Below are 56,172 nucleotides of genomic sequence, written 5' to 3'. Positions count from 1 at the left end.
CCGATACCCCATACGAAGCTCGAGCTAATTTGATTTTTGGAGAATAGACATGTCCCGAGTCTGCCAAGTTACTGGCAAGCGTCCGGTGACCGGTAACAACCGTTCCCACGCACTGAACGCGACTAAACGCCGTTTCCTGCCGAACCTGCACTCTCACCGTTTCTGGGTTGAGAGCGAGAAGCGTTTTGTCACCCTGCGTGTATCTGCTAAAGGTATGCGTGTAATCGATAAGAAAGGCATCGATACAGTTCTGTCTGAACTGCGTGCCCGTGGCGAAAAGTACTAAGTACTTAAAGAGGAAATAAATCATGGCTAAAGGTATTCGCGAGAAAATCAAGCTGGTTTCTTCTGCTGGTACAGGTCACTTCTACACCACCACGAAGAATAAACGTACTAAGCCGGAAAAACTGGAACTGAAAAAATTCGATCCAGTTGTACGCCAGCACGTACTGTACAAAGAAGCTAAAATCAAATAATTTTAGCCTCCTTGTATTGAAAAACCCCGCAACTGCGGGGTTTTTTGCATTCTGCATCTCAACGGAGGAACCATGCCTGAATTACCTGAGGTAGAGACCAGCCGTCGCGGCATTGAGCCCCATCTGGTCGGCGCGACTATTCTTCATGCCGTCGTTCGCAATGGACGACTGCGCTGGCCGGTGTCCGATGAGATCCACGCGTTAAGCGACAAACCCGTCCTTAGCGTGCAGCGCCGCGCGAAATACCTGCTGCTGGAGCTGCCTGACGGCTGGATCATTATCCATCTTGGGATGTCCGGGAGCCTGCGCATCCTGACCGAAGAACTGCCTGCGGAAAAACACGATCACGTTGACCTGGTAATGAGCAACGGCAAAGTGCTCCGCTACACCGATCCGCGGCGCTTTGGCGCGTGGCTGTGGACGAAGGAGCTGGAAGGACACAACGTGCTGGCGCATCTGGGCCCTGAGCCGCTTTCAGACGCGTTTAATGCGGACTACCTGAAAGAGAAGTGCGCGAAGAAAAAGACCCCGATCAAGCCCTGGCTGATGGATAACAAGCTGGTGGTCGGCGTGGGGAATATTTACGCCAGTGAATCGCTGTTCGCGGCCGGGATCCATCCCGATCGGCTGGCCTCGTCGCTGTCCGCGCAGGAGTGTGAGCTGCTGGTTCGGGTCATTAAAGCAGTGCTGCTGCGCTCGATTGAGCAAGGCGGGACCACCCTGAAGGATTTTCTGCAGAGCGATGGTAAACCAGGCTATTTTGCCCAGGAGCTGCAGGTGTATGGCCGTAAGGGCGAGCCATGCAGGGCATGCGGGACGCCGATTATTGCCACGAAGCACGCCCAGCGCGCCACGTTCTACTGCCGCCAGTGTCAGAAATAGAACTACTTTAGCTTTTCCATCAGTGCCAGGTGGACGTTATCCGGCAGGAAATGGGTAACGTCCCCGTGATGGCGCGCCACCTCTTTTACCAGCGTGGACGAGATAAACGACCACTCTTTTGACGGCATCAGGAATACGCTTTCCAGCTCCGGCATCAGGTGGCGGTTCATGTGCGCCAGCTGCATCTCATACTCGAAGTCTGCCACCGCGCGCAGGCCACGAATCAGAATATTGGCCTGCTGGGCGCGGGCGAAGTTCGCCATCAGATCGCTGAACCCGACAACTTCAACATTCGGCAGGTGCGAAATGGCGTCGGTGGCAAGTTGCACGCGTTCGTTGAGATCAAACATCGGCTTTTTGCTGGGGCTGGCGGCAATCGCCAGGATCACCTTGTCGAACATGCACGCTGCACGGGTAATGATGTCAAGATGACCGTTAGTGATCGGATCGAAGGTACCCGGATAAATCGCTTTTGTGCTCATGGCTCACGTTTTCTCTGAGTAGCCGCGGCAGAGCGCCCACAGCTCGGTGTATTTGTTGAAAGTATACTGGGCATTCACTACCGCCAGTAACCAGCCCTGCTTACCATCCAGCACGCCGCCGCGCAGCAGCAGCGTTTTCAGAAACGCGCCCAGCGTGTGGGTGAAGATTCCTGTCAGCGAGGCCTTCTTGCCGCGCTGGTGGCGTTCCTGCGCCCATGCGGTGGCATAGTTGAGCTGCTTTTGCTGGAAGCTGGCGAAATCACGGCAGGTCAGATGCAGCAAATCACCCGTCAGGGGGATGACCTGGGCGCCGTCGCAGGCCAGTGACTCATGGACAAGGTTGTCGTTGTACTGAAAGCGTCCGCGCTCGTAGAGGCGCATTACGCGATCCGGATACCAGCCGCTGTGGCGCATGAAGCGGCCAAGGAAGTAGTTGCGACGCGCGATGCTGTATACAGCGCCAGGCTGGGGTGAGGAAAGCACCGCCTGAATGGCCTGCTGGAGTTCCGGGGTGACGCGCTCGTCGGTGTCGATCATCAGCACATAATCGCCCGTGGCGTGACCCTGCGCGCGCTGGCGCTGAATGCCGTAGCCCTGCCAGTCGGTATCGGTAAAGACTTTTGCGCCCGCAGCCCGGGCGATGTACACCGTGTTGTCCGTGCTTCCGGAGTCGAGGATAACAATTTCGTCAGCCCAGGCGACGGAGGCCAGGCAGTCCGGAAGCAGGTCGGCGGCGTTTTTGGCGATCATGACGACCGACAGACGCGTAGACATTAGTGGCTCCGCTGAGGCAGATAAGGTTGCAGAAGCTGCAGCAGACGGGTGAGTGCGCCCTGGTTCTGGTGCAGCACTTCGACGGCGTGGCGACCGTACCACAGGCGGTAATCTTCATCCGTCAGAAGGGTCGATACTTCTTTGACGACCGAGTCCGCATCGGTCACGGTAATTAAACCATCGGCCTGCTGCAATTTAGCGCAGATATCTTTGAAGTTAAACGTGTGTGGACCCATCAACACAGGAATGGCGTGGGCTGCCGGCTCGAGCGGGTTATGGCCTCCGCGCTCCACCAGACTGCCGCCAACAAAGGCGAGGTCAGCAATGCCGTAGAGCAGCATCAGTTCGCCCATCGTATCGCCAATCACCACCTGGGTACTGCCGGAAGGGATCTCTCCGCTGCTGCGCAGGGTGAAGCTGAAGCCGCCTTTCTGCACCATTTCGCGGGCATCTTTAAAACGTTCGGGGTGACGAGGCACCAGAATCAGCAGTAGGTCCGGGAAGGTTTCCAGCAGCTTACGGTGCGCCTGCAGGATAATCGCCTCTTCGCCCTCATGAGTACTGGTCGCTATCCAGACCTGGCGACGCGGAGCCCACTGGCGGCGCAGCGTGATGGCGCGGGCGGCCAGTTCAGGGGTAACGGAAATATCGAATTTCAGGCTGCCGGTCACGGCAAGCTGGTTGCGCTTCAGGCCCAGGGAGATAAAGCGCGCCGCGTCTTCTTCGTTCTGCGCGGCAATCAGCGTGATTTTGCTCAGCAGGCGGCGCATAAATTTGCCCAGCTTGCCGTAGCCTTTCGCCGAGCGCTCTGAAAGGCGCGCGTTGGCAATCACCAGCGGAATTTTACGGGCATGCAGAGCGGAAATCATGTTCGGCCACAGCTCGGTTTCCATCACGATAACCAGCTTCGGGCGAACGGTATTCAGGAAACGATTCATAGCGCAGGGCAGATCGTAAGGGAGGTAGACGTGATGAACGTCTTTACCAAACGCGGATAACGCGCGCTCTGAGCCGGTTGGCGTCATGGTAGTGACGGTAATCGGCAGAGACGGGTAGCGGTGGCGCAGAGCGCGAACCAGCGGGATCGCCGCCAGCGTTTCACCGACAGAAACGGAATGCAGCAAAATACCGTCCGGGGCGACTTTATTGCGGCAAAAGCCATAGCGTTCAGCCCAGCGTTTACGATACGCAGGCGCTTTACGGCTACGAAGCAACAGTCTCAGCCACACCAGTGGCTGAATGATATAGAGCAGGGCGGTATACAACAATTCCAAGCGATTATCCGTCTTTTTAGTTTCGGCGGGCAAATTCTAAGCATTTAAGCCAGGTAAAGCTATCTCTTATGCCAGATACCGTTTTAAACGGAAGTAGCGTCGGCCCAGGCGCCAGCGCAAACGCGGGCTTTTGGCACTTTTCCAGATAAGCTTCCAGATCCCGGTGTCGAAGAACTCTTTGATAATCATTGTTTTCTTTGTCTCATCCTTCATGTTGTCGAAGGTATGAATGATCCCCAGCCCCTCTTTGGCGATTTGCCAGTGGCAGGCGGGGATATTTTTCACTTTATCCGGGTAACGCTGGTTAATGGCATCAAGCATCTGCAGGATTTTCATGTAGTGGCGCGCGGAGCGGATCAGCGTGTCGTCATTATCCGGCGTATGCGATACCGAGGCAGAGTGAATGTAGTAGTCATAAAAGCGTTCACTGGTGTACTGAACGCGCTCTGCGGCAAGCAGCACCTCGGTGGTCCACGGGATATCCTGATGGCGCAGCCCGGGTTCGAAATGGAAACTGTGTTTACGAATAAAATCGTGGCGATAGATATTAAGCCAGGTCACGTGCAGGAACTTACGTGAATCCAGCGCCATCTTTAACCATGCCGGGCCCGTCATAACGCCCGTTGAGGCGAGTTTATCCTCGGGGAAGATAGGTCGAGACGGTTTCTTATCATTTTCCCAGACGTAGTTGCCGTTGCAGGTGGCGACATCCAGATCCTGCGTGACGGCCATATCCAGCAGACGCTGGTACATGCCAGGTTTGAAGACGTCATCAATATCCGGGAAAGAGAGATACTGACCGGTTGCAACGGCCAGGCCGGTATTTCGCGCAATGGAAACGCCCTGGTTTTGTTGTTCAATCACCTGCATCTGCGGCAGTTTTTCACGCCAGCTTTCGACGATCTGCATCGAGCGGTCAGTTGAGCCATCATTGACAATAATGACTTCCATGCTGTCGATGCGTTGATTCACAAGGCAGGTAAAGAACTGATCCAGAAAAGCTTCGCCGTTATAAACGGCAACCACCACGCTTAACAATGGCGCTGAATTTTGCATAAGAAACCTGATTATTTTTGATTGTCGACCAAAGCAATGTACTGCTGGCAAATGGCATTGATACCGAACGACGCAATCGTTGCATCGCCAACGACCGGCGGGGCGGTATAAATATCTACCAGGGTTTTTGCCAGTGACGCGTCATTTAGCTCTGCCAGCCCGCGCGCTAAGGCGCCGGTGAGGATTTCTGCGGGGCCACCCGGACAATTGGTACTGACCGGTGGCGTCTGGCAGATAATGGATTCCACCAGCACATTACCAAAACCTTCGCAGTCAGAACTTAACACTAAGAGGCGTGCCCCTTTAATCCAGGGGTAGGGATTGGAGTCGAAGGGACGGAAAACCGTCTTGTCTTCAATACCCAGGCCGCGGGCAAGCTGTTTGAGCTTTTGAATTTTGGCTTCGGAACCATTGCCCATCATGACAAGCGTAGTGTCGAGCTGGCTCTGTGCGAACGCGCGTAAAAGACGGTCGTGGCGTTTGTGCTCATGGAAGCGGCCGACATGGATGATGTAATCCTTCCCTTGCATCTCGAAGGGGGCATCCGCCAGACGCTGAATTTCAGGGATATCAAAAGGATTGTGAATAACCGCTTTACGCCGGAGTTTCAGAGCCAGGGTCTCGGAAAGGTCTTTCAGCACGGCGCCTGAGACGGCGACAACGTTTCGGTTTTCGTAGGTATGACGAATTTTAAGATGCTTAAACCAGCGCGAAAGCCCGCTGCGATGGCGAAGATAGGAGAAAGAGAACATGCCATGCACGCAGAACCAGACTTTTTCACGCTCCAGCGCGCGGCAGTGCGCCACAATGCGGTCAGTTTTGTGCAGATGAGAGAACACAACGTCAAATTTTCCGCTGCGCTCAGCCCGCTCAATCGCCTGATCCAGCAGGCGGGCTCGGCGTGGGATCTCCGTCAGCTTGCGCCACGGTTTTTTGCAGGTATCCTGAACCACCTGATAATCAATGCCTTCCGGGATGGCGTAATCACACACTTTCCGCAGAGAGAAAAGGGAGACCTGATGCCCCATTTCCGTTAATCCGCTGGAAAGTGTAAGAACTGTTTTTTCAGCTCCCCCACCGGGTAAACCATCAATAATCATTAGGATGCGCATTTTTAATCCAGTAATTTTTGATAAAGCGAAATAAGCTGACTTGACAGTTTTTCGGGGGTGGCGTCTTTTACCCGTTCACGTGCCGCTTGCCCCATCGTGTTATTTTTTCCCAGAGAAGGAGTGGCTGCAATTGCCTCCTTCAATGTGTTGATATCCAGGGCGTCACAATAAAATCCGTTCTGACCTTGCTGAATAAATTCAGCGCCTCCGCAACTCTCTGAAGTAATGACGGGCAAGCCGCAGGCCATCGCTTCAAGAATGACGTTTGGAAAGGGATCATACAGCGTTGGCAACAGTAAACCATCGGATAGCTGATAAAAAGGCAGCGTTTCTTTCTGCATCCCCAGGAAACGGATTTGCCCTTCGCAGCCCAATGAACGGGCGAGGTCACGATAACGATGTTCTGCTTTATCCTGTCCAACCACAATCAGCCAGGCTGAAGTTCCTGCGATAGCGCGTATGGCGCTGGCCAATCCTTTTCGTTCAAATCCCGATCCTACAAAACAGAACACCACGGCATCGGCTGGCAAACCAAATTGCTGACGCAGCGCGGCACGCTGTGCTTCCTGGGCTGGAACGAAGCGGCTGGAATCAATTGAATTATAAATCACATGTATCTTTTTTGCGTCAATATCAAAGTCTTCGACGATTTCGCGTTTGATCATTTCCGCATTACAGATAACCGCTTTCAGCTCTGGCGCCTGGTACATTTCACGCTCGGCGTGCATCACATAGCGGTGATAGCGGTCGACCATCAGCATTTTCGCGCGCCAGGCGGGCAGGATGCGCGCACGCTGTAGCAGCCAGCGGCGATGGACGCCATCGCCAGCGCGGTAGATATCACAGCCCGGAATCCGCTCGTGGCTTTGCACAATATCAAACTGCTGTTGCTGCCACAGCGCGCGGGCAGCATGGGCAAACCCGCGTTCGCGGCTAATTCGGCCCCATTTGCGCGGGTCGCAAATATGGATATGCCAGTCGTCCTGTCTCTCGCCCTGCCATTCACGCGTAATGACGTTGAGTTCAAGATTCTGATTGCTCAGCGCGGTGAGCGCACGTGAAACGAAGCGCTCCGCTCCGCCATCAGGGCGATACTTTTGGCGAACAATCGCCAGACGATGGTGTTTCATGACAAATATCTCCTTGCAGCGGAGACGACAGCATCAACGGGAATGGCGTCGAGATAGCGTTCTTTCGTTTTGGTATCAATAGCGTCGGGATCGGGAAGGGGACCGTAGTCGCCAGCCCAGATGACTTCACCGTTGACTTGCCATGGAGACCAAAACGTCAGTTTGGAAGGGCCAAACAGCGCCACGCAGGGCGTCTGCAGCGCGGCGGCCATGTGCATCGGAACGGAGTCAACGCCAATAAAAAGACACGCGTGGTCGATGAGTGAGGCCAGCTGGCGCAACGTTAGCTGTCCCGCCAGCGAGACGACCCCCGTTTTCGGTGAGGCGGCGAGTATGCGATCTATCATCGCCAGCTCTTTTTTATCCGGCCCGGCCGTGAGTACAACGGTATGCCCATCCTGCTGCAGCGCGGTGATGGTTTGCGCCATTTTGCTTTCATCCCAGCATTTGAAGAACCAGCGTGATGTCGGCTGAATGACGATGTAGTTATCGCCCACTCCTTTTTGCACCAGCTGCTGGTGGGCGTGGTGCCAGTCTTCTGCGCTGTAGGCCATGGTAACAGCTGGCTCAGGTGCGACCTGTAATGGTGACAGAATGGAGAGATTTTGTTCGACAGTGTGCAGGGATTTGTGATTTGCAACAGAGACTAAATCGCTATGACAGAAACGCCAGAATGGATTGTTGCGTTTGTTAAAGGCGAATCCGAGGCGAACCGGCGCACCAGTGAAACGGGTAACGATAGCGCTACGCCACTGATCGGCAAGATTTATCACCAGATGATAATGTTGCTTTCGTAACGCGCAGAGTAACTGCCACTCCTTTTGAAGGTGCTTTAGCGTGCCCAGCTGCTTCCATTTACGATCGATTCCATAAATAGTGCCAATCGTCGGATGCGCGGCGAGCATATCGCGCGTTTCTTCATACAACAGCACGTCAATTTGCGCTTGTGGCCATTTTTGACGTAATGAATCAATGACGGGGGTGGTCAATAACATATCGCCATGATGGCGGAGTTTGATCAGTAGAATGCGCAAATCAGGCGTGTCAGGTAAGTTATTCATCATCATCTTATCGGCGTTGTACTGTTGGCAATTCTAATAGACCTGGTAGCGACTTGCACTCTTTCTCCATAATCTCAGGAATTTCCCAGGAAGGGTTTACTCAGGCTTTGGAGAGTGCGTAACATAGCGCTAACTTCCCTGTCATGCGGACTCATTATGAAAAAACCAGCGTTTATCATCACGATTGATACTGAGGGCGATAATCTCTGGGAGAATCACCGCGTCATTAAAACGGAAAATGCGCGCTATCTGGCCCGGTTCCAGGCCCTTTGTGAGCGTTTTGGTTTTAAGCCCGTATGGCTGACAAACTATGAGATGGCAATCGAGCCCGTTTTCATTGAATTCGCCAGGGACGCGATCGCTCGTGGTCAGGGGGAGGTGGGTATGCACCTTCATGCATGGAATAGCCCACCTGAGCACGATCTCACGGGAGATGACTGGCGCTGGCAACCGTATCTGATTGAATTTTCAGACGAGGTGATGCGTGAGAAAGTGCTGTTCATGACCCGTCTGCTGGAAGAGACATTCCAGACCAAAATGCTGAGCCACCGCGCCGGGCGTTGGGCATTTGATAGCCGCTATGCAAAATTGCTCGTTGAACTGGGCTACCAGGTTGATTGCTCCGTGACGCCACGCGTGAACTGGCGCAATGCGAAAGGTGCTCCGCAGGGCTATGGTGGAACGGATTATCAGCATTTCCCCGACCACGCCTATTTTATGGATTTAGATACTATTTCCCGGGCGGGAAATAGTCCCTTACTCGAAGTGCCGATGAGCATTCAGTATAAACATCCGGCCTGGTTGAACACGATCAAACAGGGATACGATCGGCTTCGCGGTAAATATCGCTCGCCTTCCGTGAACTGGCTACGACCGACCGGTGGCAATGCGTCGCAGATGATTCAGGTCGCGCAGCAATGCCTGTCGCAGGGACAGGATTATGTGGAGTTTATGCTTCACTCGTCTGAATTTATGCCAGGCGGAAGTCCGACCTTTAAAGATGAGGCGGCGATTGAAGGGTTATATCAGGATTTAGAAGCGCTTTTTAGCTGGCTATCCGATAAGACGGTGGGGATGACGCTGGCGGAGTTTTATCAATACAAGAAAAAATAATGCCCGGCTGGCGGGCATTATCTCTTATTGATGTTGTCTGGTTTGCGAGAAGGGAGTACTCAATGCAAACAGAGTAACAAAGAATATTTGGGCTTCTGAGCTCAATAAAATGACGTCCGTCAGGCCATAGAGTAATAAAAGAAGCATCGTTGTCAGCAGCAGGCCATTTCGGTTTTTAAGCGCATAAGCGATCATCGAAACGAAGAAAAAGAGTAATATCGCCAGACCCGGAAGCCCCTGCAGAGAGTATTTTTCGATAAATTCATTGTGTAAATGTACCCTGATAAACTCGAGCGCGGCCGCGAGATGCGGATGCCCATGCTGCACATACTGCTGTGTCCATACCTCACGGTCTTCGACTGACTGCCCCAGCGGGTGCGCAAGTCCGTTCTGAATACCAATTGTCCACATGGAAAAACGCGCTCCGAGCGACGTCGCGTCATGCCCCTGCTGGTAGCTTTCCAGTTCCATCTGCGTTTGAACTATCTTTGGCGAGATCAACGGCTTGTAGCTAACGATAATAATGCCCGCCACAATACATAAAAAAATCAGCGTTGATTTCAGATGAATTCTTCTGAAGTGGTAGAGCGTGAGTACAATCGCAAGGAGCAAAAATAATCCCATTGCAGCACGCGTCCCCGTTAAAAGAATAACGAAGTAAGATATTAAGATGGTAAGACCCGCGACTACATACAGTTTTCTGTTTTTTTGAAGATAAAGGCTGTATACCAGCGCCAGTGACAGTACGGAGTAAACATAGGCAGACACGGTGGCGCGATTGATGGCCATCTCTATACGTGCCATACCCTGCGTCGCCTGCCATAAGCCATATCCCGTGGCGAGGACAAACCCTGTACCTGCCGCGTACAGGAAGTACTTCTGGAAAGCGCTTTTATCGACGTAAGTTTTAAACCGGTCAAGATAGAAAACGAGAATGCTCGCTAATATCAGTTTCTTACTGGCACCCAGATAATCGCTATAAGCGTTTAAACCTTCGCTATGATATTCGTACACCATATACCAGACAAGATTGAGTAGCCCAATCAGCAATATGGGGAGCGCGATTGAAAAGGGGCGCAGGGTGATTTTTTTATATTCGCAAGCTAAGCCGATAATGCTGGCATAAACCGCAATATAGAAAAATTCTCGTTGTTTACCTGAGCTCAGCAGCGCCAGTGCAAACGAAATGAGGCTCAAAATCAGCGTCAGCTGATAGAGCCGCAGTTTTACTTTTTCCATAATGCCTCAATGACCCTTTTTTTGTAGCTGAAACGTACATCTCTGGAGAAGAAAAAAGAGAAAGAATAAAGTGCATTTACCCGCGCCTTAACCAGTTTGAGCTGCAGGTCGGTCAGATATTGTCGGTGATTACTGTAAATATCAAACCAGTGGCAATTAATAAGATGCTTAAATGATTGCGGGAATGTATTTTCCATCTGTAGTGTACATTCAATCAGCGTGGCGATTTTACTGGCGTCAAGACGGCTCGACAAACTGTCGCTGCGTTTGATGTAAAAATAGTGTCCCTGACGCTGAAAGAAGATTTTACGCGATTGCATCAGCATGCCGGGAAATACCGCGAAATCTTCATAGCAGACCATAGAAGGGATAGGGTTGGTTGCGTATAGCCTGCGGTGTACGAATTGCCCGATGAGATGCGCCTGAAAATCTTTGTGCTGCAGGAAACGCTTTATTGCATCATTTTGCGATAATGAGACGGGCGTGAATCCCTGCCAGGCGGAGGTGATTTTCCGCATATCGCGTATTTCCAGCAGGCGCGTCAGCAACATATCAGGACGCTCTGCTTTCAGGAAGGCGACGGCATCCCGGATGCTACCCGGCTTTAACAGATCGTCGCTATCAAGCATCGTGATGTAATCGCCTGACGCCAGCGAGACTGCGCTGTTTCGAACATGCCCTACGTTACGGTACTCAACGTATTGGCATTGCGCATGCGGAAGCTTTGGCAACCACGCCTCAATAATATCCTGTGTGGAATCGTTGGAACTGTCATTAATGATAATAACTTCTACATCATCGCCTGCATTCTCAATCGCGTTTTGCAGACTTTCCAGAGTGGCGTGAAGCGTGTTTTCGGCATTATGTGCGGCAATAATGATGCTGAGAAAAGCCATAGTAATTAGTTTCCCTGAGCATCAAAGGCAGATTTTGCTGTTGGTAGCCCGCAAATGAAATGTTTGAGTTCGTCCAGCGATTCATCTGTTACCGCGAAGAGTTCTTCCCGGCCTTGCGGGAAATAATACCGAGTTTCAAAAACATACGAGCAAATATTGTCATCGTTGCCAATCAGCAACACGTTGCCAAGCGGGCGCTGCTCGTAGTGACAGCACGGACCGAACAGTAAGACGACCGGCACGCCAACCGCATCGGCGATGTAGACATTCCCCGAGTCGGAGGCGATATAACAATCCATTTTAGAAATTGCCCACGGAAGCTCTTCAAGCGAGATCTTGCCAATCAGATTAATAAAGTTGGGCAGTTCACCGTAAGCGCGGGTGATGTCATCCATCCAGGACTGTTCATTCGGGGCGCCAAAGACATAAAACTCGCAGGGCAGGTCGGCGAGACGATCGGCAATTTGCTTCCAGATGACAGGCGGAACGGTTTTAGCTTTATTCCCGGCGGCTATACTGATGCCAATGCGGACCGCGCCGGGTTTATCAAGGATCGCCGGATAAGTCGCGGGTTTAAACAGTGGCTTTGTGGCGTGCTTTGGAGTGTCTTGCCAGGTCAGAGCACGGTCGGCCAGCTTAAGATAGTTAGTGACTGTTAACGTTTTTCTACCGTGGTCAACCGTACCATCGGCCGTTGAATAGAAAATCCCGTGATACCACCTGCGCGTGTAAGTGCTTAAGAATTGCTTGTTTTTGGCGTTACAAACGGAGGCGAAAAAAAGATTCACGCTGTTAGGCTGCAGAAGGTAGACGTTGTCATAGCGGTTCATGATCCTGCAGGCGAAACAGAGCTTACGCCACAGGTTACGCTTATGCTGCTCAATAAAATAAATCTCTTCAACCGTCTCGTCATGCTTCGCCAGCGCACCCACGCTGCGACTGATCAGCACGTCGCTTTTTTGCAGCCAGCCCAGAAGGGGCGTTGCATTAACAAAATCACCGATTTTGGCTGTCTGAATGACCAGGTTTTTCCCTGTCTCTTTGCGCAACAGCTTCCGGATAAGCTTCACCGGAAAGAGTAAAATCAGCAGAAATACGTAACTCATGGGTTAAATATCCCTGTTGGAAAGCCAACGGCTGCCCTGTAAAAATGAAAAAATCGCATCTGCGCTGATATCCTTCGTTTGCTGAGTCGGGCTGACCATCTGATGTTGGTTTTTGCCATAGCCCCCGATCAGGCCGGGATCGGTCGGGCCAAAAAGGGTGATATTTGGGCGATCCAGCGCCGCGGTTAAATGGCTTAAACCCGTATCCACGGAAACAACGGCGTTAGCGCCTGCCAGCTCTGCGGCAACCTGCGCCAGCGTGAGTTTGGGTAACACCTCGACGTGGGAAAAGCCTGCTGCCAGACGCGCCGCACGCTGCCGCTCATGCTCAGCGCCCCACGGGAGTTTAATATGGATACCGGAGGGTTGCATTAGTTCAATCAGCCTTCGCCAGTGTGTTTCCGGCCAGTGCTTATCGTCGCGCGTTGTGGCATGCAGAAAGACAAGATAAGGCTGAGCACAGGGATCTGTATTGCGCAAAAAGTGCTGCGCAATGGCGTAGTCGCCCTGCGCTTCCGGTTTCGCATAGCCGAGGCTTTTCGCAAACAGCTCGCGGGTGCGTTCTACGGCGTGCTGCTGCTTTGCGATGTTGTGGCGACGGTTATAGAACAGACTCGCCAGTGGTTCGCGGGCGGTGTGCCAGTCCATGCCGTGCTTTACGCCGTGCGCCAGACGCGTGACCAGCGCCGCGCTTTTCACCAGCCCCTGCGCGTCGATAATCGCGTCGTAACGCTGCGCATGCACCATTTCACGGAAGGCTTTACGCTCGGCTTTAATCGGCGCGGAGAACCACGCTTTGCGCCAGCGGCGAATCGCGACCGGGATCACGCGGTCAACCGCTTCATGCCAGGTGGGGATCTGCGCGAAGCCTTCTTCTACCACCCAGTCAAAACGGATGCCGGGAATGGCCCGCATGGCGTCCGTCAGCGACGGTAGCGTATGCAGAACATCACCCATTGAGGAGGTTTTAACGATCAATACCCGCATCCGTTATCCTTCTTCGCTCAACAACAGTTCGTTGAGCTCTTCGAGAACGCGCTGCGGCGTTATGTCGATCAGGCTCTGATGGTAACCTTCTGCCGCATCGCCTTTGCGGACTTTGTGATAGCCGGTAATGAGACGAATAACGCGCGCCTTGTGTGACAGCGGCGGCGTGAAGTCCGGGCTGCTTGGGCCATACAGCGCAACCAGCGGACGTTCCAGCGCGGCGGCGACGTGCATCAGGCCAGAGTCATTGCTGACCACGGCCTTACAGGCGGCAATCAGGATAACGGCCTGCTCAAGCTGCGTTTCTCCAGCCAGGTTGCGGCACCAGGCCTGTTGCTCGGTGCTCAGCGTGGCGAGAATTTCGTTGCCCGCCTCGTGATCTTTCGCCGAGCCAAACAGCACAATCTGGTAGCCTTCGTCGATCAGCTGTTTCGCCAGTTCGGCGTAGTGGTAGTGCGGCCAGCGTTTTGCCGGGCCAAATTCTGCGCCGGGGCAGAAGCCAATCATTGGGCGTTCGGACGAAAGACCAAACGCGCTGCAGGTCTGAGATTTTTCACCATCGTTAACCTGAAGCTGGGGCCACAGCAGCGGCTGCGGCAGGTCTTTCGCGCTGCGCATCACCCCTTTGTCGTAGGCCAGCGCCACGTAGCGCTCCACCATCAGCGGCCAGGCCGCTTTATCCAGCACCCGGGCGTCGTTCAGCAGACCGTAGCGCATTTCACCGCGCCAGCCGGTACGGTGCGGAATGCCCGCAAAGAAAGGTACGAGGGCGGATTTAAAGGAGTTTGGCAGCACGTACGCACGGTCATAGCGCTTCTCGCGCAGGCTATGGCCGAGCTTGCGGCGTTCGCCGATTTCCAGCGCCCCGTGGCCGAGCGGCATCGGGATCGCCTCGTTTACTTCCGGCATACGCGATAACAGCGGACGGCACCATGCGGGTGCCATCACGTCGATTATCGCCTGGGGATAACGCGCCTTGAGCGTGCGATAGAGACTTTGCGACATCATCATGTCGCCCACCCATGACGGGCCGATCACCAGAATCTTCATACTTACGCGTCGCGGTTCAGCCAGGCCATATATTCCGTTACGCCTTCGGCAACGGTCTTGAACGGCTTGTCGTAGCCCGCGGCGCGCAGGTTGGTCAGGTCGGCCTGCGTGAACGCCTGGTAGCGGCCTTTCAGCTTATCCGGGAACGGAATGTACTCGATGCTGCCTTTCTTATGGTATGCCAGCGTTGCGTCAGCCACCGCCTGGAAGGACTCTGCGCGGCCGGTACCGAGGTTGAAAATGCCGGAGACGCCGCTTTCCAGGAACCACAGGTTTACGGCTGCAACGTCGCCTACGTAGACGAAGTCGCGCTTGAAGCCGTCGCTGCCTTCGAACAGTTTCGGGCTTTCACCGTTATTCAACTGGGTGTTCAGGTGGAACGCCACGCTCGCCATGCTGCCCTTGTGCCCTTCGCGCGGCCCGTAAACGTTGAAGTAGCGGAAGCCGACAATCTGCGAGTTCGCTTCCGGCAGGATCTGACGCACGTACTCGTCAAACAGGAACTTGGAGTAGCCGTAGACGTTCAGCGGCTGCTCATATTCGCGGGACTCGATGAAATCAGAAGTGCGGCCGCCATAGGTTGCCGCAGACGAGGCATACAGGAATGGAATTTCACGCTCCAGGCAGTAGTGCAGGAGCTCTTTAGAGTACTGATAGTTGTTATCCATCATGTACTTGCCGTCCCACTCGGTGGTGGAAGAGCACGCACCTTCGTGGAAGATGGCTTCGATCTCGCCGAACTCTTCACCCGCCATAATCTGGATAAGGAAGTCTTCTTTATCCATGTAGTCAGCGATGTTCAGATCCACCAGGTTAACGAACTTGGTGCCGTCTTTCAGGTTGTCCACCACCAGAATGTCGGTGATGCCCTTATCATTGAGAGCCTTGATAATGTTGCTGCCGATAAAGCCCGCGCCGCCGGTAACGATGATCATAACTGTAACCTTTGAAGTGTTGAGCCCGGGGACAATCCCGGACGCTAATATTCATATCATATCATCACAATGCCCGGTCTTCAGCCATTCACCGATATGCAGCAGGGGTACACGTGATTTATGCTGCAAAAACGAGAAGAGATACGGCGTCATCTCGTCATGAACTATAGGTTTGGGTAATATGTGCCAAAATTTGCCGAGTCTGGAGAATTGCAATGCGTGGTGATTTTTACAAACAGTTAAACAGCGACCTCGACACCGCACGTGCGGAAGGGTTGTTCAAAGAAGAGCGTATTATCACGTCTGCCCAGCAGGCGGACATCACCGTTGCCGACGGCAGCCATGTGATCAACTTTTGCGCGAACAACTACTTAGGTCTTGCGAATCACCCTGAGCTGATTGCCGCCGCGAAAAATGGCATGGATACCCACGGCTTCGGCATGGCCTCCGTGCGCTTCATCTGCGGCACCCAGGATAGCCACAAGCAGCTTGAGCAAAAGCTGGCAAACTTTCTCGGAATGGAAGACGCGATTCTGTACTCCTCCTGCTTCGACGCCAACGGCGGTCTGTTTGAAACCCTGCTCGGCGCAGAAGATGCGATTATCTCCGACGCCCTGAACCACGCCTCCATCATCGACGGTGTTCGCCTGTGTAAAGCGAAGCGTTTCCGCTACGCCAACAACGACATGGTTGAGCTGGAAGCGCGGCTCAAAGAGGCACGCGAAGCGGGTGCCCGCCACGTACTGATCGCGACCGACGGGGTATTCTCCATGGACGGCGTGATCGCCAACCTGAAGGGCGTGTGCGACCTGGCGGATAAATACGACGCGCTGGTGATGGTCGATGACTCCCACGCGGTCGGTTTTGTCGGCGAAAACGGCCGCGGCTCCCATGAATACTGTGACGTGATGGGCCGCGTGGACATCATCACCGGTACGCTGGGCAAAGCGCTCGGCGGCGCGTCCGGCGGTTATACCGCTGCGCGTAAAGAGGTGGTTGAGTGGCTGCGTCAGCGCTCCCGTCCGTACCTGTTCTCCAACTCCCTGGCGCCGGCCATTGTGGCCGCCTCCATCAAAGTGCTGGAGATGGTGGAGTCCGGCGCCGAGCTGCGCGACCGACTGTGGGCAAACGCCCGTCTGTTCCGCGAAAAAATGAGCGCCGCAGGGTTCACCCTGGCCGGCGCTGACCACGCGATCATTCCTGTGATGCTCGGCGATGCGGTTGTGGCGCAGCAGTTTGCCCGCGAGCTGCAGAAAGAAGGGATTTACGTCACCGGGTTCTTCTTCCCGGTGGTACCAAAAGGTCAGGCGCGCATCCGCACCCAGATGTCTGCGGCGCATTCGCCTGAACAAATTGAGCGTGCGGTGGAAGCCTTTACCCGCATCGGCAAACAGCTGGGCGTAATTGCCTGAGGACGTGTGATGAAAGCGTTATCCAAACTGAAAGCGGAAGAAGGGATTTGGATGACCGACGTGCCGGAGCCGGAAGTCGGTCATAACGATCTGCTGATCAAAATTCGTAAAACGGCTATCTGCGGTACTGACGTTCACATCTACAACTGGGACCAGTGGTCGCAGAAAACCATTCCGGTACCGATGGTGGTCGGTCACGAATACGTCGGCGAAGTGGTCGGCATCGGCCAGGAAGTCAAAGGCTTTAGCATTGGCGATCGCGTCTCTGGTGAAGGCCATATTACCTGCGGTCACTGCCGCAACTGCCGTGGCGGTCGCACCCACCTGTGCCGCAACACCGTCGGCGTGGGCGTAAATCGTCCGGGCTGCTTCGCGGAATACCTGGTGATCCCGGCGTTTAACGCCTTCAAAATCCCGGACAATATCTCTGACGATCTGGCCTCCATCTTCGACCCGTTCGGCAACGCGGTACACACCGCGCTCTCCTTCGACCTGGTCGGTGAAGACGTGCTGGTCTCCGGCGCCGGCCCAATCGGCATTATGGCGGCAGCCGTGGCGAAGCACGTGGGCGCGCGCAACGTGGTGATCACCGACGTGAACGAATACCGCCTGTCGCTGGCGCGCAAAATGGGCGTCACCCGTGCGGTGGATGTCTCGAAAGAGAGCCTGACCGACGTGATGGAAGAGTTGGGTATGACCGAAGGCTTTGACGTAGGCCTGGAGATGTCCGGCGCGCCGCCGGCGTTCCGCACCATGCTGGACACCATGAACCACGGTGGCCGTATCGCGATGCTGGGCATTCCGCCGTCAGATATGTCCATCGACTGGAACAAAGTCATCTTCAAGGGGCTGTTCATCAAGGGCATCTATGGCCGCGAGATGTTCGAAACCTGGTACAAGATGGCAGCGCTGATCCAGTCCGGCCTGGATCTGTCCCCGATTATCACTCACCGTTTCTCCATCGATGAGTTCCAGCAGGGCTTCGACGCGATGCGTTCCGGCCAGTCAGGGAAAGTGATCCTGAGCTGGGATAAGTAAACAAAAAGGGGCCTCTGGCCCCTTTTTTACTGATTCTTTTTCTCTTCGTCCGTCAGGTAGCGCACCTTGCGGGTATAGTCCTGCCCTTTGAACAGCAGTTTGTTATCCGGCGATTCCAGATACTTCTGCCATTCGGAAAGCGGGAAACCCCCGTGCGCGCCAATCACCTCTTTCGGCACAACGGCTTCCTGACCGCCGATCTTCTTGGATACAGGCCAGTTCATCCAGTCGCCCAGGTTAACCGTTTTAACATCCAGCATGTCCAGCAGCGCGGCGAGCGGCAGCTGATCGGTCGGCGGCTGCGTGTCGTCCATCAGCTCCCAGGTATCCTGGAACAGCGTCAGCCACAGCGGGCAGATGCGACGCCAGGTCTTTTTGGTTGCGGCAAGAAACGCGCCGTTAACGTGATCGACCAGATACGGGCGCACCGTTTCTTTGTAATATGCCGGCACTTTTTCTGCGGGGGCGCCGTCCAGCTTGGCAATCATTTTGCCCTGACGGAAGCTGGAGTAGATGTGCATATCGGCCATGTTGATCTGGGGCATCTTCAGCAGGTTGAGATCGGAGTCGATCATCAATACGCCTTCTCCGCGCGCCTGAAGCGGAGCGTTAAGCTTCACCAGACGGCTGAGGTAGATCTGCTTATAGCGGTACCCCTCTTCACGTTTTGGCAGCGTGAGGGTCACAACGCGGGTTTTTGGCGGCAGCTCGCCGAAAGCGGATTCAGGCTGATCGCTGACGATAACAATCTCGCTGACGTCGGTGGCGTAACGCTCTGCAAAGGTCGCTGACAATAACGCCTCTTCGACGAAATCCGCGCCCGTACAAGGGATCACGATGGAATCAACCGCAACGAGATCGCGCGTGACCGGAAGGGAAGCGTAAGGAATGTTATGACGCCCGGTAATGTGGCGGTAGCGAGCATTCAGGAATTTAAACATGTTCTTCTCGTTTGGTTATTGCGCGCCAAGAACGGCCTCGACACCGTTAACATAGCTTTCAATGGCATACACGTTGCAGACATTCTGGTGCGCGGCTGCGGCGAGCCGGGCGCGCAGAGCAGGATCCTGCCAGATATTATCCAGATGTTGAGCAAGTTGCGACACATCGCTCCACGGGAACAGCAGCCCGGTCGACTCATGGTCGATCAATTCTGCCGTGCCGGTTACCTTTGAGCCAATCACCGGGATATTCAGCAGCATTGCCTCCAGCACGACGCGGGGCAAACCTTCGCTCTTCGAAGCCAGAATAAACGCGTCAAAGGTGGCGAGATAGTCAAAAGGCGTGTTCTGGAAACCGGTAAAAATGACGTGCTCAGCAATCCCCAGCGCGTCAGCCTGCGCCGTCAGCGCGCCGCGTTCAGCCCCTTCACCGACCAGCACCATTTTCCATTTTGCCTGCGGATGCTTCTGGCTGAACTGGGCCAGCGCCTCCAGCGTGTGGTGGTTGGACTTGCGAGGGATAAGCGACCCAATGCTGCCGAACACAAACGTCTCATCATCAATGTTCAGACGCTGGCGCATGGCGCGTCGGTCGGGCAAGGGCTGGTGGATGTCGATGGCGTTGTTGACCGTGGTACACAGCTCGGGCCGGACGCCATGCTGAAGAAGCACGCGTTCAACGCCGTGCGAGACGGCGATGATTTTTGTGGCGTGGGCATTCACCAGCTTCACCAGCGGCGGGGTCAGCACCGGTTCAATCCGGCAATGCTGAATTATCCGCGCATGCAGGTTCGCGCCCGCCAGATACCCTTCTTCGTTAGAGCCCGGCTGATTGTTCATGTACAGCGTATCGAAACCCCCTTCCCTGAAAATCGTCTCGATCTTGCTGACGTTGGGCCGGATGCGCCAGAGCGTGTCAATATGTCGGGTAAACGCCTTGCGGGCGCTGCGCGAGAAAAACAGCAGGCTGCGGCCCAGCTCTTTTGCAACCTTCGCCCATCCGGGCTGCTTTTGCTGCGGAATGACAATTAAAGGGATGCCAATGCCGTTCAACACCTGGCCGATGGTTTGTCCTTCGGCCCGGCTGTAATCACTGTAAAAACAACAGGTAATATCGAACTTCTCGCGGTTAATCCGCTTCAGAAGCTCGAGCATGCTGTTGGTGCCTCCTCCCCACTCTTTACCGGTATCGAGGAGCAGAATTTTGTGTCGCTGTGGCATCTTTCTACCTTAATCGCCTGTCACTGGGATTGGTTCGCTGAGACTTTTTTACCCCATCCCTGCCACTGGTGCTGGAAGTACTGCACCAGCGTACTCTGGCCCACGCTTTCGCTGATGACCGTAAAGAAGCGGGTTGCATGCACCGGCTCGAGCGGCTTTTTCAGCGCGCAGTTCTTCACGCCGCGGAACGGATTACGCGGCTGCGTTGCCGGAGGTTGAGCGCTTTCCGGACGAGACGTGTCAACCTGCGGTTCATTGAGCAGATCGCTCGGGCGTACCAGCGTGATATCGGCGGGTAAGGTCGGCAGCATTTGCTGCAAAACGCGAACGGTAGACGGATGCGGGTGCCCGATGGCAATCGCCGAACCGTTACGGCGCGCAAGCGCTACCGCGCGGTTGAACTGCACGCGGATATCCGCTTCGTTCTGGGAGTCGTCCAGGAAGACTTTGCGCTTGATGACCTTCACCCCCGTACCCTGAGCGGCACGCATCGCCTGGCTGTTGCCAATGGTCATGCTGTCGAGGAAATAGAGATTGTAACGCTCCAGCGCCTGCATCACCTTCAGCATACCGTACAGGCTGGAGGTCATCGCGCTACCCATATGGTTGTTCAGACCCACGGCATACGGCACCTTGTTGTAGGCGTCGCGGATGATGCGTTCGATCTCATCGCTGCTCATATCCGGGCGCAGGGTGTCTTTTTCCAGCGGCTGCTTGCTGAGCGGTGCCATCGGAAGATGGATGAGGACCTGGTGGCCGCTATTGTGCGCTTTGGTCGCCATTTCATGCGCGTGAGGCGCATTCGGCAGGACGGCGACGGAGATGGCTGATGGCATCGCCAGCACCTGATTTTCATAGTGTGGTCGATAACCGAAGTCATCAATCACGATGGCGAGTTTACCTGCATATACCGGTGCAGCCAGCGCCAGCACGCTGACGACGGAGAGAACCATTCGACGAAATTGAAGCAAAACTTATCTTCCCAACCACGGCTGTGGATTGACCGCCTGACCCTGACGACGAATTTCGAAATAGAGTGACGGGCGGCCCTGACCGCCACTGCTGCCCACAAGGGCGATGGGTTGGCCGGCGCGCACCTGAGTGCCGACGCTGACCAGCGCGCTCTGGTTGTAGCCGTAAAGACTCATGTCGCCTTTACCATGCTCGACCACCACCACCAGCCCGTAACCCTGCAGCCAGTCGGCCAGGATCACGCGGCCATCGGCGATGGCTTTCACTTCGCTACCTTCAGACGCACCGATAACGATCCCTTTCCAACGTAGCTCACCCTGCAGCTGTTCGCCATAGCGATGCAGAATAGTGCCGCGAACGGGCCAGTAGGCCTGACCGCGCGGGGAACCCAGACCGCCGGTACGCGACATCAGGGAGCGTTCGCTTTCGCTTGGCTTGTAGGTGGTCCCTTTGCGGGAGGCTTCCTGCTGCTTGTCGCGAACCGCCTGCGCCTCGCGGGCCTCTTTTTCGGCGCGCGCCTTCGCTGCGGCTTCCGCACGGGCAATGCTGTTACGCAGTTTTGATTCGTTGGCGCGCATTTCGCTCAGCTGGCTCTGTCCTGCCTGAATGGAGGACTCAAGACCGGACAGCGTTTTCTTGCGTTCGTTACGGGCCTGCTCAAGTTTCGCCTGCTGCGCTTTTTGTTCGTAGAGCAACGTCTGCTGCTGGCTCTGCTTCTCTTCCAGCTCCGCTTTTTGGGTGGAGACCTCTTCACGCGTTTGTTTCAGCTGTGCAATGGTCTCCTGACGCGCCTGGTTCAGATAGCCGAAATAGGCCTGCAGACGTTGGCCGCGCTGGCTCTCTTCACCGCTGAGGATCAGCTGGAGTCCGGTATGCTCACCCTGGCGGAATGCGGCATCCAGCTGTGCTGCGAGGTTGCGCTCCTGCGCATCACGCTGGCGCTCCAGTTTGGCAATCGACGCATTCATCTCGTCGATCTGTTTGTTCAACTGGGTGAGGGTGTTTTGCGTTTCACGGAGTTTACGTGCGGCAGCGGAGATGGCCTCTTCCTGCTGCTTAAGCTGGGCGAGCAGGGCGGCGCGCTGCTGTTGCTGCTGGCGTACCGCACGCTCTTTGGCGGCGATATCGGCCTGAATGGATTTCAGCTGGTCGCGGTCATCCGCGTGGGCGGATGCGGCGCACAGCAATACGCCAGCGCTGAGTGCGCTGGCGCAAAGCAGAGGTCTGACTGATAGCCTAAGCGGCTTCACGACCCATGTGATTGAAAAAATCGCCTTTCCCCTCATGGGGAGCGATTATTCCACGATGAACAGCGGCTTACCAGTCATCTCTTCAGGGATCGGCATACCCATCAGCGACAACATGGTTGGCGCGATGTCGGAAAGCTTGCCGCCTTCTACTGCTTTCACTGATTTATCACCCACATAAATCAGCGGAACAGGGAGGTTGGTATGGGCGGTATGCGCCTGACCGGTTGCCGGGTCGCGCATCTGCTCGGCGTTACCGTGGTCAGCGGTGATCAGCAGCTGGCCGCCAACGGACTCAACCGCTTTCGCAACCTGCTCAACGCAGTGGTCCAGCGCTTCAACCGCCTTCACTGCCGCTTCCATTACGCCAGTATGGCCGACCATGTCGCCGTTCGGGTAGTTACAGATGATGGTGTCGTACTTGCCGCTTTTGATGGCCGCGACCAGTTTTTCAGTCAATTCCGCAGAGCTCATCTCTGGCTGCAGATCGTAAGTCGCAACTTTCGGCGAGTTGATCAGAATGCGCTCTTCGCCTATGAACGGCTCTTCAACGCCGCCGTTAAAGAAGAAGGTCACGTGCGCATACTTCTCAGTTTCGGAGATACGCAGCTGGGTTTTGTCGTTCTTCGCCATCCACTCACCGAAGGTGTTAGCCAGCGAGGCTGGTGGGTACGCGCACGGCGCGTTGATGTCTGCGGCGTATTCAGTCAGCTGGATGAAGTCGATGTTCACCACTTTTTTACGGGCGAAACCGTCGAAGTCGCTGTTGACGAACGCACGGGTGATTTCGCGCGCGCGGTCAGCGCGGAAGTTCATAAAGATCAGCGCGTCGCCATCTTCCATTGCGGCATCGGCCTGGCCTTCAGCGCGGATCACGCTCGCTTTCACGAATTCATCGTTTTCATCACGCGCGTAAGCGGCTTCCAGCGCTTCAACCGCAGTCGGGAACTGGAATTCCCCTTTTGCCAGAGTCATCAGGTCATAGGCCTGTTCAACGCGATCCCAGCGGTTGTCGCGGTCCATAGCGTAGTAACGGCCAATGATGGAGGCCACGCGGCCTTTGCCCAGCGCGGCGAATTTGTCTTCGAAAGCTTTCAGGGACCCTTCTGCGCTGCGCGGTGGCGTATCGCGACCGTCCAGGAAGGCGTGCAGGTAGATTTTTTCCGCACCGCGTTCAGCGGCCAGTTCGACCATCGCCATGATGTGATCTTCGTGGCTGTGCACGCCGCCTGCGGAGAGCAGACCCATGATATGCACCGCTTTACCTGCCGCAACGGCTTTATCTACCGCACCGCAGAGAACCGGGTTAGCGAAGAAGGTGCGTTCTTTGATTTCGACGTCCAGACGGGTCAGATCCTGATACACGATACGACCCGCGCCGAGGTTAACGTGGCCAACTTCGGAGTTGCCCATCTGGCGATCCGGCAGGCCCACTTCCAGACCGGATGCGTCAATCAGGGTATGCGGACGTTTTGCCCACAGTGCATCCATGACCGGGGTTTTTGCGTTGAAAATAGCGTTATCCTGGCTGTCTTCACGGTAGCCATAGCCATCCAGAATCACCAGTACCATAGGTTTTTTAGAAACCGACATTGCAACAACCTCATGCTCAAGAGTCAAAATTTGCGTAATTTTACTACAGCTGAATCGATCAAATAGCCGCAGAAGATCAAAGAAAGCGCGGGGGCAAGATGCTGACCGGACCATTTTGAGGCATTTTTTTAGGTGGCATGCCGCAGAAAATGGATTAGGTTATGGTCGCTGGCTGTATTTGCCAGAACGCACAGGTATACTCCTGTCCTGGTTTTTTTATCACTTAGTCGGGAGTAGTTACCCTCCATGCAAGAAATTATGCAATTCGTTAGCCGCCATCCGGTACTGAGCATCGCGTGGATTGGCCTGCTGGCTGCTGTGCTGTTCACCACATTTAAGAGCCTGACGTCTAAGATTAAGGTTATCACCCGTGGTGAAGCGACGCGTCTGATTAACAAAGAAGATGCCGTCGTTGTCGATCTGCGTCAGCGTGACGATTTCCGTAAAGGTCACATTGCCGGCGCAATCAACCTGTTGCCAGCTGAAATCAAAGCCAACAACGTTGGTGAGCTTGAGAAACACAAAGCCCAGCCCATTATCGTTGTGGATGCGACCGGTATGCAGGCGCAGGAATCTGCCAGCGCGCTTTACAAAGCGGGCTTCGAAAACGTAACGGTACTGAAAGAAGGGATTTCCGGCTGGAGCGGGGAAAATCTTCCTTTGGTTCGCGGTAAATAAGGAGTTCAGTCATGGCCAATATTGAGATCTACACCAAAGCGACGTGCCCGTTCTGCCACCGTGCGAAAGCGCTGCTGAGCAGCAAAGGCGTCACGTTCCAGGAACTGCCAATCGACGGTGACGCGATCAAACGCGAAGAGATGATCCAACGTAGTGGTCGTACGACGGTTCCGCAGATTTTTATTGATGCGCAGCACATTGGCGGCTGTGATGACTTGTATGCGCTCGACGCCCGTGGTGGACTCGATCCGCTGCTGAGCTAAGAGACTTTAGGACAATTAAAAAGGGTATTTCCATGTCAGAACAAAACAACACCGAAATGACTTTCCAGATCCAGCGTATCTACACCAAGGATGTCTCTTTCGAAGCGCCAAATGCGCCGCACGTTTTCCAGAAAGACTGGCAGCCAGAGGTTAAACTTGATCTGGATACCGCATCCACCCAGCTGGCGGATGACGTGTATGAAGTCGTACTGCGTGTGACCGTGACCGCCTCTCTGGGCGAAGAAACTGCATTCCTGTGCGAAGTACAGCAGGGCGGTATCTTCTCCATCGGCGGCATCGAAGGCAACCAGATGGCGCATTGCCTGGGTGCATACTGCCCGAACATCCTGTTCCCGTATGCCCGTGAATGCATCACCAGCCTGGTTTCTCGCGGTACATTCCCGCAACTGAACCTTGCGCCAGTGAACTTTGATGCGCTGTTCATGAACTATCTGCAGCAGCAGGCTGGCGAAGGTGCCGAACAACATCAGGATGCCTGATGAGCACTGTTAATGCGTCAATGACTGTGATCGGTGCCGGCTCATACGGCACCGCTCTTGCCATCACGCTGGCAAGAAATGGTCACGACGTGGTCCTGTGGGGCCACGATCCAAAACATATCGCCACGCTGCAGCGCGACCGTTGCAATGTGGCGTTTCTCCCGGACGTTCCGTTCCCTGACACCCTGCACCTGGAAAGCGATCTTGCAACCGCGCTGGCGGCCAGCCGCAACATTTTGATTGTGGTGCCAAGCCATGTCTTTGGCGACGTGCTGAATCAGATCAAGCCGCTGATGCGCCCGGATGCGCGTATCGTCTGGGCGACCAAAGGGCTGGAAGCGGAAACCGGACGTCTGCTGCAGGACGTTGCCCGCGAAGCGCTGGGGGAAGAGATCCCGCTGGCGGTCATCTCCGGGCCGACCTTTGCCAAAGAGCTGGCTGCGGGCCTGCCGACGGCGATCTCGCTGGCATCCACCGATCAGGCCTTCTCCGACGATCTCCAGCAACTGCTGCACTGCGGCAAGAGCTTCCGCGTCTACAGCAACCCCGATTTTATCGGCGTGCAGCTGGGCGGCGCGGTGAAGAACGTGATTGCCATCGGGGCCGGGATGTCTGACGGTATTGGCTTTGGCGCCAACGCGCGTACGGCGTTGATTACCCGCGGCTTAACCGAGATGTCCCGTCTGGGCGAAGCGCTGGGTGCCGATCCGGCCACCTTTATGGGGATGGCGGGTCTGGGGGATCTGGTGCTGACCTGTACCGATAACCAGTCTCGTAACCGCCGCTTTGGCATGATGCTCGGACAGGGCAGCGATGTAAAAAGCGCGCAGGAGAAGATTGGACAGGTGGTGGAAGGCTACCGCAATACCAAAGAAGTCCGCGAATTGGCGCACCGGTTTGGTGTCGAAATGCCAATAACCGAGGAAATTTATCAGGTATTGTATTGCGGAAAAAATGCGCGCGAGGCAGCATTGACCTTATTAGGTCGTGCGCGCAAGGACGAGCGCAGCAGCAATTAGCCGGGAAGTATCGTCACCTGAATGACCCAGCCAGCGCAGAACTGGCTGGTCATTAACTATCGTCTGGAGTAAGCAATGCCGTGTGAAGAACTGGATATCGTCTGGAATAACATTAAAGCCGAAGCCCGGGCGCTGGCCGACTGTGAGCCTATGCTGGCCAGTTTCTATCACGCGACGCTACTCAAGCACGAAAATCTCGGCAGCGCGCTGAGCTATATGCTCGCCAACAAGCTGGCTTCTTCCATCATGCCTGCTATCGCCATTCGTGAGGTAGTGGAAGAGGCCTACGCCGCCGACCCGGAAATGATCGCCTCTGCCGCCTGTGATATCCAGGCCGTGCGCACGCGTGACCCGGCGGTGGATAAATATTCTACGCCACTTCTCTACCTGAAAGGCTTCCACGCTCTGCAGGCGTACCGCATTGGACACTGGCTGTGGAATGAAGGCCGCCGCGCGCTGGCGATCTTCCTGCAAAACCAGGTTTCCGTGACGTTTCAGGTTGATATTCACCCGGCGGCAAAGATTGGCCGCGGGATCATGCTCGACCACGCCACCGGGATCGTTGTCGGGGAAACGGCGGTGATTGAAGACGACGTCTCGATCCTGCAATCCGTTACCCTGGGCGGTACCGGGAAAACCAGCGGCGATCGCCACCCGAAAATTCGTGAAGGGGTGATGATTGGCGCGGGGGCTAAAATCCTCGGCAATATCGAAGTCGGGCGCGGCGCGAAGATTGGCGCGGGGTCGGTTGTGCTCCAGCCCGTGCCGCCGCACACCACCGCCGCTGGCGTACCGGCGCGCATCGTTGGTAAGCCAGACAGCGATAAGCCGTCGATGGATATGGATCAGCACTTCAACGGCATTCACCATACCTTCGAGTATGGTGACGGCATTTAACTTCTGAGAATGGCGCCCGGGTAACCCAGCTGGCGCCACGCTTCATACACCACCACCGACACCGCGTTCGACAGGTTCATGCTGCGGCTGTCCGGCATCATCGGAATCCGGATTTTCTGCTCAGCGGGCAGGGCATCCAGAATGGTGGCCGGCAGGCCGCGGGTTTCCGGACCAAACATCAGATAATCCCCGTCCTGATAGCTTACGGCGCTGTGCGCTGGCGTACCTTTGGTGGTCAGGGCGAACATGCGCTGCGGCTTCTCTGCTTCCAGAAACGCGGCGTAATCGTGATGGCGAACCACGGCGGTAAATTCATGGTAATCCAGCCCCGCGCGGCGCAGGCGTTTGTCGTCCCACGTAAAGCCCATCGGCTCAATGATGTGCAGACGAAAACCGGTGTTGGCGCACAGGCGGATGATATTGCCGGTGTTCGGCGGAATTTCTGGTTCGAATAAAACGATGTTAAGCATGCTGCCCCCTTAATTGCGGGGGCAGAATAGCAGAAAAGAGAGGAACTACGCGACGCCGGGTTCCTGCGAGCGGCTGTACAGCATTTTGTAGACGGTTGCCGCAGCGGCCACCAGAGCGGGCACGCTGAGGATCATTAAAATACTGTCTGCCTGCCACTGCATGGAAAGAAGCTGGGCGCTGGTCATGGTGCCCGCCACGCCGCCAAAGCGGCCGATCCCCTGCATCCAGGCGATGCCCGTCGCGCGGCACTCGGTAGGGTAAAAGGTGGCCGCGAGGGTTTGCATGCCCGACTGCGCGCCGTTCATCGCGATCCCCATCAGGAAAATCAGCCCGCCAAACAGGGCGATATGGTTATGCTCAAGGCCAAGCAAAAGAATCAGGCCCATCGTCAGCACAAAACCACCTGCGACCACCTTGTGCGCTTCCCAGCGGTCCATCATCCAGCCCGCGAGCAGAATGCCTGCGGTGCCGCCGAAGGTAAACAGCGAGGTGAGCCAGGCGGATTCCGCCAGGGCATAACCCATCCCCTGCATCAGCGTCGGCATCCAGCTAAGCAGGACGTAGTAAATCACCAGCCCCATAAAATAAGTCACCCACAGCATCAGGGTGCCGGGTAGCCAGGGCATGGAAAACAGCTGCCCCACGCTTCCTTTTTTAGACGCGGCTTTCTCTTCCGCCAGGAAAAAGCCCGTAACGCTCTCCAGCGTGCTGCGGCTGAACCGGCTGGCAATGCGGCGAACCTGCGCGACGTCTTTCCCGCGCTGCACCAGAAACTTCACCGATTCCGGCAGCAGCAGCGCCAGCAGCACGGTTAAAATCAGCGGTGCAATCGCGCCGGTCAGCAGCACGCTTCGCCAGCCGTGGTGAGGGATAAGCCAGGAAGAGATCGCCCCGCCGCCCGCTGCGCCCAGAGGGAAGCCGCAGTACATGGTATTAATCGCCATGGCGCGGCAGCGCTGGGGGGCGAACTCTGAGATCAGCGTGATGGCGTTAGGCATGGCGGCGCCGAGCCCGAGACCCGTCAGAAAGCGCCATAGCGTCAGGGTGTTGAGGCTTTGCGCCCAGGCCGTCCCCAGGCTCGCCAGGCCGAAGAACAGGCACGAGAAGACCAGCACGCGCTTGCGTCCCATCCGGTCCGATACCGGACCTGCAATAAGGGCTCCCAGCGACAGCCCCAGCAGCGCCGCACTCAGCACCGGCCCCAAATCCTGTTTATGTATTCCCCACTCCGCCGACAGCGTAGGCGCGATGTAGCCCATCGCTGCCGTATCAAAACCATCGATCGCCAGAACCAGAAAGCCCAGCACGATAAGAAGCCAGTGAAACCCTGAAAAAGGACTCTCGTCGATCACCTGCTGAATATCCACCTTACCTGAATAGGTCATACGCTCCCCTCCGATGTGATGTTGTTTTTGTGTTCTTGTATTTGCTTGTCTATACAATTGCGAACGGGAGGGGTGTGTCAAATTTTCTTATCCAGAATGTTACGCAGGTGTTATTTTCGACAAAAAAAGCGCCCGAGGGGGAAATCGGACGCATGGGAAAGGTGGGGGAACGGGAGAGGATCAGGCCGCGTCGCCACGTGACAGCGGAGCCAGCGCCGCCGGTAGTTTGCTCAACTCCTGCACCAGCGAATCCTTGCTGATTTCACTGATCGACTTCGCGCCGGTCAGGGTCATCGCCACCTTCATCTCTTTCTCGATCAGGTTCAGCAGGTTTGCCACGCCCGCCTGGCCGCTGGTGGCCAGCGCGTACAGGTACGCGCGGCCCAGCAGCACGCTGTCTGCGCCCAGCGCAATCATGCGCACCACGTCCAGCCCGTTGCGAATGCCGCTGTCGGCCAGGATCGCAATATCCCCTTTCACCGCATCGGCAATGGCCGGCAGGGCGCGGGCGGAAGAGAGCACGCCGTCGAGCTGGCGTCCGCCGTGGTTAGAGACCACGATCCCATCGGCGCCAAAACGCACCGCGTCGCGGGCATCTTCCGGGTCGAGGATCCCTTTGATCACCATCGGGCCATCCCAGAATTCGCGGATCCACTCCAGGTCTTTCCACGAGATCGACGGATCGAAGTTGTTCGCCAGCCAGCCGATATAGTCCTCCAGTCCGGTCGGTTTACCGAGATAGGCCGAGATATTCCCCAGATCGTGCGGACGGCCGTTCAGACCCACATCCCACGCCCACTGTGGATGCGTTACCGCCTGCCAGTAGCGGCGCAGGGCGGCATTCGGGCCGCTCATGCCGGAGTGCGCATCGCGGTAGCGCGCGCCGGGCGTGGGCATATCGACTGTAAAGACCAGCGTGGAGCAGCCCGCCGCTTTAGCGCGCTCCAGGGCGTTACGCATAAAGCCGCGATCGCGCAGGACGTACAGCTGGAACCACATCGGCCGCTTGATGGCCGGGGCGACCTCTTCAATCGGACAGACCGAGACGGTAGAGAGGGTAAACGGAATGCCTTTAGCATCTGCCGCGGCGGCGGCCTGCACTTCGCCCCGGCGGGCGTACATCCCGCATAAGCCGACGGGCGCGAGCGCGACGGGCATGGAGAGCGTTTCGTTAAACAGTTTCGTCTCAAGGCTCAGGTCAGACATATTCTTCAGCACGCGCTGGCGCAGGGCCACTTCTGACAGATCCTCCACGTTGCGGCGCAGGGTGTATTCGGCATACGCCCCACCGTCGATGTAGTGGAACAGGAACGGCGGCAAAATGCGCTGCGCCGCGGCGCGGTAGTCACTGGCTGCTGAAATAATCATGCTTTGTTCTCCCTGGAAATATCACTGTCGCCAGGCAGACGGGTAATACGCGCCTGTCGGGCCTGGTCTTCATCAAATCGTTTAATGGTGGTGTGCACGAAGCCGAGATGCGCCATCATCGCCTTGCGCGCGGCTTCGGCATCGCCGGCCAGAATGGCGTTGAGCACCGCCTCGTGCTGTTCGGTCAGCTGGGCAAAGACCGGCGGGACCAGATACATGCGCTGGCGGCTCTGCTTCACGGAGGATTGCAGCAGGTCGAAGAATCCGCGCATGGTCTGGAGCAGCACCACGTTGTGCGACGCCTCGGCGATTGCCAGATGGAAACGCACGTCCGCCTGGGAGGCGATGTCCAGGTCGCTGCTCAGCGTGGCTTCGAAGCAGGCTTTGAGCTTCTCTTTGTCGGCTTCGGTTGCCCGCATCGCTGCGTGCCATGCGGTACTGGTTTCGATGGCGTGACGCGCTTCAAGAATGTCGAAGCTGTAGTCCGGGTCGTTTTCCAACAACGTCTTCAGCGGCTGAACGATGTTTTGCTCGGACCAGTCATCATGCTGCCAGCGCACAAAGGTGCCGCCGCCGCGACGGCTCACCAGTACGCCTTCGCTGACCAGCGTCGCCAGCGCCTCGCGCAATGAGTTACGCGATACGCCAAGCCGGGCGGCAAGCTGGCGCTCGGCGGGCAATTTCATGCCCGCTTCCAGCTGTTGTTCTTCAATCAGCGCCCGCACGCGAGAGGCAATCTCGTCGGACAGGCGTCTGGGCATCACTATCATGGGATCATCCAGGTTAAGACATAGGCCTGCAGGGTGGTGATCACGCCCACCATGCAGGTGAATATCAGGCTGTGTTTCACGGTAAAGCGGAACAGGTCCGACTCTTTGCCCACCAGTCCCACCGCCGCACAGGCAATGGCGATGGACTGCGGGGAGATCATTTTGCCGGTCACGCCGCCGGTGGTGTTCGCGGCGACCAGCAGCACGTCCGACACGCCAATCTGCTGCGCAGCCGTCGCCTGCAGGGCGGCAAACAGAGCGTTAGACGAGGTATCGGAACCGGTCAGGAACACCCCCAGCCAGCCGAGGAACGGCGAGAAGAAGGTGAATGCATGCCCGGTGTGCGCCAGCGCTAACGCCAGCGTCGACGACAGGCCGGAGTAGTTCGAGATAAACGCGAACGCCAGCACCATGCCGATGGAGTAGATCGGCAGCATCAGCTCTTTAATCGTTGCCGCAAAAGTCTGTACCGCGGCGGCAGGCTTCATGCGCAGCCACACCACGGAAAGAATAGCGGCAAACAGGATGGCCGTACCGGTGGCGGAGAACCAGTCAAACTTAAATACTGCCGCATACGGGGTGGCGTCGTGCACGACCGGCGGCATACGGGCAACCATCTTGTCGAGGAACGGTACGGAGACGTTAATCACCATGTCGTACAGCGCGCCGCCCGGGGCGAACAGGGCCTTAAACGGCGGTATGCTCCACAGAGTGACCGTTGCGGTCAGGAACAGGAACGGCGACCAGGCGCGGACGATCTGTCCTGCGGTATAGCCCGTGCGGGCGAGGGTCTGATCCACGTGCGACGCGCCCATGTCGGCAAAGCGGAAGATGCGCACCGGCTGCCAGCGTTTCAGGAACAGCGTCAGGCAGACCAGCGACACCAGGGAAGAGATAATGTCCGGCAGTTCCGGGCCGAGGAAGTTTGAGCTGAGATACTGGGCAATCGCGAACGAACCGCCTGCCACCATCACCGCAGGCCAGGTCTCCTTCACGCCGCGCCAGCCGTCCATAATCGCCATGATCCAGAACAGCACGATAATGGTCAGGAACGGCAGCTGGCGGCCAACCATCTGGCCGATCTCAAAGCTGTCCAGCCCGGTCACCTGGCCCGCGACAAGAATCGGAATCCCCATCGCGCCAAACGCCACCGGTGCGGTGTTCACAATCAGGCACAGGCCAGCGGCGTAGAGCGGATTAAAGCCCAACCCGACCAGCAGCGCGGCGGTGATCGCCACCGGTGCGCCGAATCCTGCCGCGCCTTCAAGGAACGCCCCGAAGGAGAAGCCGACAATCAGCATCTGCAGACGCTGGTCCGGGGTGATGGAGAGAATCGACGAACGAATGATGTCGAACTGCCCGGTCTTTACCGAGATTTTATAGACAAAGACCGCGGCGATGATGATCCACGCAATCGGCCACAGGCCGTAGAAGAAACCGTAGACAACGGAGGCCAGCGCGCGATCGACCGGCATCTTGTAGAAGAACAGCGCCACCAGCAGGGCGATGGCAACGGTATACGTCGCGGCAAGGTAGCCCTTCAGCTTGAGCTTAATCAGCGCAAAGAAGAAGAACAGGATCGGTAGCGATGCGATCAGGCTCGACAGCCAGATATTGCCGGCCGGGTCGTAGTTTTGTTGCCAGAGGCTCATGCAGGTCTCCTGGGGACCAGACAGCCTGTGCTGCGGGTGAGTCTCCGCTCAACTCTGCGTCACAAACTGTGTAAAAGTGGTCCTGCCAATATTGTGTTGTAGGGTTAATGACAATGAATGGTTAACCAGATGTTATGGAGTGGCAATGGTTTTGTGAGCGCAGATAATAGAATTGTGAACCGGGGGAGGATTGATTGCGTTATTGGTTGGACCAATTCACGCGAAGGGGAAAAGAGTAGGCCGGGTAAGCGCAGCGCCACCCGGCATGAAATCAGAATGAGGTCTTACAAAAACCCGTCATCTCTTTCAGGCCCATTTCGCGGCCAAGCTCGGTCATCGGGTGAACCACCACCAGACCACGAACGCTTTTCTTCAGCTTGCCCATGTCGGCCTGCTCTTTTTTGGTGATCGCGCGGCGGTGCGGCATGTTCATCAGCTTCTGCGCTTCTTTGCTCAGCTTCTGGCCTTTGACTTCGCGCAGGCGCTCGATTTCCGCTTCCAGCTTCACGGACTCTTTTTCCAGCTCGGCATATTTCTCGGCGGAATCAACCAGAGACAGGCCAGCCATCTGGTGACGGATCAGATCCAGACGGTCGCTCAGGCGTTTAATTTCGTTCTTTTCGACTTCTTTCATGACAATTGACTCTAAATCGGGGGAATTACAGGGAAGGATACACCAATGTGAACGGGCTTACTTCTGAAACGCTTTTTTTAAGCTGATTTTAGAAATCAGCTCAGTCAGGGAGAGGACCATCGTGGAACGGACAACCTGTTGATAGCGCAGCTTTTGCATCGCGTACAGTTCAGGGTCGCTGTTATCAAAATGGGGAGCAGGAGGCAGGGCGGTGACGCAGTGCAACTCGCCGAACGGCCCCAGGATCTCATCATCGGTAAAAGTGTACTCACTACCGTCATGATTGAGCTCTTCGCGCAGCGCCATTAACAGTTCAGCGTCTTCATACTCCTGGCGGTTGAGCACGCCAAGACCATAAATCAGCTTCAGACGCACCGACAGATCGCCCAGCGGTCCGTCTCCGTCCAGTAACGGTTCTACAGCGTACTTTACCGCGTAGTCGTCTTTGCGAAACACCTGAAGCACCAGGATATTCACCGCCTCGGTTAACAGCTCGACGGCGGCAATCAGGAAACTTCGTACGGTTTTGCCAGCATTCAGACGCTCAAGCACACGATTTTCAAAGGCCTGGGTTTGTTCCATTATTGCCTGCATATCTGACAATCTGTTATTCGGGCGCAGGCTCACCTGCGCCGGATTTTGCATCATTTGGTTGCGTTGTATGCGTTAACCGCCTCCGCAACCACGTCGCTGCTGGCGTCCAGACCGGAAATCTGCGCCAGCGCAGCCTGCGCGCCTTTGTCATCAATCAACTGAGCCAGCTCAATCGCCTGCGGGTCCTGCTCGCTGCGGTAGTGCATCGCGGCAGCAATTCCTTTCACCAGGTTGGCGTGCGGCAGATCGTATTCCAGCGTGCCCAGCAGCGGCTTAATCAGGCGGTCGCCCGCGCTCAGCTTACGCAGCGGCTGACGGCCCACGCGCTCAACGTCATCTTTCAGATACGGGTTTTCAAAACGACCGAGGATTTTCTGGATATATGCTGCGTGTTTATCAGCATCAAAACCGTAGCGTTTGATCAGCACCGCGCCGCTCTCTTCCATTGCCCCTTTCACCACCGCGCGGATCTGCTCATCGAGGATCGCGTCGCGAATGGTCTGATGACCGGCCAATTTTCCGAGGTACGCGGTTATAGCATGCCCGGTGTTCAGCGTGAAGAGTTTGCGTTCGACAAATGCCATCAGGTTATCAGTAAGTTCCATTCCCGGAATGGTCGGCAGCGCGCCCTTGAACTGAGTTTTATCGACGATCCACTCGCTGAAGGTTTCAACAGTGACTTCCAGCGGATCGTTGGTGGCGGATTCGGACGGCGGAACGATACGGTCTACAGCGGAATCCACAAACCCGACGTGCGCTTCAACCCAGGCTTTATCTTCCTCAGCCACGGCCGCCATAACGTGGCCTTTCAGCTGCGTGGTGCCGCGCACCATGTTTTCACAGGCGATGATGTTCAGCGGTGTTTCAATGCCCTGTGCTTTACGCTTCGTCAGGCCTTTCGCGACCGCAGGAGCAATACGTTCAAGCACTACCGGACCCACGGCGGTGGTCACCAGATCAACGCTGGCGATCAGGTCAATCACGTCGTCGCCGATACTGCTGACCGCGTTGACGCCAGAGACGGTTTCAACCTGTTCGTTTTCACCCACCACATGAACCTGATAGCTATGACGGGCATTCAGGGCATCCAGAACCACCTGATTCACATCGGCGAATGTCAGGGTAATGCCCGCGTCTGCCAGCAGTTTACCGATAAAGCCACGACCGATATTACCTGCGCCAAAATGTAATGCTTTCATAGTGTTAACCTTCATCAATGTTTTTACCCGAGAGGGCTGGGGTGAGGAACGTTTGCCCCTCACCCTAGCCCTCTCCCCGAAGGGGAGAGGGAAGAGGCGCTGCTATTTGTTGAGCAGGGCCAGAACTTCTTCAACGCTTTCAGTTTGTGCCAGACGCTCGATGACGGACTCATCATCCAGCGCGTTGGTCAGGCTGGTAATCACCTGAATATGCTCGTTGTTGCGAGCGGCGATACCAATCACCAGACGGGCGATGTCGTCCTCTTCTTCACCGAAGCGCACGCCGTCAGGATACTGACAGAACACCACGCCGGTTTTCAGCACGCGGTCTTTCGCTTCAACCGTACCGTGCGGAACCGCGATGGATTCACCCAGGTAGGTTGGCGTCAGTTTTTCACGTTCCAGCATCGCGTCAACGTATTCTGGCTGAACGTAGCCGCCCTTCACCAGCTGTTCACCGGCAAAGCGAATCGCCTCTTCTTTGGTGCTCGCGGTACGGCCGAGGAAGATGTTCTCCGCGCCCAGCTTAAACAGGTGAGCGTTGCTCTCGTCAAAGCTGTCCTGCAGGCTGGTGCGCACCTTCACTTCGTTGTCTTCGTGGCGCTGCGCGGCAACCAGACGTTCGGTCAGGCTGGTGTACAGGCCGCTGTCCAGGAAGTTGGTCAGCGAGATGTGCTGTGCCTGCGGTACCTGACGCATAGCGCGCTCGGTCAGATCGCGGTGCGTGATGACCAGGTCAACGTCCGGCGGCAGGTTGTTAATCGCGCTGTTGGTCACGGAGATATTGGTCAAACCCGCATCCTGCACTTTCTTACGCAGCACGCCGGCACCCATTGCGCTGGAACCCATACCGGCGTCGCAGGCAACGATGATTTTACGCACGTGGCTCAGGTCGTTAGAAACATCGCCAGCCGCCAGTGGGGTCGCGCCTTTGGATTCGGCTTTCATGTCGTGCATACGACGGGTTGCCGCTTCGATATCGTCGTCTTCTTTCACCTTGCTGGTTTTCAGCAGGATAGAAGAGACCACGAAGGAGACCGCCATCGCCGCACAGATCGCCGCGATGTTCGCGAAGTACGCGCCTTTCGGCGTCATCGCCAGCACCGCCAGGATAGAGCCTGGAGAAGCAGGGGAGACCAGACCGCCGCCCAGCACGCTCAGGGTGAACACACCAGTCATACCGCCGAGGATAACGGCCAGGATCAGACGTGGGTTCATCAGCACGTACGGGAAGTAAATTTCGTGGATACCGCCCAGGAAGTGGATGATAGCCGCGCCGCCAGCAGACTGCTTCGCGCTGCCGCGACCAAAGAACATGTACGCCAGCAGAACGCCCATACCCGGACCCGGGTTCGCTTCAATCAGGAAGAAGATGGACTTGCCGAGATCGTGAGACTGCTGAATACCCAGCGGCGAGAAGATACCGTGGTTAATGGCGTTGTTCAGGAACAGGATTTTCGCCGGTTCAACGAAGATAGACGCCAGCGGCAGCATGTCGTGCGCCACCATGAAGTTAACGCCCGCCGCCAGCAGTTTGGACAGCACTTCAACAGCCGGACCAATGCCCAGGAACGCCAGAATCGCGAGGATCATCCCGATGATGCCCGCAGAGAAGTTGTTCACCAGCATTTCGAAGCCGGACTTGATCTTGCCATCAACCCAGACGTCGAATTTCTTAATCGCCCAGCCGCCCAGAGGACCGGCAATCATCGCACCGAGGAACATCGGCATATCCGCACCGACGATCACGCCCATGGTTGTGATGGCACCCACGACGCCACCACGGTCACCGCCCACCAGACGACCACCGGTATAACCGATGAGCAGCGGCAGGAGATAGGTAATCATTGGGCCAACAAGTTTCGCCAGCGTTTCGTTAGGCAACCACCCTGTCGGAATGAACAATGCGGTGATAATACCCCACGCGATAAACGCGCCGATATTTGGCATCACCATGTTGCTGAGGAAACGACCAAAGCTTTGAACTTTGATCTTGAAATCGGATGACATAAAACACCCCTTCTTCTGTTTACGCTTAGGCTTGCGGCCCGAGGTTTATTGTTAATGAGGCGGCAGAGGTAGCCGGACCCTGTTCTGATGCTGTGAAATCTGGCACTGAATCGTTCAACTGTCCAGACAGCGGAATTTTGTGTGATGCATGTCACGTAAATGTAGGGGGTGCGGTGTTGAATGAAGTGACATGAGTCACAAAATAGGCGAGTAAAAAAAATACGATGGCGAAAAATAGAGCAAAAACCACCTCTTTATGTGATTGATGTCACGTTTTGTTTTTGCGGGTTTGTTTCTGGATTGTGACTGGTTTCACAAAATATTTTTATGCCGATTTCTCCGACTGCGATCGGCGTCAGGACGGCCTCGAGTAACACGGAAAGCTAATAAAACAGTTTACATATGTAGTATGGCGGAAAGTTGAAACCTGAATTACGCTCATAATGTAAGGTTGAGTATATTATTATTCAGGATATATTTTGACACGCTTATAAACTTGCGAGGAGATATTATAAAAACCGATACTCCCCGGCTCTGAAATAATCAGCGTGCCTTTTAAATTTAAAAATAAATTAATTAGGCTGCGTGCTGTTTTATTAATGTAATGAGTTGACGTTGTTTAAGTGAGGAGACTATGTTTCTCAACTATTTCGCGCTGGGCGTGTTGATTTTTGTATTTCTGGTTCTTTTTTACGGAATCATCGCCATCCATGACATCCCCTATAATATGGCTAAAAAGCGTAATCATCCCCATGCCGATGCTATTCATACGGCTGGCTGGATCAGCCTGTTTACGCTCCATGCCATCTGGCCGTTCCTGTGGATTTGGGCCACGCTGTACCGCGAAGATCGCGGCTGGGGCATGCAGAACCACATTACTAAGCCTGATGAGGTTCCGGGGATGGATGCGCTGGCCAAACGCGTGGCCGAGTTAGAACACAAGCTGGCAGCGGTTCAGCCCTCTGATGATAAAAACACGCTGGAGCGCTAATCATGGATCTGTTGATTATTCTGACCTATGTGGCATTTGCCTGGGCAATCTTTAAAATATTCCGTATTCCGGTAAATCAGTGGACGCTTGCTACCGCGACGTTAGGCGGGGTGTTTATTGTTGCCGGACTCATTCTGCTAATGAACTATAACCATCCGTATACCTTTACGGCGCAAAAAGCGGTAATTTCCATTCCGATTACGCCGCAGGTCACGGGGGTGGTTACTGAAGTGACCGATAAAAATAACCAGCTCATTAAAAAAGGCGAAGTGTTATTTAAACTGGATCCGGGCCGCTATCAGGCGCGCGTCGACAGACTGAAGGCGGACCTGGTGACCGCGACGCACAATATCGACACTCTGAAAGCGCAGCTTTCGGAAGCGGTTGCCAATACGACACGCGTCTCCGCTGAGCGCGATCGACTATATAAAGATTATCAGCGCTACCTCAAAGGCAGCCAGGCGAAGGTGAATCCGTTCTCTGAAAGCGATATTGATAACGCGCGGCAGAACTATCTGGCGCAGGATGCCATGGTGAAAGGCTCCGTTGCTGAACAGACGCAGATTCAAAGCCAGCTGGACAGCATGGTGAACGGCGAGCAGTCGCAGATTGCCTCGTTACGCGCCCAGCTTGCTGAAGCGAAATACAACCTCGATCAGACCGTGGTGCGCGCGCCGAGCAATGGCTACATCACTCAGGTGCTGATTCGTCCGGGAACCTATGCCGCCGCGCTGCCGCTGCGCCCGGTGATGGTCTTCATTCCTGAACAGAAGCGCCAGATTGTGGCCCAGTTCCGTCAGAACTCGCTGCTGCGTCTGAAGCCGGGTGATGAAGCGGAAGTGGTATTTAACGCGCTGCCGGGCCAGGTTTTCACCGGTAAGCTCACCAGCGTTCTGCCTGTGGTGCCAGGCGGGTCGTATCAGGCGCAGGGTGCATTGCAGGCACTGACCGTTGCGCCGGGTACGGATGGGGTACAGGCGCTGATTGAACTGGAGCCTAACGCCGACGTCGATGCTTTGCCGGACGGTATTTATGCCCAGGTGGCGGTCTATTCGGATCATTTCGCCCACGTCTCGGTGATGCGTAAAGTGCTGCTGCGTATGACCAGCTGGATGCACTACCTCTATCTCGATCACTAATCCTTCCGGGGCGGGAATGCGACACGCATATCTGCCCTTTTTTCATCGCTTGATCCATACTGACTTTTTCCCGGCATCAAGGATCAGGCAATGAAACTCATCGGTAGCTACACCAGTCCCTTCGTGCGAAAAATCTCGATTCTCCTGCTGGAGAAAGGGATTGAATTTGAATTCGTTAATGAACAGCCCTACAACGCCGAAAACGGCGTCGCGCAGTATAACCCGCTGGGGAAAGTTCCGGCGCTGGTGACGGACGAGGGCGAATACTGGTTCGATTCCCCCATTATTGCGGAGTATGTCGAACAGCTGGGCATTGCCCCGGCAATGCTGCCGTCTGACCCTAAAGCGGCGCTGGCGGTGAAGCAAATTGAAGCCCTGGCCGACGGCATTATGGATGCAGCACTCACCTCCGTTCGCGAGCAGGCAAGGCCCGCCGCCCAGCAGTCAGAAAGCGAGCTGCTGCGCCAGCGGGAAAAAATCAGCCGCAGTCTGGATATGTGTGAAAAGCTTATCCGGGAGGGCAAGATCCACACCGACAGCCTGGACCTGGCAACCATCGCCATCGCCTGCGCCATCGGCTATCTCAACTTCCGCCGGGTGTCCCCTGGCTGGTGCGTTGACCGTCCGCTGCTGGTGAAACTCGCAGAAACGCTCTTTAGCCGCGAGAGCTTTGCCCGCACCGAACCGCCAAAGGCTTGACGCGGGTTATAACACTTCGGCGTCGGAGGCGGTACAATCCCTCCACATGTTAACTCCCTCTCCCGTCGGGAGGGGGGAAGATATTTACTCGCCAGGCGCTTCCATGACTACTCATCATTCGCTGTACAGCCAGATCCCCGCGACCGACCGACTTCTTCGCGAGCCCCGCATTCACGCTGCCGTTGAGCGTTTCGGCCATACCGCGACGGTGGAGATGTTACGTCTGCTTCAGGATGAAGCCCGAGGCCATATCCAGGCCGAAAACGCCTTGCCCGACTGGTGCGCAGCGTGGGAGCAGGAAGTTGAGCATCGGCTGGGTGAGAAGGCGCAAAGCGCGTTACGCCCGGTGGTCAACCTGACGGGGACCGTGCTGCATACCAACCTGGGACGCGCCCAGCAGGCGGAAGAGGCGGTGGCTGCGGTCGTGCAGGCCATGCGCTCGCCGGTGACGCTGGAGTACGATCTGGACGGCGCCGGGCGCGGGCATCGCGATCGCGCGCTGGCGGATCTGCTCTGCCAGCTAACCGGTGCGGAAGATGCCTGCATTGTGAATAACAACGCGGCGGCGGTGCTGCTGATGCTGGCGGCGACCGCGAGAGGCAGAGAGGTGGTGGTGTCCCGCGGCGAGCTGGTGGAGATTGGCGGGGCGTTTCGCATTCCGGACGTGATGCGCCAGGCGGGCTGCACGCTGCATGAAGTGGGTACGACTAACCGTACCCATGCGAAAGATTATCGCGCGGCGGTGAATGAAAACACCGCCCTGCTGATGAAGGTCCACACCAGCAATTATCATATTGAAGGCTTCACCAAAACGGTTGAAGAGGCCGAGCTGGCGGCGATTGGGCGCGAGCTGAATATTCCGGTGATTGCCGATCTCGGCAGCGGTTCGCTGGTGGATCTCAGCCAGTACGGGCTGCCTAAAGAGCCGATGCCGCAAGAGATGATTGCGGCGGGCGTGAGCCTGGTCAGCTTTTCCGGCGACAAACTGCTGGGCGGGCCGCAGGCCGGAATTATCGTCGGCAAGTGCGAGCTGATTGCGCAGCTGCAGCAGCACCCGCTCAAGCGCGCCCTGCGCGCCGATAAAATGACCCTTGCCGCGCTGGACGCGACGCTGCGCCTCTATCTCCACCCGGAGAAACTGGCCGACCGCCTGCCCACGCTGCGCCTGTTAAGCCGGGATGCCGCCTCGATTCGCGCCCAGGCCGAACGGCTGCTGCCGCGCGTTGCCCCGCACTACCCCGATTTTGACGTTCGCATTGAGCCCTGCCAGTCGCAAATTGGCAGCGGTTCGCTGCCGGTGGACAGGCTGCCGAGTCAAGCGCTCACCTTCACCCCGCGTGTCGGGCGCGGTAGCCGCCTTGAGGCCCTGTCGTTGCGCTGGCGTGGCCTGCCGACACCGGTTATCGGACGGATTTACGACGGCCGCATGTGGCTGGATCTGCGCTGCCTTGAAGATGAAGAGCGATTTCTGGAGATGTTGTTGAAATGATTATTGCCACCGCCGGTCACGTCGACCACGGAAAAACCACGTTACTGCAGGCAATTACCGGCATAAACGCCGATCGTCTGCCGGAAGAGAAAAAGCGCGGCATGACCATCGATCTTGGCTATGCCTACTGGACCCAGCCCGATGGCCGCGTGCTGGGCTTTATTGATGTTCCGGGGCATGAAAAATTTCTTTCCAACATGCTGGCGGGCGTGGGGGGCATCGATCATGCCCTGCTTGTGGTGGCCTGCGATGACGGCGTGATGGCGCAAACCCGTGAGCATCTGGCGATCCTCCAGCTGACAGGCAACCCGCAGCTGACCGTGGCGCTGACTAAAGCCGATCGCGTTGACGACGCGCGCGTCAGCGAGGTGCGCGAAGCGGTGCAGGCGACCTTACGGGAATATGGTTTTGCCGATGCACCGCTTTTTGTCACCGTAGCGACAGAAGAGCGCGGTATCGGCGAACTTCGCCACCATTTACAGCAGCTTTCGTCGCGAGACCACGCCAGCCATCACCGCTTCCGTCTGGCGATTGACCGGGCGTTTACCGTCAAAGGTGCGGGGCTGGTGGTCACCGGTACGGCGTTAAGCGGTGAAGTGAAGGTGGGCGATAGCCTATGGCTGACGGGCGTTAATAAACCGATGCGCGTGCGCGGCTTACATGCGCAAAATCAGCCTGCGGAGCACGCCCACGCCGGGCAGCGGATCGCGCTCAACATTGCCGGGGATGCGGAAAAAGAGCAGCTTAACCGCGGCGACTGGCTGCTGGCCGACGCCCCGCCCGAGCCGTCTGAACGCGTCATCGTCTCCCTGCAGACAAACGTCCCGCTGACTCAATGGCAGCCGCTGCATATTCACCACGCGGCCAGCCATATCACCGGGCGCGTGTCCCTGCTGGAAAACGATCTTGCCGAACTGGTTTTTGATTCGCCGCTCTGGCTGGCGGATAACGACCGTCTGGTACTGCGGGACATTTCCGCACGGGAAACGCTGGCCGGGGCGCGGGTAGTGACGCTGAAACCGCCGCGACGCGGCAAGCGTAAGCCTGAATACCTGCAATGGCTGGCTGCGCTTGCGCAGGCTCAGGATGATAACGCCGCGCTGCGGGTGCATCTTGAGCGCGGGGCCGTGAGCCTGAGTGATTTTGCATGGGCACGCCAGCTGAGCGGCGAAGGGTTGTATCAGCTGACCCAACAGCCGGGCTTTATTCAGGCCGGCAACAGCCTGCTCGATGCGCCGGTTGCGGCAAACTGGCAGCGTAAGATCCTGAACACGCTCGCCACTTACCATGAACAGCATCAGGATGAACCCGGTCCTGGTCGCGAGCGCCTGCGACGCATGGCGCTGCCGATGGAAGACGATGCGCTGGTGCTGCTGCTGATTGAAAACATGCGCGAAAGCGGGGTGATTAAAAGCCATCACGGCTGGCTGCATCTGCCGGATCACAAAGCCGGGTTCACCGCAGAGCAGGAGGCAATCTGGCAAAAAGTGGCCTCGCTGTTTGGCGATGAACCCTGGTGGGTTCGCGATCTGGCGCGTGAAACGAATACCGACGAGCAGATGATGCGCCAGGTATTGCGCCATGCGGCGCAGCAGGGGCTGATAGTCGCGATCGTGAAAGATCGTTATTACCGTAACGATCGCATTGTGGCGTTTGCTAACCTGATCCGCGAACTGGATCAGGCGCGCGGCTCCACCTGCGCAGCCGATTTCCGCGATCGGCTGAACGTTGGCCGCAAGCTGGCGATCCAGATCCTGGAATATTTCAACCGCATCGGTTTTACGCGTCGCCGGGGTAATGACCATCTGCTTCGCGACGCGCAGCTGTTCCCCTGAGCGCTACGTGCGGCGGGAGAGTTTTTGTTTTGCCAGCCATACCGCGCCCAGCCTTCCCGCCTGGTTACCCAGCTCGCAGGGCAGAATGGGCACCTTGAGCGCCTCCCACTCCTCGAATCGCTGCAGGTACTTATCGAGCAGGAGATAGATTTTCTCCTGCTCGCTTACCCCGCCGCCAATCAGCACTGCCTGTGGATCGAACATCGAGATTACGCTGTAAACGCCGCGCGAGAGGCAATGGGCCCACTCCTCAATGGCCTCACGCAGATGCACGTCGCTCTCCATGCGTTTAAACAGCTCCTCGCCGTCAGGCATCTCTTCTTCTGATACGGCCAGCGCGCGGCGGCAGGCTTTCATCAGGCCGCTGGCCGACGCCACGTCATGCATGGGTTCGCCGTTATTACCCACGGGCAGCACGCCAAATTCGCCGGCGCGGTAATGCGACCCGCGATAAAGATCGCCTTCCATCACAATCCCGCCACCGATGCCCGTGCCGATGGTGATGCAGACGAAATGCTCGTAGTCCTTACCCGCGCCCTGCCAGCGCTCGCCCAGCGCCGCACAGTTGGCGTCGTTTTCCACGGTGACGGGAAGGTCGGTCAGCCCGGCGAAGAGTTCGCACAGGTTTTCGCCGTCGAGATAGTCGAGTGCGCCCGCTTTTGCCGCTTCGCCGCTGTGGTGGTTAATATGGCCGGGAAAGCTCACGCCGATACCGACGATGTCGTGTTCGTCCTGATACGCTTCAACTACCGCTTTCCACTTCTTTTTGAAGGTGTTTTTATCCTCAGGAGTATCGTACTCGTCCGTCGTCAGCTCCTTGCCATTTTCATCAATCACGCCGTGTTTGATGTGGGTTCCGCCTACGTCAAAACCGATAAACAGCTGCATCGCATCGTTCCTCATGAGCCCTTGAGCTGTTAAGTATGGCTCAGTGGCAGGAACGAAACGTAAAGTACGGTAATCCGTGATACGGCTCGTAAACCCGTCACCCACTGGCGAGAAAACCGCCAGCCGGGACTACCCTTGTTGTACACCAACAGCAAGGAGACGGTCATGACAAACAATCCTCCCTCTTCGCGTATCCAGCCCGGCGAGTATGGTTTTCCCCTCAAGCTGAAGCCCCGTTATGACAATTTTATCGGCGGCGACTGGGTGGCCCCCGTCGACGGCGAATACTATTCCAACCTGACGCCCGTTACCGGCCAGCCGCTGTGCGAGATTGCCAGCTCCGGCAAGCGGGATATCGATCTGGCGCTGGATGCGGCACACAAAGCGAAAGATAAATGGGGCCATACCTCCGTTCAGGAGCGCGCGGCCATTTTGTTCAAAATCGCCGACCGGATGGAGCAGAACCTGGAGCTGCTGGCGACGGCGGAAACCTGGGATAACGGCAAGCCGATCCGGGAAACGATGGCGGCAGACGTGCCGCTGGCTATCGACCACTTCCGCTATTTTGCCTCCTGTATTCGCGCGCAGGAGGGCGGAATAAGCGAGGTAGATAGCGACACCGTGGCGTACCACTTCCACGAGCCGCTGGGGGTCGTCGGGCAAATTATTCCGTGGAACTTCCCGCTGCTGATGGCGAGCTGGAAAATGGCGCCCGCGCTGGCCGCCGGGAACTGCATTGTGCTTAAACCGGCGCGTTTAACCCCGCTCTCTGTTCTGCTGCTGATGGAAATTGTTGCCGATCTTCTGCCGCCGGGGGTGATTAACGTGGTGAACGGCGCGGGCGGTGAGATAGGGGAATATCTGGCCACCTCAAAACGGATCGCTAAAGTGGCGTTTACCGGGTCGACGGAAGTGGGCCAGCAGATTATGCAGTACGCCACGCAAAACATCATTCCGGTGACCCTGGAGCTGGGCGGGAAGTCCCCGAACATCTTCTTCGCGGACGTGATGGAGGAAGAGGACGCTTTCTTCGACAAGGCGCTGGAAGGGTTTGCGCTGTTTGCCTTTAACCAGGGCGAAGTCTGCACCTGCCCAAGCCGCGCGCTGGTGCAGGAGTCCATCTACGAGCGCTTTATGGAGAGGGCCATTCGCCGCGTCGAGTCTATCCGCAGCGGTAACCCGCTCGATAATGTTACGCAGATGGGGGCGCAGGTCTCGCATGGCCAGCTGGAGACTATCCTCAACTACATCGATATCGGTAAGAAGGAAGGGGCGGATATCCTGACCGGCGGTCGGCGTAAGGTGCTCGGCGGGGATCTGCAGGAAGGGTATTACCTTGAGCCGACGATCCTGTTCGGGCAGAACAACATGCGCGTCTTCCAGGAGGAGATTTTCGGACCGGTGCTGGCGGTGACTACCTTCAAAACGATGGAGGAGGCGCTGGAGATTGCCAACGACACGCCGTATGGCCTGGGGGCGGGAGTCTGGAGCCGTAACGGTAATCTGGCCTATAAAATGGGCAGGGGTATACAGGCGGGACGCGTATGGACCAACTGCTACCACGCCTATCCGGCTCACGCGGCATTTGGCGGGTATAAGCAGTCGGGCATCGGGCGTGAAACGCACAAGATGATGCTGGAGCATTACCAGCAGACGAAATGTCTGCTTGTCAGCTACTCCGATAAACCGCTGGGGCTATTCTAATCGCCCAGTTCAGGCCGTCCATGGACGGCCTGAGCAATTTGCTGGCGCAGGCAGTTGAGGACACCATCCAGAACATATTGTACGCGCCAGGGCTGATATTCGCGCTTGCGGAAGATGGCGGTCAGATCGAGCCACCACTCTTCCTGATGCGGGAAACAGGGGACCAGCGTGCCTTGCGTTAATTCCTTCTTCAGGCTTTCTTTCGGCGCGAACACAATGCCAAGATTATTTCTTGCCAGCTCCAGGGCCGTCTGGGTATTGTCGCAAATATAGTTTCCGGTTACCCGATAATCATGCACATCATCACTGCCATGCATGCGAAAACGCCAGATGTTGGCGTCATCGACCAGCATGGAGTCAATCAGAATACAGGAGTGATTAATTAAATCTTCAGGTCCGGTTAAAGGATGTTTATTTAAATATTCCTGGGTTGCGAATGCAGTGACGGAATATTTTGTTAATACGCTGGCGACCAGACTTTCATCTTTTGGCTGAGCATAGGTAATTAAAATATCACAGTCATCCGGGAAGGACACACCTTCTGAATATTCGTTGCGGTCCAGGTTGTAGGTTTTCAGGGAAATGCGAATATCCCCGATGTCCTTTATCTGGTGGATCACGTGGCGCGCGAGATAGGTCACAATGCCCGTTGGGGCGTAAATCGTGACTTTTCCACGCTTTTCATGCTTATAATCGGCAATAAAATTAATAAGTTGCGTGTTTTTGTCCAGCGTGGCGTCGACATAAGGGAGTAATGCTTCACCGAACTGCGTCAGAGCGAGCTGGCGGGTCGTGCGCTCAAAAACCTTAAGCCCAACCCGCGTTTCAAAATCCGAGAGATATTTACTGACGTTGGCCTGCGCCATGCCCAGCAGGGCGGCGGCATCACCAATGCTGTGGGTGGCTGCGATGACGGAGATTATTTTTAACTCGCGTGGCTTTAGCTGTAATTTATTCATCATGCGCACCCATCTATATGGTTTTATATATAATATTATATAAACTGCAGCGTTGCACAGGCAAATTTGTAACCATTATTATTCGCCACGCTTATTTGGCGTATAAATGGATTACTTCACATGACTATTAAATACAATTTACTGATTGCTGCCACGTTATTTGCAACCTCTTCTGCAATGGCCGGTGACTTTTCACTTGGCGCGGGGGCCGTATTTAATGAGTCTCCTTATAAAGGCTATAACGAAAATACCACCGCGGTGCCGTTAATTAGCTATGAGAGCAATCGTTTCTATGTTCGCCAGACCACGGGCGGATGGATCCTGTGGAAAGACGCAAAAAATGAACTCAGCCTGACCGCATCCTGGATGCCGCTGCATTTTGATCCGGATGATAACGACGACCACCAGATGAAGCAGCTTGATGAGCGTAAAGCCTCTGCGTTCCTCGGCGGTGCGTACTACCGCCACGAAAGCTGGGGTTCTATGAAAGTGGCGGTCTCAGGCGATGCCACGGATGAAAGCGGCGGCGTGGTGGGCGAGGTATCCTACTTCCGTCCAATCAGGATGGAGCGTTTGACCCTGACGCCTTCTGTCGGTGTTTTTTACAGCGACGAGAGCTATAACGACTACTACTACGGCGTATCCGGCAGCGAGTCACGCCGCTCAGGTCTGGATCAATACACCGCCGGCGACAGCTGGACGCCCTACGTTGGTCTGGCAGCTAAATATCAGTTAACCCAGAAGCTGTACCTCAACGCCAGCGCGGTCTACACCGTATTGCCTGATGACGTGAAGAACAGCCCGATGATCGACCGCGATGATAGCTTCGCGCTAATGACCGGCCTGACCTGGCGCTTCTGATGCGGTAAAGCCGGGCGACGGCGTTGCCTTGCCCGGCCTACGATCTTGCCTGCATTTTTATCTGCAATACAACGTATTCCTTTTTCATTTCTCGATGCTTCTTCCTGTTCCGCCAAAACACGGCTGCACTGATGTTCCTTATGCGCTAATGTGATTCGACCCGATAGTAATGGTGTGTATCATGTGTATAATCATGGAAGGACTGGGATGTGAAAAGTGCGGATGTCATTACCGTTCTGATCGGCCACGGCTGGAAATGTGTCAGAACGAAAGGAAGCCATCATCAGTTTCGCCATCCCGAACAGAAAGGGCTGGTTACTGTCCCACATCCTAAGAAGGATATTAAACCGGGCACGCTCGCGCAGATATGGCGGCAGGCGGGAATTAAACACTGATATCAGGAGTAGTTATGTTTTATCCGGCTTACATTCATTCTGACACCGACGGCAGCGCCAGCGGCTTTTTTCCTGACGTTCCAGGCTGTTTTTTTGCAGGTGATTCCCTGGACGACGCTTTTCAGGATGCACGTGAGGCGCTCACCGCGCACTTCGAAGCGCTGTTTGAAATGGATGAAGCATTGCCTCTTCCGGGAAATGTCGAAGTGCACCTTGAAAATCACCCTGACGACTTCACGGGCGGGCAATGGTTGCTGGTGGATATTAATATGAAGCAGTTTGACGGCAGAGCCGAGCGTATCAACATCACGATGCCTCGACGTTTGCTGGTAAAGATTGATTCCTTTGTCAGCGAGCATCCTCAGTTCGGTAATCGAAGCGCATTTCTGGCTGAGGCAGCACGTCGCGTGCTGCCATAGCGTTCAACCTCTCCCGTGGGTGAGGGCAACAGACCGCCGCTATTCAGCCTTCATCCACCCATATCCGCATTTCCCCTTCTCCCCGGTTAGCCCAGCTAAACCACGGAATAAAGGTCAACGTCCGGGGCTGGCGCTGTACCGGCGAGCGGTCGTACTGCCACAACGCATCCGTTTCCTTCATGTGACACCCAATTCCCTCTGTCTGTATCAGCATCTTATGCGCGAAAATGCCTTTGCCTTCATACACCCGGAACTCGCTATCTCGGGGCAAGGAGAGGTTATGCAGATTGGCGCCGTTATCAGCTTCTTCCAGGCAGTAAACCAGCGGCCCGCGCTGTAGCGCGACTTTACCCGCCTGCTGGCGCACCTGAGGGTTACCGTACACACGGCGGACCGGCATCGGTAGCGTCAGGGTCAGGGTGTCGCCTTCCAGCCAGCAGCGGGAGAGGTAGAGATATCCGCGTGACGCTTCACCGGTAATGGCTTCGCCATTCAGCGAAACGGCAGGCTCCGCGCACCAGTCCGGCAGCCTGAGTGCCAGCGTGTGGGTGACCGGAACCGGCGAAGTGATTTCGATCTTCACCTGCTCCTGCCACGGATAGTTACCGCTAATGCGCAGCTGTAGGGCGTTATCGCCCACCGGAATGGCGACGTCGTTCCCCACGTACAGGTTTATCAGCAGCGCATCCGGGCGAACGGTATAAATGTAGTGCCCCAGCGAGGTCAGCACGCGGGCGATATTCGGCGGGCAGCAGGCGCAGCCGAACCAGCGCTGACGCACCGGCTTCACGTGGTCATAGATATGGTTAAAGGCCAGCGTTTTCGGATGCACTTCCAGTGGATTGACATAAAAGAAATGCTTACCGTCCAGCGCCATCCCGCCCAGCACCGTGTTGTACAGCGCGCGCTCCATCACGTCGGCGTAGTGGCCGTCTGCCTCCATCTCCAGCATCCGGCGGGCGAACATCATCAGGCCGATTGAGGCGCAGCTTTCGGCGTACACCGTATCGTTGGGCAGATCGTAATCGCTGCTGAACGCCTCGCCGCTGCTCTGCGAGCCAATCCCGCCGGTAATGTACAGCTGGCGCTGCGCCATGTTGCTCCACAGCCGCAGACAGTCCCGGCGTTTCCCCTCGTCGTTGCTCAGGCGCGCCAGATGAGCCATGCCCGCCATCAGATAGACGAAACGCACGGCATGGCCGATGGCCGTTTGTTGTTCTGCAAGGGGCAGATGCGCCTGGCTGTAGGCTTTGTCCTTGACCATCCACGCCGGACCATAGGTGTTCCAGTAAGATGTTTTGCCGCGCTTCTCGTATTCGCTATCGTAGAAGTGAGGCTGCGCGCCGCGTTCTTCAATAAAGTATTTCACCAGATTGAGATAACGCGGCTCCTGCGTGACGTCGTACAGCCGCATCAGCGCCAGCTCGATTTCCGGGTGACCAGGGTAACCGTGTAGCTGTGTTTCTCCCGGGCCAAACACGCTGTCGATATGGTCCGCCAGCCTGCACACCACGTCCAGCAGGCGACGTTTTCCGGTTCCCTGGAAATACGCCACGCCCGCTTCAATCATATGCCCGGCGCAGTACAGCTCGTGGCATTCGGCCAGATTCGTCCAGCGTTCCTCGGGGGCTTTTACCGTAAAGTAGGTGTTGAGGTAGCCATCTTCACACTGCGCTGCCGCGACCAGTTCAATCACCTCGTCGGCGGTTTTTTCCAGTTCTGCATCCGGTTTCTGGCACAGCGACCACGCCACGGCTTCGAGCCATTTCGCCACGTCGCTGTCCTGAAACACCATCCCGTAAAACTCCCCCTGTTCCAGCCCGGCCGCGATGCGGAAGTTAGCGATGGCGTGGCTGGGTTCGGCCTCCGCCACGCGGTCGTTAAGCGCATCCCACTGGTAAGGGATCACCACGTCACGGACCAGCCGTTGATATTGCCCGAGAAACGGATCGTTGATTTTCAGCTGGTGCAGGTCGGGTTCCATTATGGACATAGCGTTCTCCTCAGGACGGTACGTGACGCTGGCGCAGGTCGGTGGAAATGCGCGACATCATTGGGTTATTAAGCCTGCACCAGCGGATAGTGACCGCCAGCAGCAGGTGGAAAAGGGCAGGCAGCAGCGTCTCCATGGCGGTGATGCCCTGCAGTGAGGCTGGCGTCTGGTTGCCCGCGCCTGGCTGATAGGCCACGGCAATAAACACCAGGCTGATAATCCCGGCGCTGGATGCCCACGCAAGCTTGATGAAAAACAGGTTGAAGGCGAAGTTCATGCCTGACGAACGCACGCCGGTTTTCCACTCGCCGTAGTCATCGGCAAAGGCCATTAGCGAGAAGTGCAGCGGCAGGGTGAAGCCCAGGATCACGCCGTTGCTTAAAATGACGATCAGCCATAGCGTCTGGTGCGCCGGGCCACCCGGCAGAAACCACATGCCCACCGCAAGCGCAGCGAGCACCAGGTTGGTGTAGTAGTAGAGTTTGACGGTATCAATACGGCGCGACAGCGGGCTGACGATCACCGCGCCCAGAATAGCGGCAAAGGTCACCATGGTGAAAAACAGCGAGGTGTACGCCGTGCTGCCCTGAAGTACGTAGGTGATAAAGTACATATAACCACCGCCGCGAATGTTGAAGACGTTGATCAGCAGAAACGACATCAACAACATCAGCAGCAGTTGATCGTTTTTACGCAGGCCCGCCAGGTGCTCGCGCAGGGTGAATTTGCCCATCAGCGCCAGCGGAACGCGTTCACGAACCCAGAAGAAGCAGCACAAGAACATCACCACGGCGATAGCGCACAGCACGCCAACGCCCAGTTGATAACCCTTCGCGGCATCGCCCTGACCCAGCTCCGCTACCAGCCACGGCAGGCCAACGGAGACCAGAAAGCCCGCCACGCCGCACAGCACAAAGCGCCAGGACTGGCAGGCGATCACCTCGTTGTGGCGGGTGGTCATGGTGTTAATCAGCGCGCAGTAGGGCACGTTGATGGCGGTATAGCCCACGGATAACAGCAAATAGGTGCCGAACGCCCAGGCGATTTTCACGCCCATGCTGGCTTCCGGAACGGTGAAGGTCATTACGCCGATAATGCCTATCGGGACGGCGACCCACAGCTGCCAGGGACGAAATCGGCCCCAGCGGCTCTGCGTGCGGTCAGCAATGACGCCCATCACCGGATCGGAAATGGCGTCAAACACGCGAAGGGCAATAAACAGCGTGCCCACCAGCGCAGGGGTGAGACCAAATACATCGGTATAGAAAAAGGTCAGAAAGTTCATGATCAGGCAGGTAATCACCGTGCCGCCCGCATCGCCCAGGCCGTAGCCCATTTTCTCGCGGACGGACAGCCGGTCGTCGACTTTCTGTTTTGCAGCGTCTGCGTCTGTAATCGGTGTGGAAGTCATGAAGTAACTCCTCGGAGATCGAATTTATTATCGTATTTATGCTGGGTACCTCTTTATTCTGCATCGAACGGGAAGGCCAACAAGGGAAGGGAAAAGTATAAAAAGGTGACGATTCCGACCTGATGATAAAAATGTGATTCCGATCGGACAGATATTTTAATATTGATTAATAATCAACGGGTAAGTCGAATATTAACGACAATAAAAGCGGAATGGTGAATATCCATGCTCGAATTATCCATAGCGCTTCCGGTTAAGGTTCAAAATGGCGGGCTATTTATCTCCCGCGGAGTGGGCCGCCACCCTGCGCGAAAATTAACATCATGGGAGATTATTTTTGTCGAAAAAGGGACTTTAACGATCCAGGAAGAAAATCATGTTTTTGATGTTAATGCGGGAGAGAGTTTATTGCTCTGGCCGCAGCGTCGGCATGTGGGCGTGGAGGATTTCCCGGCGGACCTGCGCTTTTACTGGCTGCATTTTGAGGTGGAGCCGCAAGATCCAACGTTACCCAACGCTGCTCCTCTGGCAATAGAACAACACTGCCGCGTAAGGGATGCGGAATATGTGATTGCGCTCTTTCGTCAATTTCTCAGCGAGCAGGAGAAATTACGGCGAAGCCTGGCGCTGGAGATGATTTTATTATTGATTTTACAGCAGGTGTCAAACTCTTCAGGATATGAAGACAGCGCAGATCAGGCCGGCGCGGCGATGGCATGGAAGGCAAAACAGCTTATTCGCACGCAGTTTCATTTACCGATATCCACCTCGCAGCTGGCAAAAGCGTTGCACTGTAATGCAGATTATCTCGGGCGCGTCTTTCGCCGGACTTTCCATTTAACCCTGACGGAGGCGATACATCGCCAGCGCGTCAGGGCGGCGGAAAAACTCCTGCTCAACGACGCTGCGTCATTAACCGAGGTCGCAGCGCGCTGCGGCTTTAACGACGTGGGATATTTCCGGCAGATATTCTCGAAGCATACCGGGTTAACCCCCGCCGTCTGGAAACGGCGGTACTGTAAGGAGCATATTAATTCCGGTTGATTACTGCCCGTAATAGGCATTCGCCCCGTGCTTGCGTAGATAATGCTTGTCCAGCAGCGCCTGCTGCATAGCCGGTAACTGTGGTGCGAGCTGGTGTGAGAACAGGCCCATATAGGCGCACTCTTCCAGCACGACGGCATTGTGGACCGCATCGGCAGCGTCTTTGCCCCAGGCGAACGGGCCGTGGGAGTGAACTAGTACCGCCGGGACCTGCATTGGGCTGAGATCGCGCTCCTCGAAGGTTTTAATGATCACTTCGCCCGTCTGGTATTCGTATTCCCCGGCAATTTCTGCCGTGGTCATCAGCCGCGTGCAGGGGATCGCTCCGTAGAAATAGTCTGCGTGCGTCGTGCCCCAGGCGGGTAAATCCTGTCCCGCCTGCGACCAGATGGTGGCGTGGCGGGAATGGGTATGTACGATGCCGCCAATCTCCGGATAACGGCGATACAGTGCCAGATGGGTTGGTGTGTCAGAGGAGGGTTTTTTACTGCCTTCGACCACCAGGCCGGTGGCAATGTTCACCACCACCATATCCTCCGCCGTCATCACGTCGTACTCCACGCCGGACGGCTTGATCACCATCATGCCGCTTTCGCGATCTATTGCGCTGACGTTGCCCCAGGTAAAGGTCACCAGCTGGTGGGCTGGCAGCGCCAGGTTTGCCGCCAGTACTTCGGTTTTCAGTTGTTCTAACATGTCATGCCTCCTTCCTGCATACGGGCTTCAATCCAGCGGCGTGCCTGGATAATCTCCAGCACCGGCTCTTTGGCTTTTTCGGTCCACATTTCAATCAGAAACGCGCCGCGATAGTTCAGCTTATTCAGCGTGTTAAACACGCCGACAAAATCGACGCAGCCATCGCCAAACGGTACATCGCGGAACTGTCCGGGGCTTTGCGCGGTAACGGGTTGGGTATCTTTCAGGTGAATAGCCGCAATGCGGTCAATGCCCAGCGTCAGCTCGGCGGTTACGTCGTTACCCCACGCGCTCAGGTTGCCAACGTCCGGGTAAACGCTGAACCACGGCGAGGCGAGCATGCTGTCCCACTTTTTCCACTTGCTGATGGAATTCATAAATGCGGTATCCATGATCTCGACCGCCAGCATCACCTGTGCGGCGGCGGCCTGCTCGACGGCCCATGCCAGTCCTTCGGCAAAACGTTGTTGAGTACCTTCATCGTGCTCTTCGTAATAGACGTCATAACCCGCAAGCTGAATGGTGCGAATACCTAAGTCGCGTGCCAGCCTGATGGCTTTGGTCATGATCTCACGGGCGCGCTGGCGCACCGTTTCGTCGCGGCTGCCGAACGGGAAGCGACGGTGGGCAGACAAGCACATAGAAGGGATAGACACCCCGGTTTCCAGCATCGCTTCAACCAGAGAGGCGCGCTGCGTGGTACTCCACTCAAGGCGCGATAAACGCTCGTCGGTTTCATCAACCGACATCTCAACGAAATCGAATCCGCAGCTCTTCGCCAGGACCAGGCGTTCCGGCCAGGAGAGATCTTTCGGCAGCGCTTTTTCATAAATACCTAACGGATGCTGACGCATGGTTACGCTCCCCAGATATCGCGGATTTGCGAATGGAATGCCTGTGCCACCTGCGGCGGATTATCCGCGCCCGCCAGCGCGCGCCCGGCGATAAACGCTTTGACGTTGATTTGCTTAAACAGGGGGAGATCGACAGGCGTGATGCCGCCGGTAATCGAAAGCTGTAAACCGATATCTGAGAGGGCTTTCATTCTGGCGAGATCCGTCTCACCCCACTGCTGACCGCTGGCCTGCGCGTCTCTTCCCCGGTGGTATATCGCCTGTTTTACGCCGATACGTTGCCATGCGCGCGCGTCGTCCAGCGTCCAGTTACCAAAGAGCTCTATCTGGATTTCTCCTCCGCGGCGCAGTGCCACCTCGTGGCCTCGCTCAACGGTGGCCAGCGGAGCGGCGCAGATAATGGTCATCCAGTTCGCGCCCGCGCCAAACGCCTGTTCTGCCAGCGTCTCCCCGGCATCGGCCACTTTCCAGTCCGCCACGATAATTTTCTCCGGGCACTGTTTGCGCAGCGCGCGGACGGCGCTTAGTCCTTCGGTCAGACATAAAAGGGTACCGGCTTCGACGATATCGACGTAATCCACAAGCAGGGCAACATCGCGCTGCGCGGCCTGAAGTGAGGTGTGATCGAGCGCCAGCTGCAGTAATGGTCGGCTCATAGGTCGTGCTCCTTAACCTGGGCGTGATAGCCCTGTAATGCTGAAATCAGTAACTGATAGCGGTGATATTTGCGTTGATAGGCCGCATGGGCGTTCATGTCGGGTTCAATCACCCGGATGTCATGTTTAAGGGCGCGTTGCGCCGTGTGGAAATCGGGATAGATGCCTGTACCGACCAGTGCGGCCAGCGCGGCACCGGAACAGCCAGTCTCTTCTACCTGGGGTAATTGAATTGTCAGACAGCTGACGTCCGCAAGCATCTGCATCCACACGTCCGAATGGGCCGGGCCACCCGTGACGCGCAGTGCCTGCACCTCGGTAAAGCGCTCAAGCATGCGGTTAAGATGGGTCATGTGGCTGAATACCACGCCTTCGTAAACCGCCTGCAGCAGGTGCGCGCGGGTGTGTAGCGCCTGCATGCCGTAGAAACCGCTGGTCATCTCCAGACCCGCGTTGCTGCCGTAGAGGAATGGCAGGAAAATCAGATCGCTTCCGGCTTTTGGCAGACCGATGACGGCATGGTTGATTTCATCGAATGACATATCGCCCCACTGCGCGGTGAGCCACTCAAGATTACCGGAGGAAGTCGGGCTGGCTTCGTGAACGATGTACTGTTGCGGATGAACGTAGCGGCCATAGACGTAGGGGAACGGCTCGCTGTCGCGGATGCCATGCGCAATCCCGCTGGTGACGGCCCAGGTG

At 56.2% G+C, this 56,172-nt stretch carries 56 protein-coding genes (1 of these 56 cut by a window edge); 21 read left to right on the top strand and 35 right to left on the bottom strand.

All coding sequences use genetic code 11. The features are described from left to right. Positions 1-49 precede the first annotated feature (49 nt). The 3 genes from rpmB to mutM all read left to right on the top strand — a co-directional run bounded on the left by rpmB (position 50) and on the right by mutM (position 1,358). Positions 50-286 carry a 50S ribosomal protein L28 gene (gene rpmB / locus ACMWL8_RS16705; protein WP_002436699.1) on the top strand — a complete coding sequence of 79 codons (237 nt, stop codon included), beginning with the start codon at positions 50-52 and terminating at the stop codon, positions 284-286. Between the two features lie 22 nt (positions 287-308). Next, on the top strand, positions 309-476 hold the full coding sequence (gene rpmG / locus ACMWL8_RS16700; RefSeq protein ID WP_003024094.1) for a 50S ribosomal protein L33: 168 nt from the start codon (positions 309-311) through the stop codon (positions 474-476). Between the two features lie 72 nt (positions 477-548). Continuing rightward, positions 549-1,358, top strand: coding sequence for a bifunctional DNA-formamidopyrimidine glycosylase/DNA-(apurinic or apyrimidinic site) lyase (mutM, locus tag ACMWL8_RS16695; RefSeq protein WP_028015018.1), 810 nt, complete (start codon positions 549-551; stop codon positions 1,356-1,358). 2 nt (positions 1,359-1,360) lie between these two features. Here the strand turns inward: mutM and coaD are convergent, their stop codons facing one another. The 7 genes from coaD to rfaQ all read right to left on the bottom strand — a co-directional run bounded on the left by coaD (position 1,361) and on the right by rfaQ (position 8,253). Beyond that, positions 1,361-1,840, bottom strand: a complete 480-nt coding sequence (coaD, locus tag ACMWL8_RS16690; protein ID WP_045260067.1) for a pantetheine-phosphate adenylyltransferase — start codon at positions 1,838-1,840, stop codon at positions 1,361-1,363. A gap of 3 nt (positions 1,841-1,843) precedes the next feature. Beyond that, on the bottom strand, positions 1,844-2,614 hold the full coding sequence (locus ACMWL8_RS16685; protein WP_045260066.1) for a glycosyltransferase family 2 protein: 771 nt from the start codon (positions 2,612-2,614) through the stop codon (positions 1,844-1,846). Then, positions 2,614-3,888, bottom strand: a complete 1,275-nt coding sequence (gene waaA, locus ACMWL8_RS16680) for a lipid IV(A) 3-deoxy-D-manno-octulosonic acid transferase (RefSeq protein WP_028015020.1) — start codon at positions 3,886-3,888, stop codon at positions 2,614-2,616. The genes ACMWL8_RS16685 and waaA overlap by 1 nt, the downstream gene beginning before the upstream one ends. Positions 3,889-3,954: 66 nt before the next feature. After that, complete coding sequence (locus ACMWL8_RS16675; RefSeq protein ID WP_028015021.1) at positions 3,955-4,944, bottom strand: glycosyltransferase; 990 nt, start codon at positions 4,942-4,944, stop codon at positions 3,955-3,957. Between the two features lie 11 nt (positions 4,945-4,955). Then, positions 4,956-6,056: a glycosyltransferase gene (locus ACMWL8_RS16670; protein ID WP_045260065.1), complete on the bottom strand. Its 1,101-nt coding sequence runs from the start codon at positions 6,054-6,056 to the stop codon at positions 4,956-4,958. Between the two features lie 2 nt (positions 6,057-6,058). After that, positions 6,059-7,186 (bottom strand): glycosyltransferase family 4 protein, encoded by a 1,128-nt coding sequence (locus tag ACMWL8_RS16665; protein ID WP_041911666.1) that lies wholly within the window; start codon positions 7,184-7,186, stop codon positions 6,059-6,061. After that, on the bottom strand, positions 7,183-8,253 hold the full coding sequence (rfaQ, locus tag ACMWL8_RS16660; protein WP_045260064.1) for a putative lipopolysaccharide heptosyltransferase III: 1,071 nt from the start codon (positions 8,251-8,253) through the stop codon (positions 7,183-7,185). Before rfaQ ends, ACMWL8_RS16665 begins: the two co-directional genes overlap by 4 nt. 150 nt (positions 8,254-8,403) lie before the next feature. Here rfaQ and ACMWL8_RS16655 point away from each other — a divergent pair, with 150 nt between their 5' ends. Further along, on the top strand, positions 8,404-9,360 hold the full coding sequence (locus tag ACMWL8_RS16655) for a polysaccharide deacetylase family protein (protein WP_045260063.1): 957 nt from the start codon (positions 8,404-8,406) through the stop codon (positions 9,358-9,360). A 24-nt stretch (positions 9,361-9,384) separates the two neighbouring features. Here the strand turns inward: ACMWL8_RS16655 and ACMWL8_RS16650 are convergent, their stop codons facing one another. The 6 genes from ACMWL8_RS16650 to rfaD are packed head-to-tail and all read right to left on the bottom strand — an operon-like array spanning position 9,385 to position 15,573. Next, complete coding sequence (locus tag ACMWL8_RS16650) at positions 9,385-10,599, bottom strand: O-antigen ligase family protein (protein ID WP_045260062.1); 1,215 nt, start codon at positions 10,597-10,599, stop codon at positions 9,385-9,387. Further along, positions 10,587-11,495, bottom strand: coding sequence for a glycosyltransferase family 2 protein (locus ACMWL8_RS16645; RefSeq protein WP_045260061.1), 909 nt, complete (start codon positions 11,493-11,495; stop codon positions 10,587-10,589). Before ACMWL8_RS16645 ends, ACMWL8_RS16650 begins: the two co-directional genes overlap by 13 nt. A 5-nt stretch (positions 11,496-11,500) precedes the next feature. Beyond that, entirely contained in the window at positions 11,501-12,601 is a 1,101-nt protein-coding gene (locus ACMWL8_RS16640) for a glycosyltransferase family 9 protein (RefSeq protein WP_045260060.1), read from the bottom strand. A 3-nt stretch (positions 12,602-12,604) separates the two neighbouring features. Beyond that, entirely contained in the window at positions 12,605-13,588 is a 984-nt protein-coding gene (rfaC, locus tag ACMWL8_RS16635; protein ID WP_241276784.1) for a lipopolysaccharide heptosyltransferase RfaC, read from the bottom strand. Between the two features lie 3 nt (positions 13,589-13,591). Beyond that, complete coding sequence (gene rfaF / locus ACMWL8_RS16630; RefSeq protein ID WP_045260058.1) at positions 13,592-14,638, bottom strand: ADP-heptose--LPS heptosyltransferase RfaF; 1,047 nt, start codon at positions 14,636-14,638, stop codon at positions 13,592-13,594. Between the two features lie 2 nt (positions 14,639-14,640). Then, on the bottom strand, positions 14,641-15,573 hold the full coding sequence (rfaD, locus tag ACMWL8_RS16625) for an ADP-glyceromanno-heptose 6-epimerase (protein WP_045260057.1): 933 nt from the start codon (positions 15,571-15,573) through the stop codon (positions 14,641-14,643). A gap of 215 nt (positions 15,574-15,788) precedes the next feature. Between rfaD and kbl the strand changes: the two genes are divergently transcribed. Both kbl and tdh read left to right on the top strand, forming a co-directional pair. Continuing rightward, positions 15,789-16,985, top strand: coding sequence for a glycine C-acetyltransferase (gene kbl, locus ACMWL8_RS16620; RefSeq protein ID WP_045260056.1), 1,197 nt, complete (start codon positions 15,789-15,791; stop codon positions 16,983-16,985). A gap of 9 nt (positions 16,986-16,994) precedes the next feature. Further along, positions 16,995-18,023, top strand: a complete 1,029-nt coding sequence (gene tdh / locus ACMWL8_RS16615) for an L-threonine 3-dehydrogenase (RefSeq protein WP_006812404.1) — start codon at positions 16,995-16,997, stop codon at positions 18,021-18,023. A gap of 26 nt (positions 18,024-18,049) precedes the next feature. Here the strand turns inward: tdh and ACMWL8_RS16610 are convergent, their stop codons facing one another. The 5 genes from ACMWL8_RS16610 to gpmM are packed head-to-tail and all read right to left on the bottom strand — an operon-like array spanning position 18,050 to position 23,997. Next, positions 18,050-18,964, bottom strand: coding sequence for a hypothetical protein (locus ACMWL8_RS16610; RefSeq protein ID WP_045260055.1), 915 nt, complete (start codon positions 18,962-18,964; stop codon positions 18,050-18,052). A gap of 15 nt (positions 18,965-18,979) precedes the next feature. Further along, on the bottom strand, positions 18,980-20,185 hold the full coding sequence (locus tag ACMWL8_RS16605; RefSeq protein ID WP_045260054.1) for a glycosyltransferase: 1,206 nt from the start codon (positions 20,183-20,185) through the stop codon (positions 18,980-18,982). Positions 20,186-20,205: 20 nt separating this feature from the next. Further along, entirely contained in the window at positions 20,206-21,156 is a 951-nt protein-coding gene (locus ACMWL8_RS16600) for a divergent polysaccharide deacetylase family protein (RefSeq protein ID WP_045260053.1), read from the bottom strand. A gap of 3 nt (positions 21,157-21,159) precedes the next feature. Further along, positions 21,160-22,419 carry a murein hydrolase activator EnvC gene (gene envC, locus ACMWL8_RS16595; protein ID WP_235428248.1) on the bottom strand — a complete coding sequence of 420 codons (1,260 nt, stop codon included), beginning with the start codon at positions 22,417-22,419 and terminating at the stop codon, positions 21,160-21,162. 33 nt (positions 22,420-22,452) lie between these two features. Beyond that, complete coding sequence (gene gpmM, locus ACMWL8_RS16590) at positions 22,453-23,997, bottom strand: 2,3-bisphosphoglycerate-independent phosphoglycerate mutase (RefSeq protein WP_045260051.1); 1,545 nt, start codon at positions 23,995-23,997, stop codon at positions 22,453-22,455. A 246-nt stretch (positions 23,998-24,243) separates the two neighbouring features. On the opposite strand from gpmM, the gene ACMWL8_RS16585 reads away from it, so the two are divergent. The 5 genes from ACMWL8_RS16585 to cysE all read left to right on the top strand — a co-directional run bounded on the left by ACMWL8_RS16585 (position 24,244) and on the right by cysE (position 27,354). Beyond that, positions 24,244-24,675 carry a rhodanese-like domain-containing protein gene (locus ACMWL8_RS16585; protein WP_014882007.1) on the top strand — a complete coding sequence of 144 codons (432 nt, stop codon included), beginning with the start codon at positions 24,244-24,246 and terminating at the stop codon, positions 24,673-24,675. 11 nt (positions 24,676-24,686) lie between these two features. Continuing rightward, entirely contained in the window at positions 24,687-24,938 is a 252-nt protein-coding gene (grxC, locus tag ACMWL8_RS16580; RefSeq protein WP_028015037.1) for a glutaredoxin 3, read from the top strand. A 32-nt stretch (positions 24,939-24,970) separates the two neighbouring features. Continuing rightward, on the top strand, positions 24,971-25,438 hold the full coding sequence (gene secB, locus ACMWL8_RS16575) for a protein-export chaperone SecB (RefSeq protein WP_003860835.1): 468 nt from the start codon (positions 24,971-24,973) through the stop codon (positions 25,436-25,438). Then, a complete protein-coding gene (gene gpsA, locus ACMWL8_RS16570; RefSeq protein WP_028015038.1) occupies positions 25,438-26,457 on the top strand; it encodes an NAD(P)H-dependent glycerol-3-phosphate dehydrogenase in 1,020 nt (339 codons plus the stop codon). The genes secB and gpsA overlap by 1 nt, the downstream gene beginning before the upstream one ends. 75 nt (positions 26,458-26,532) lie before the next feature. Beyond that, positions 26,533-27,354: a serine O-acetyltransferase gene (gene cysE, locus ACMWL8_RS16565; protein WP_008502718.1), complete on the top strand. Its 822-nt coding sequence runs from the start codon at positions 26,533-26,535 to the stop codon at positions 27,352-27,354. On the opposite strand, the gene trmL is transcribed toward cysE, so the two are convergent. From trmL to ACMWL8_RS16520, 9 genes are all read right to left on the bottom strand, one after another. Further along, on the bottom strand, positions 27,351-27,824 hold the full coding sequence (gene trmL, locus ACMWL8_RS16560; protein ID WP_006808633.1) for a tRNA (uridine(34)/cytosine(34)/5-carboxymethylaminomethyluridine(34)-2'-O)-methyltransferase TrmL: 474 nt from the start codon (positions 27,822-27,824) through the stop codon (positions 27,351-27,353). The genes cysE and trmL overlap by 4 nt on opposite strands. Before the next feature lie 45 nt (positions 27,825-27,869). Then, positions 27,870-29,210 (bottom strand): MFS transporter, encoded by a 1,341-nt coding sequence (locus tag ACMWL8_RS16555; RefSeq protein WP_028015040.1) that lies wholly within the window; start codon positions 29,208-29,210, stop codon positions 27,870-27,872. A gap of 180 nt (positions 29,211-29,390) precedes the next feature. Then, positions 29,391-30,578 (bottom strand): quinone-dependent L-lactate dehydrogenase, encoded by a 1,188-nt coding sequence (gene lldD, locus ACMWL8_RS16550; RefSeq protein WP_045260050.1) that lies wholly within the window; start codon positions 30,576-30,578, stop codon positions 29,391-29,393. Next, positions 30,575-31,348, bottom strand: coding sequence for a transcriptional regulator LldR (gene lldR, locus ACMWL8_RS16545; protein ID WP_414751606.1), 774 nt, complete (start codon positions 31,346-31,348; stop codon positions 30,575-30,577). The genes lldD and lldR overlap by 4 nt, the downstream gene beginning before the upstream one ends. Then, a complete protein-coding gene (gene lldP, locus ACMWL8_RS16540; RefSeq protein ID WP_045260048.1) occupies positions 31,345-33,000 on the bottom strand; it encodes an L-lactate permease in 1,656 nt (551 codons plus the stop codon). The genes lldR and lldP overlap by 4 nt, the downstream gene beginning before the upstream one ends. 271 nt (positions 33,001-33,271) lie before the next feature. Then, on the bottom strand, positions 33,272-33,634 hold the full coding sequence (locus tag ACMWL8_RS16535) for a YibL family ribosome-associated protein (protein WP_045260047.1): 363 nt from the start codon (positions 33,632-33,634) through the stop codon (positions 33,272-33,274). Between the two features lie 57 nt (positions 33,635-33,691). After that, entirely contained in the window at positions 33,692-34,282 is a 591-nt protein-coding gene (gene mtlR, locus ACMWL8_RS16530) for a mannitol operon repressor MtlR (protein ID WP_045260046.1), read from the bottom strand. Then, the gene (mtlD, locus tag ACMWL8_RS16525) at positions 34,279-35,427 is read right to left on the bottom strand and encodes a mannitol-1-phosphate 5-dehydrogenase (protein WP_052682960.1); all 1,149 of its coding nucleotides are present in this window, start codon (positions 35,425-35,427) and stop codon (positions 34,279-34,281) included. Before mtlD ends, mtlR begins: the two co-directional genes overlap by 4 nt. A 102-nt stretch (positions 35,428-35,529) precedes the next feature. Then, a complete protein-coding gene (locus ACMWL8_RS16520; RefSeq protein WP_028015047.1) occupies positions 35,530-37,437 on the bottom strand; it encodes a PTS mannitol transporter subunit IICBA in 1,908 nt (635 codons plus the stop codon). 634 nt (positions 37,438-38,071) lie between these two features. Here ACMWL8_RS16520 and ACMWL8_RS16515 point away from each other — a divergent pair. From ACMWL8_RS16515 to selB, 5 genes are all read left to right on the top strand, one after another. Continuing rightward, on the top strand, positions 38,072-38,428 hold the full coding sequence (locus ACMWL8_RS16515; protein WP_028015048.1) for a DUF3302 domain-containing protein: 357 nt from the start codon (positions 38,072-38,074) through the stop codon (positions 38,426-38,428). Between the two features lie 2 nt (positions 38,429-38,430). After that, entirely contained in the window at positions 38,431-39,567 is a 1,137-nt protein-coding gene (locus ACMWL8_RS16510) for an HlyD family secretion protein (RefSeq protein ID WP_028015049.1), read from the top strand. Positions 39,568-39,657: 90 nt separating this feature from the next. Then, positions 39,658-40,266, top strand: coding sequence for a glutathione S-transferase (locus ACMWL8_RS16505; protein ID WP_045260044.1), 609 nt, complete (start codon positions 39,658-39,660; stop codon positions 40,264-40,266). A gap of 103 nt (positions 40,267-40,369) precedes the next feature. After that, positions 40,370-41,755 (top strand): L-seryl-tRNA(Sec) selenium transferase, encoded by a 1,386-nt coding sequence (gene selA, locus ACMWL8_RS16500; RefSeq protein ID WP_045260043.1) that lies wholly within the window; start codon positions 40,370-40,372, stop codon positions 41,753-41,755. Beyond that, a complete protein-coding gene (gene selB, locus ACMWL8_RS16495) occupies positions 41,752-43,590 on the top strand; it encodes a selenocysteine-specific translation elongation factor (protein WP_045260042.1) in 1,839 nt (612 codons plus the stop codon). The genes selA and selB overlap by 4 nt, the downstream gene beginning before the upstream one ends. 3 nt (positions 43,591-43,593) lie before the next feature. Here the strand turns inward: selB and ACMWL8_RS16490 are convergent, their stop codons facing one another. Next, entirely contained in the window at positions 43,594-44,478 is an 885-nt protein-coding gene (locus tag ACMWL8_RS16490) for an ROK family protein (protein ID WP_028015053.1), read from the bottom strand. Between the two features lie 165 nt (positions 44,479-44,643). Between ACMWL8_RS16490 and aldB the strand changes: the two genes are divergently transcribed. Then, entirely contained in the window at positions 44,644-46,182 is a 1,539-nt protein-coding gene (aldB, locus tag ACMWL8_RS16485) for an aldehyde dehydrogenase AldB (protein WP_041911639.1), read from the top strand. Here the strand turns inward: aldB and ACMWL8_RS16480 are convergent. After that, positions 46,179-47,144, bottom strand: a complete 966-nt coding sequence (locus ACMWL8_RS16480; RefSeq protein WP_065366019.1) for a LysR family transcriptional regulator — start codon at positions 47,142-47,144, stop codon at positions 46,179-46,181. The genes aldB and ACMWL8_RS16480 overlap by 4 nt on opposite strands. Before the next feature lie 117 nt (positions 47,145-47,261). Here ACMWL8_RS16480 and ACMWL8_RS16475 point away from each other — a divergent pair, with 117 nt between their 5' ends. The 3 genes from ACMWL8_RS16475 (at position 47,262) to ACMWL8_RS16465 (ending at position 48,816) form a co-directional block, all read left to right on the top strand. Beyond that, the gene (locus tag ACMWL8_RS16475; protein ID WP_045260041.1) at positions 47,262-48,002 is read left to right on the top strand and encodes a MipA/OmpV family protein; all 741 of its coding nucleotides are present in this window, start codon (positions 47,262-47,264) and stop codon (positions 48,000-48,002) included. Positions 48,003-48,211: 209 nt separating this feature from the next. Next, positions 48,212-48,397, top strand: a complete 186-nt coding sequence (locus tag ACMWL8_RS16470) for a type II toxin-antitoxin system HicA family toxin (protein ID WP_041911637.1) — start codon at positions 48,212-48,214, stop codon at positions 48,395-48,397. A 14-nt stretch (positions 48,398-48,411) separates the two neighbouring features. Further along, positions 48,412-48,816, top strand: coding sequence for a type II toxin-antitoxin system HicB family antitoxin (locus tag ACMWL8_RS16465; protein ID WP_045260040.1), 405 nt, complete (start codon positions 48,412-48,414; stop codon positions 48,814-48,816). Between the two features lie 43 nt (positions 48,817-48,859). Here ACMWL8_RS16465 and ACMWL8_RS16460 read toward each other — a convergent pair whose 3' ends face one another. Then, positions 48,860-50,809: a glycoside hydrolase family 127 protein gene (locus ACMWL8_RS16460; RefSeq protein ID WP_045260039.1), complete on the bottom strand. Its 1,950-nt coding sequence runs from the start codon at positions 50,807-50,809 to the stop codon at positions 48,860-48,862. A gap of 10 nt (positions 50,810-50,819) precedes the next feature. Further along, positions 50,820-52,220, bottom strand: coding sequence for an MFS transporter (locus tag ACMWL8_RS16455; RefSeq protein ID WP_045260038.1), 1,401 nt, complete (start codon positions 52,218-52,220; stop codon positions 50,820-50,822). Positions 52,221-52,445: 225 nt separating this feature from the next. Between ACMWL8_RS16455 and ACMWL8_RS16450 the strand changes: the two genes are divergently transcribed. Next, a complete protein-coding gene (locus ACMWL8_RS16450; protein ID WP_045260037.1) occupies positions 52,446-53,264 on the top strand; it encodes a helix-turn-helix domain-containing protein in 819 nt (272 codons plus the stop codon). Here ACMWL8_RS16450 and araD read toward each other — a convergent pair whose 3' ends face one another. The 4 genes in view from araD to ACMWL8_RS16430 are tightly spaced (at most 2 nt apart) and all read right to left on the bottom strand, a layout consistent with a single transcriptional unit that may run on beyond the window. After that, entirely contained in the window at positions 53,265-53,960 is a 696-nt protein-coding gene (gene araD, locus ACMWL8_RS16445; RefSeq protein WP_045260036.1) for an L-ribulose-5-phosphate 4-epimerase, read from the bottom strand. Then, positions 53,954-54,814, bottom strand: coding sequence for an L-ribulose-5-phosphate 3-epimerase (locus tag ACMWL8_RS16440; protein ID WP_045260035.1), 861 nt, complete (start codon positions 54,812-54,814; stop codon positions 53,954-53,956). The genes araD and ACMWL8_RS16440 overlap by 7 nt, the downstream gene beginning before the upstream one ends. Before the next feature lie 2 nt (positions 54,815-54,816). Beyond that, positions 54,817-55,470 (bottom strand): 3-keto-L-gulonate-6-phosphate decarboxylase UlaD, encoded by a 654-nt coding sequence (gene ulaD, locus ACMWL8_RS16435; protein ID WP_045260034.1) that lies wholly within the window; start codon positions 55,468-55,470, stop codon positions 54,817-54,819. Continuing rightward, positions 55,467-56,172, bottom strand: partial view of an FGGY-family carbohydrate kinase gene (locus ACMWL8_RS16430; protein WP_045260075.1) — the 3' portion only. It continues 800 nt past the right edge of the window; 706 of the gene's 1,506 nt are visible here — the last part of the coding sequence; its start codon lies beyond the right edge, outside the window; it ends in the stop codon at positions 55,467-55,469. The genes ulaD and ACMWL8_RS16430 overlap by 4 nt, the downstream gene beginning before the upstream one ends.

The sequence above is a fragment of the Enterobacter sp. 04-C-12-SI-ECC genome (genome assembly GCF_047530715.1).
Classification (GTDB): domain Bacteria; phylum Pseudomonadota; class Gammaproteobacteria; order Enterobacterales; family Enterobacteriaceae; genus Enterobacter; species Enterobacter bugandensis.
This window is presented reverse-complemented; position numbering and strand designations above follow the sequence as displayed.

Bases quoted from the DNA above. Each gene is read 5' to 3' on its own strand.
- mtlR (WP_045260046.1), bottom strand. From the start codon at position 34,282: ATGATGCAAAATCCGGCGCAGGTGAGCCTGCGCCCGAATAACAGATTG.
- ulaD (WP_045260034.1), bottom strand. From the start codon at position 55,470: ATGAGCCGACCATTACTGCAGCTGGCGCTCGATCACACCTCACTTCAG.
- ACMWL8_RS16440 (WP_045260035.1), bottom strand. From the start codon at position 54,814: ATGCGTCAGCATCCGTTAGGTATTTATGAAAAAGCGCTGCCGAAAGAT.
- rpmB (WP_002436699.1), top strand. From the start codon at position 50: ATGTCCCGAGTCTGCCAAGTTACTGGCAAGCGTCCGGTGACCGGTAAC.
- ACMWL8_RS16505 (WP_045260044.1), top strand. From the start codon at position 39,658: ATGAAACTCATCGGTAGCTACACCAGTCCCTTCGTGCGAAAAATCTCG.
- rfaD (WP_045260057.1), bottom strand. From the start codon at position 15,573: ATGATCATCGTTACCGGCGGCGCGGGCTTTATCGGCAGCAACATTATC.
- ACMWL8_RS16510 (WP_028015049.1), top strand. From the start codon at position 38,431: ATGGATCTGTTGATTATTCTGACCTATGTGGCATTTGCCTGGGCAATC.
- ACMWL8_RS16655 (WP_045260063.1), top strand. From the start codon at position 8,404: ATGAAAAAACCAGCGTTTATCATCACGATTGATACTGAGGGCGATAAT.
- ACMWL8_RS16455 (WP_045260038.1), bottom strand. From the start codon at position 52,220: ATGACTTCCACACCGATTACAGACGCAGACGCTGCAAAACAGAAAGTC.
- ACMWL8_RS16475 (WP_045260041.1), top strand. From the start codon at position 47,262: ATGACTATTAAATACAATTTACTGATTGCTGCCACGTTATTTGCAACC.
- trmL (WP_006808633.1), bottom strand. From the start codon at position 27,824: ATGCTTAACATCGTTTTATTCGAACCAGAAATTCCGCCGAACACCGGC.
- gpmM (WP_045260051.1), bottom strand. From the start codon at position 23,997: ATGTCGGTTTCTAAAAAACCTATGGTACTGGTGATTCTGGATGGCTAT.
- rfaF (WP_045260058.1), bottom strand. From the start codon at position 14,638: ATGAAGATTCTGGTGATCGGCCCGTCATGGGTGGGCGACATGATGATG.
- selA (WP_045260043.1), top strand. From the start codon at position 40,370: ATGACTACTCATCATTCGCTGTACAGCCAGATCCCCGCGACCGACCGA.
- ACMWL8_RS16650 (WP_045260062.1), bottom strand. From the start codon at position 10,599: ATGGAAAAAGTAAAACTGCGGCTCTATCAGCTGACGCTGATTTTGAGC.
- kbl (WP_045260056.1), top strand. From the start codon at position 15,789: ATGCGTGGTGATTTTTACAAACAGTTAAACAGCGACCTCGACACCGCA.
- ACMWL8_RS16465 (WP_045260040.1), top strand. From the start codon at position 48,412: ATGTTTTATCCGGCTTACATTCATTCTGACACCGACGGCAGCGCCAGC.
- ACMWL8_RS16665 (WP_041911666.1), bottom strand. From the start codon at position 7,186: ATGAAACACCATCGTCTGGCGATTGTTCGCCAAAAGTATCGCCCTGAT.
- rfaQ (WP_045260064.1), bottom strand. From the start codon at position 8,253: ATGATGATGAATAACTTACCTGACACGCCTGATTTGCGCATTCTACTG.
- tdh (WP_006812404.1), top strand. From the start codon at position 16,995: ATGAAAGCGTTATCCAAACTGAAAGCGGAAGAAGGGATTTGGATGACC.
- ACMWL8_RS16515 (WP_028015048.1), top strand. From the start codon at position 38,072: ATGTTTCTCAACTATTTCGCGCTGGGCGTGTTGATTTTTGTATTTCTG.
- ACMWL8_RS16605 (WP_045260054.1), bottom strand. From the start codon at position 20,185: ATGCCACAGCGACACAAAATTCTGCTCCTCGATACCGGTAAAGAGTGG.
- ACMWL8_RS16460 (WP_045260039.1), bottom strand. From the start codon at position 50,809: ATGTCCATAATGGAACCCGACCTGCACCAGCTGAAAATCAACGATCCG.
- lldD (WP_045260050.1), bottom strand. From the start codon at position 30,578: ATGATTATTTCAGCAGCCAGTGACTACCGCGCCGCGGCGCAGCGCATT.
- cysE (WP_008502718.1), top strand. From the start codon at position 26,533: ATGCCGTGTGAAGAACTGGATATCGTCTGGAATAACATTAAAGCCGAA.
- lldR (WP_414751606.1), bottom strand. From the start codon at position 31,348: ATGATAGTGATGCCCAGACGCCTGTCCGACGAGATTGCCTCTCGCGTG.
- secB (WP_003860835.1), top strand. From the start codon at position 24,971: ATGTCAGAACAAAACAACACCGAAATGACTTTCCAGATCCAGCGTATC.
- ACMWL8_RS16555 (WP_028015040.1), bottom strand. From the start codon at position 29,210: ATGACCTATTCAGGTAAGGTGGATATTCAGCAGGTGATCGACGAGAGT.
- lldP (WP_045260048.1), bottom strand. From the start codon at position 33,000: ATGAGCCTCTGGCAACAAAACTACGACCCGGCCGGCAATATCTGGCTG.
- mtlD (WP_052682960.1), bottom strand. From the start codon at position 35,427: ATGAAAGCATTACATTTTGGCGCAGGTAATATCGGTCGTGGCTTTATC.
- grxC (WP_028015037.1), top strand. From the start codon at position 24,687: ATGGCCAATATTGAGATCTACACCAAAGCGACGTGCCCGTTCTGCCAC.
- ACMWL8_RS16490 (WP_028015053.1), bottom strand. From the start codon at position 44,478: ATGCAGCTGTTTATCGGTTTTGACGTAGGCGGAACCCACATCAAACAC.
- ACMWL8_RS16535 (WP_045260047.1), bottom strand. From the start codon at position 33,634: ATGAAAGAAGTCGAAAAGAACGAAATTAAACGCCTGAGCGACCGTCTG.
- gpsA (WP_028015038.1), top strand. From the start codon at position 25,438: ATGAGCACTGTTAATGCGTCAATGACTGTGATCGGTGCCGGCTCATAC.
- ACMWL8_RS16585 (WP_014882007.1), top strand. From the start codon at position 24,244: ATGCAAGAAATTATGCAATTCGTTAGCCGCCATCCGGTACTGAGCATC.
- ACMWL8_RS16640 (WP_045260060.1), bottom strand. From the start codon at position 12,601: ATGAGTTACGTATTTCTGCTGATTTTACTCTTTCCGGTGAAGCTTATC.
- coaD (WP_045260067.1), bottom strand. From the start codon at position 1,840: ATGAGCACAAAAGCGATTTATCCGGGTACCTTCGATCCGATCACTAAC.
- rfaC (WP_241276784.1), bottom strand. From the start codon at position 13,588: ATGCGGGTATTGATCGTTAAAACCTCCTCAATGGGTGATGTTCTGCAT.
- selB (WP_045260042.1), top strand. From the start codon at position 41,752: ATGATTATTGCCACCGCCGGTCACGTCGACCACGGAAAAACCACGTTA.
- ACMWL8_RS16610 (WP_045260055.1), bottom strand. From the start codon at position 18,964: ATGTTTAAATTCCTGAATGCTCGCTACCGCCACATTACCGGGCGTCAT.
- ACMWL8_RS16645 (WP_045260061.1), bottom strand. From the start codon at position 11,495: ATGGCTTTTCTCAGCATCATTATTGCCGCACATAATGCCGAAAACACG.
- ACMWL8_RS16450 (WP_045260037.1), top strand. From the start codon at position 52,446: ATGCTCGAATTATCCATAGCGCTTCCGGTTAAGGTTCAAAATGGCGGG.
- ACMWL8_RS16520 (WP_028015047.1), bottom strand. From the start codon at position 37,437: ATGTCATCCGATTTCAAGATCAAAGTTCAAAGCTTTGGTCGTTTCCTC.
- aldB (WP_041911639.1), top strand. From the start codon at position 44,644: ATGACAAACAATCCTCCCTCTTCGCGTATCCAGCCCGGCGAGTATGGT.
- mutM (WP_028015018.1), top strand. From the start codon at position 549: ATGCCTGAATTACCTGAGGTAGAGACCAGCCGTCGCGGCATTGAGCCC.
- araD (WP_045260036.1), bottom strand. From the start codon at position 53,960: ATGTTAGAACAACTGAAAACCGAAGTACTGGCGGCAAACCTGGCGCTG.
- ACMWL8_RS16670 (WP_045260065.1), bottom strand. From the start codon at position 6,056: ATGCGCATCCTAATGATTATTGATGGTTTACCCGGTGGGGGAGCTGAA.
- rpmG (WP_003024094.1), top strand. From the start codon at position 309: ATGGCTAAAGGTATTCGCGAGAAAATCAAGCTGGTTTCTTCTGCTGGT.
- ACMWL8_RS16480 (WP_065366019.1), bottom strand. From the start codon at position 47,144: ATGATGAATAAATTACAGCTAAAGCCACGCGAGTTAAAAATAATCTCC.
- ACMWL8_RS16675 (WP_028015021.1), bottom strand. From the start codon at position 4,944: ATGCAAAATTCAGCGCCATTGTTAAGCGTGGTGGTTGCCGTTTATAAC.
- ACMWL8_RS16685 (WP_045260066.1), bottom strand. From the start codon at position 2,614: ATGTCTACGCGTCTGTCGGTCGTCATGATCGCCAAAAACGCCGCCGAC.